The organism is Streptomyces ficellus (assembly GCF_030406405.1).
Taxonomy (GTDB): domain Bacteria; phylum Actinomycetota; class Actinomycetes; order Streptomycetales; family Streptomycetaceae; genus Streptomyces; species Streptomyces ficellus_B.
In genome coordinates this window covers 1-57,671 of the sequence record NZ_JAUEPL010000043.1, presented here as the reverse complement: position 1 = coordinate 57,671, position 57,671 = coordinate 1, and the positions used below count along the sequence as shown (strand labels likewise).

Annotated in this window: 45 protein-coding genes and 1 pseudogene (1 of these 46 running past the window's edge); 29 read left to right on the top strand and 17 right to left on the bottom strand. The window is 70.8% G+C overall.

The genetic code is table 11. The features are described 5' to 3' along the window. On the bottom strand, positions 1-585 hold the 5' portion of the coding sequence (locus QWM81_RS24090; protein ID WP_290114424.1) for a bifunctional lysylphosphatidylglycerol flippase/synthetase MprF. 408 nt of this gene lie to the left of the window's left edge; only the first 585 of its 993 coding nucleotides appear in the window; it begins with the start codon at positions 583-585; its stop codon lies off the left edge, out of view. Positions 586-899: 314 nt separating this feature from the next. On the opposite strand from QWM81_RS24090, the gene QWM81_RS24085 reads away from it, so the two are divergent. From QWM81_RS24085 to QWM81_RS24035, 11 genes are all read left to right on the top strand, one after another. After that, positions 900-2,630 (top strand): aldehyde dehydrogenase family protein, encoded by a 1,731-nt coding sequence (locus QWM81_RS24085; RefSeq protein ID WP_290114423.1) that lies wholly within the window; start codon positions 900-902, stop codon positions 2,628-2,630. Between the two features lie 43 nt (positions 2,631-2,673). After that, positions 2,674-3,810, top strand: a complete 1,137-nt coding sequence (locus QWM81_RS24080; protein ID WP_290114422.1) for an acyl-CoA dehydrogenase family protein — start codon at positions 2,674-2,676, stop codon at positions 3,808-3,810. Between the two features lie 25 nt (positions 3,811-3,835). Next, a complete protein-coding gene (locus QWM81_RS24075) occupies positions 3,836-5,095 on the top strand; it encodes an aspartate aminotransferase family protein (protein ID WP_290114421.1) in 1,260 nt (419 codons plus the stop codon). Positions 5,096-5,155: 60 nt separating this feature from the next. Then, positions 5,156-5,674: a type II toxin-antitoxin system RatA family toxin gene (locus QWM81_RS24070; RefSeq protein ID WP_290114420.1), complete on the top strand. Its 519-nt coding sequence runs from the start codon at positions 5,156-5,158 to the stop codon at positions 5,672-5,674. Beyond that, positions 5,674-6,189 carry a hypothetical protein gene (locus tag QWM81_RS24065; protein ID WP_290114419.1) on the top strand — a complete coding sequence of 172 codons (516 nt, stop codon included), beginning with the start codon at positions 5,674-5,676 and terminating at the stop codon, positions 6,187-6,189. The genes QWM81_RS24070 and QWM81_RS24065 overlap by 1 nt, the downstream gene beginning before the upstream one ends. After that, on the top strand, positions 6,186-6,782 hold the full coding sequence (locus QWM81_RS24060) for a flavin reductase family protein (protein WP_290114418.1): 597 nt from the start codon (positions 6,186-6,188) through the stop codon (positions 6,780-6,782). The genes QWM81_RS24065 and QWM81_RS24060 overlap by 4 nt, the downstream gene beginning before the upstream one ends. Then, positions 6,779-7,738 carry a VlmB-like protein gene (locus QWM81_RS24055; protein ID WP_290114417.1) on the top strand — a complete coding sequence of 320 codons (960 nt, stop codon included), beginning with the start codon at positions 6,779-6,781 and terminating at the stop codon, positions 7,736-7,738. Before QWM81_RS24060 ends, QWM81_RS24055 begins: the two co-directional genes overlap by 4 nt. Continuing rightward, positions 7,735-8,742, top strand: a complete 1,008-nt coding sequence (locus QWM81_RS24050; protein ID WP_290114416.1) for a beta-ketoacyl-ACP synthase III — start codon at positions 7,735-7,737, stop codon at positions 8,740-8,742. Before QWM81_RS24055 ends, QWM81_RS24050 begins: the two co-directional genes overlap by 4 nt. A gap of 137 nt (positions 8,743-8,879) precedes the next feature. Continuing rightward, on the top strand, positions 8,880-9,128 hold the full coding sequence (locus QWM81_RS24045) for an acyl carrier protein (protein ID WP_290114415.1): 249 nt from the start codon (positions 8,880-8,882) through the stop codon (positions 9,126-9,128). Further along, positions 9,128-10,366 (top strand): beta-ketoacyl-[acyl-carrier-protein] synthase family protein, encoded by a 1,239-nt coding sequence (locus QWM81_RS24040; RefSeq protein ID WP_290114414.1) that lies wholly within the window; start codon positions 9,128-9,130, stop codon positions 10,364-10,366. Before QWM81_RS24045 ends, QWM81_RS24040 begins: the two co-directional genes overlap by 1 nt. Before the next feature lie 46 nt (positions 10,367-10,412). Next, complete coding sequence (locus QWM81_RS24035; protein ID WP_290114413.1) at positions 10,413-11,531, top strand: fatty acid desaturase family protein; 1,119 nt, start codon at positions 10,413-10,415, stop codon at positions 11,529-11,531. A gap of 138 nt (positions 11,532-11,669) precedes the next feature. Here the strand turns inward: QWM81_RS24035 and QWM81_RS24030 are convergent, their stop codons facing one another. After that, positions 11,670-12,341, bottom strand: a complete 672-nt coding sequence (locus tag QWM81_RS24030; protein WP_290114412.1) for a ScbR family autoregulator-binding transcription factor — start codon at positions 12,339-12,341, stop codon at positions 11,670-11,672. A 200-nt stretch (positions 12,342-12,541) separates the two neighbouring features. On the opposite strand from QWM81_RS24030, the gene QWM81_RS24025 reads away from it, so the two are divergent. The 6 genes from QWM81_RS24025 to QWM81_RS24000 all read left to right on the top strand — a co-directional run bounded on the left by QWM81_RS24025 (position 12,542) and on the right by QWM81_RS24000 (position 22,142). Beyond that, positions 12,542-12,970: a hypothetical protein gene (locus QWM81_RS24025; protein ID WP_290114411.1), complete on the top strand. Its 429-nt coding sequence runs from the start codon at positions 12,542-12,544 to the stop codon at positions 12,968-12,970. A gap of 2 nt (positions 12,971-12,972) precedes the next feature. Beyond that, complete coding sequence (locus QWM81_RS24020) at positions 12,973-13,470, top strand: hypothetical protein (RefSeq protein WP_290114410.1); 498 nt, start codon at positions 12,973-12,975, stop codon at positions 13,468-13,470. Between the two features lie 145 nt (positions 13,471-13,615). Further along, positions 13,616-16,123, top strand: a complete 2,508-nt coding sequence (locus QWM81_RS24015; protein WP_290114409.1) for an FG-GAP-like repeat-containing protein — start codon at positions 13,616-13,618, stop codon at positions 16,121-16,123. Positions 16,124-16,193: 70 nt separating this feature from the next. Continuing rightward, positions 16,194-18,710, top strand: a complete 2,517-nt coding sequence (locus QWM81_RS24010) for an FG-GAP repeat domain-containing protein (RefSeq protein ID WP_290114408.1) — start codon at positions 16,194-16,196, stop codon at positions 18,708-18,710. Positions 18,711-18,756: 46 nt separating this feature from the next. Next, positions 18,757-21,525, top strand: coding sequence for an FG-GAP-like repeat-containing protein (locus QWM81_RS24005; protein ID WP_290114407.1), 2,769 nt, complete (start codon positions 18,757-18,759; stop codon positions 21,523-21,525). Positions 21,526-21,650: 125 nt separating this feature from the next. Beyond that, entirely contained in the window at positions 21,651-22,142 is a 492-nt protein-coding gene (locus tag QWM81_RS24000) for a GNAT family N-acetyltransferase (protein ID WP_290114406.1), read from the top strand. A gap of 13 nt (positions 22,143-22,155) precedes the next feature. On the opposite strand, the gene QWM81_RS23995 is transcribed toward QWM81_RS24000, so the two are convergent. Then, the gene (locus tag QWM81_RS23995; RefSeq protein WP_290114405.1) at positions 22,156-22,779 is read right to left on the bottom strand and encodes a TetR/AcrR family transcriptional regulator; all 624 of its coding nucleotides are present in this window, start codon (positions 22,777-22,779) and stop codon (positions 22,156-22,158) included. 326 nt (positions 22,780-23,105) lie between these two features. On the opposite strand from QWM81_RS23995, the gene QWM81_RS23990 reads away from it, so the two are divergent. The 4 genes from QWM81_RS23990 to QWM81_RS23975 all read left to right on the top strand — a co-directional run bounded on the left by QWM81_RS23990 (position 23,106) and on the right by QWM81_RS23975 (position 27,240). Beyond that, on the top strand, positions 23,106-24,080 hold the full coding sequence (locus QWM81_RS23990) for a tetratricopeptide repeat protein (protein ID WP_290114404.1): 975 nt from the start codon (positions 23,106-23,108) through the stop codon (positions 24,078-24,080). Positions 24,081-24,662: 582 nt separating this feature from the next. Beyond that, positions 24,663-25,316: a DUF6230 family protein gene (locus tag QWM81_RS23985; protein WP_290114403.1), complete on the top strand. Its 654-nt coding sequence runs from the start codon at positions 24,663-24,665 to the stop codon at positions 25,314-25,316. Positions 25,317-25,424: 108 nt separating this feature from the next. Next, positions 25,425-25,961, top strand: a complete 537-nt coding sequence (locus QWM81_RS23980; protein ID WP_290114402.1) for a DUF6114 domain-containing protein — start codon at positions 25,425-25,427, stop codon at positions 25,959-25,961. After that, positions 25,951-27,240, top strand: a complete 1,290-nt coding sequence (locus QWM81_RS23975; protein WP_290114401.1) for a hypothetical protein — start codon at positions 25,951-25,953, stop codon at positions 27,238-27,240. The genes QWM81_RS23980 and QWM81_RS23975 overlap by 11 nt, the downstream gene beginning before the upstream one ends. On the opposite strand, the gene pyk is transcribed toward QWM81_RS23975, so the two are convergent. The 3 genes from pyk to pta all read right to left on the bottom strand — a co-directional run bounded on the left by pyk (position 27,227) and on the right by pta (position 32,082). Beyond that, positions 27,227-28,648 (bottom strand): pyruvate kinase, encoded by a 1,422-nt coding sequence (gene pyk / locus QWM81_RS23970; RefSeq protein ID WP_290114400.1) that lies wholly within the window; start codon positions 28,646-28,648, stop codon positions 27,227-27,229. The two genes, QWM81_RS23975 and pyk, sit on opposite strands and share 14 nt — an antisense overlap. 87 nt (positions 28,649-28,735) lie before the next feature. Further along, on the bottom strand, positions 28,736-29,974 hold the full coding sequence (locus QWM81_RS23965; RefSeq protein WP_290114399.1) for an acetate kinase: 1,239 nt from the start codon (positions 29,972-29,974) through the stop codon (positions 28,736-28,738). Positions 29,975-30,006: 32 nt separating this feature from the next. Beyond that, a complete protein-coding gene (gene pta / locus QWM81_RS23960) occupies positions 30,007-32,082 on the bottom strand; it encodes a phosphate acetyltransferase (RefSeq protein ID WP_290114398.1) in 2,076 nt (691 codons plus the stop codon). Between the two features lie 268 nt (positions 32,083-32,350). Between pta and QWM81_RS23955 the strand changes: the two genes are divergently transcribed. Beyond that, the gene (locus QWM81_RS23955; RefSeq protein ID WP_290114397.1) at positions 32,351-33,376 is read left to right on the top strand and encodes an ATP-dependent 6-phosphofructokinase; all 1,026 of its coding nucleotides are present in this window, start codon (positions 32,351-32,353) and stop codon (positions 33,374-33,376) included. Between the two features lie 122 nt (positions 33,377-33,498). Then, on the top strand, positions 33,499-33,852 hold the full coding sequence (locus tag QWM81_RS23950) for a hypothetical protein (protein WP_290114396.1): 354 nt from the start codon (positions 33,499-33,501) through the stop codon (positions 33,850-33,852). A 116-nt stretch (positions 33,853-33,968) separates the two neighbouring features. Here the strand turns inward: QWM81_RS23950 and QWM81_RS23945 are convergent, their stop codons facing one another. From QWM81_RS23945 to QWM81_RS23935, 3 genes are all read right to left on the bottom strand, one after another. Continuing rightward, complete coding sequence (locus QWM81_RS23945) at positions 33,969-34,586, bottom strand: helix-turn-helix domain-containing protein (RefSeq protein WP_435372439.1); 618 nt, start codon at positions 34,584-34,586, stop codon at positions 33,969-33,971. A 181-nt stretch (positions 34,587-34,767) separates the two neighbouring features. Then, the gene (locus QWM81_RS23940) at positions 34,768-35,454 is read right to left on the bottom strand and encodes a response regulator (protein WP_290114394.1); all 687 of its coding nucleotides are present in this window, start codon (positions 35,452-35,454) and stop codon (positions 34,768-34,770) included. After that, positions 35,451-37,184, bottom strand: coding sequence for a sensor histidine kinase (locus QWM81_RS23935; RefSeq protein WP_290114393.1), 1,734 nt, complete (start codon positions 37,182-37,184; stop codon positions 35,451-35,453). The genes QWM81_RS23940 and QWM81_RS23935 overlap by 4 nt, the downstream gene beginning before the upstream one ends. 124 nt (positions 37,185-37,308) lie before the next feature. On the opposite strand from QWM81_RS23935, the gene QWM81_RS23930 reads away from it, so the two are divergent. Continuing rightward, complete coding sequence (locus QWM81_RS23930; RefSeq protein ID WP_290114392.1) at positions 37,309-38,673, top strand: cation:dicarboxylate symporter family transporter; 1,365 nt, start codon at positions 37,309-37,311, stop codon at positions 38,671-38,673. 178 nt (positions 38,674-38,851) lie between these two features. After that, on the top strand, positions 38,852-40,063 hold the full coding sequence (locus QWM81_RS23925; RefSeq protein WP_290114391.1) for a YncE family protein: 1,212 nt from the start codon (positions 38,852-38,854) through the stop codon (positions 40,061-40,063). A gap of 25 nt (positions 40,064-40,088) precedes the next feature. On the opposite strand, the gene QWM81_RS23920 is transcribed toward QWM81_RS23925, so the two are convergent. Further along, the gene (locus tag QWM81_RS23920) at positions 40,089-40,700 is read right to left on the bottom strand and encodes a TetR/AcrR family transcriptional regulator (RefSeq protein WP_290114390.1); all 612 of its coding nucleotides are present in this window, start codon (positions 40,698-40,700) and stop codon (positions 40,089-40,091) included. 102 nt (positions 40,701-40,802) lie between these two features. Here QWM81_RS23920 and QWM81_RS23915 point away from each other — a divergent pair, with 102 nt between their 5' ends. Beyond that, positions 40,803-42,389, top strand: coding sequence for an MFS transporter (locus QWM81_RS23915; protein WP_290114389.1), 1,587 nt, complete (start codon positions 40,803-40,805; stop codon positions 42,387-42,389). Here QWM81_RS23915 and QWM81_RS23910 read toward each other — a convergent pair whose 3' ends face one another. Together QWM81_RS23910 and QWM81_RS23905 are read right to left on the bottom strand one after the other, a co-directional pair. After that, the gene (locus QWM81_RS23910; protein ID WP_290114388.1) at positions 42,390-42,677 is read right to left on the bottom strand and encodes a DUF397 domain-containing protein; all 288 of its coding nucleotides are present in this window, start codon (positions 42,675-42,677) and stop codon (positions 42,390-42,392) included. It abuts the gene before it with no gap. Then, a complete protein-coding gene (locus tag QWM81_RS23905; protein ID WP_290114387.1) occupies positions 42,652-43,500 on the bottom strand; it encodes a helix-turn-helix domain-containing protein in 849 nt (282 codons plus the stop codon). The genes QWM81_RS23910 and QWM81_RS23905 overlap by 26 nt, the downstream gene beginning before the upstream one ends. A 224-nt stretch (positions 43,501-43,724) precedes the next feature. Between QWM81_RS23905 and QWM81_RS23900 the strand changes: the two genes are divergently transcribed. After that, positions 43,725-45,947: a HelD family protein gene (locus tag QWM81_RS23900; RefSeq protein ID WP_290114386.1), complete on the top strand. Its 2,223-nt coding sequence runs from the start codon at positions 43,725-43,727 to the stop codon at positions 45,945-45,947. Positions 45,948-46,003: 56 nt separating this feature from the next. Here the strand turns inward: QWM81_RS23900 and glgB are convergent, their stop codons facing one another. The 5 genes and pseudogenes from glgB to QWM81_RS23875 form a co-directional block, all read right to left on the bottom strand. Beyond that, the gene (glgB, locus tag QWM81_RS23895) at positions 46,004-48,310 is read right to left on the bottom strand and encodes a 1,4-alpha-glucan branching enzyme (RefSeq protein ID WP_290114385.1); all 2,307 of its coding nucleotides are present in this window, start codon (positions 48,308-48,310) and stop codon (positions 46,004-46,006) included. Between the two features lie 29 nt (positions 48,311-48,339). Then, entirely contained in the window at positions 48,340-49,725 is a 1,386-nt protein-coding gene (locus QWM81_RS23890) for a maltokinase N-terminal cap-like domain-containing protein (RefSeq protein ID WP_290114384.1), read from the bottom strand. 358 nt (positions 49,726-50,083) lie between these two features. Beyond that, positions 50,084-51,778 (bottom strand): annotated as a pseudogene (treS, locus tag QWM81_RS23885) (maltose alpha-D-glucosyltransferase); the annotation flags it as partial. Beyond that, on the bottom strand, positions 51,775-53,760 hold the full coding sequence (locus QWM81_RS23880) for an alpha-1,4-glucan--maltose-1-phosphate maltosyltransferase (RefSeq protein ID WP_290114426.1): 1,986 nt from the start codon (positions 53,758-53,760) through the stop codon (positions 51,775-51,777). The gene QWM81_RS23880 and the pseudogene treS, both read right to left, overlap by 4 nt. Before the next feature lie 259 nt (positions 53,761-54,019). After that, positions 54,020-54,961, bottom strand: a complete 942-nt coding sequence (locus QWM81_RS23875) for an SDR family oxidoreductase (RefSeq protein WP_290114383.1) — start codon at positions 54,959-54,961, stop codon at positions 54,020-54,022. 117 nt (positions 54,962-55,078) lie between these two features. Between QWM81_RS23875 and QWM81_RS23870 the strand changes: the two genes are divergently transcribed. Together QWM81_RS23870 and QWM81_RS23865 are read left to right on the top strand one after the other, a co-directional pair. Continuing rightward, positions 55,079-56,032 carry an AraC family transcriptional regulator gene (locus tag QWM81_RS23870; RefSeq protein ID WP_290114382.1) on the top strand — a complete coding sequence of 318 codons (954 nt, stop codon included), beginning with the start codon at positions 55,079-55,081 and terminating at the stop codon, positions 56,030-56,032. 117 nt (positions 56,033-56,149) lie between these two features. Further along, a complete protein-coding gene (locus tag QWM81_RS23865) occupies positions 56,150-57,601 on the top strand; it encodes a 4-hydroxyphenylacetate 3-hydroxylase family protein (RefSeq protein ID WP_290114381.1) in 1,452 nt (483 codons plus the stop codon). The last annotated feature ends 70 nt before the right edge of the window (positions 57,602-57,671 follow it).

The window sequence follows — 57,671 nt, the reverse complement described above, 5'->3', positions numbered from 1 at the left end:
GTCGAGGTAACCGACGAAGAGCCGGCGCTCCGGCTGGAAGGGGCCGCCGGTTTCGCCCACCAGGAACTCCAGCTCCTTGGCGTGCTTTCCCTTGCTCCGCAGCCAGACGCCGTCAATCGCGGTCAGCGCCTCGCCGACCTTCTCGTGCTCGGCCTCCACGACGGTCAGGCCGCTCCGGTGCGCACGTGACACCTTGTTCCTGAGCTGCACGAACGGCTTTCCGCGCAGCGTGAACCGGGTGAGGTCGACCGCGTACGAGGCGCCGATCTGGTTCACGGTGTAGCCGCGGTCCGCGTAACGGCGGGCGTCCTGCGACTGAAGCTGCACGGCCACCACGCGCCGGCGGCGCTTCCGTGCGTACGCGGAGAAGGCGTCGAGGAGCCGGCCGTAGCCGTCCGCCGGAGCGAAGGGCCCCGCGAACTGCACGAGGTACCGGCCGGATTCCCGGTAGGAGATGAAGCCTTCCGTTTCCGGGCAGGTGAAATGCTTGTTTCCTCTGTTGAGTGCCAGGAAACCGCTGGGATTGTCACTGAAAGAGTTCAGTGCCTTCACCAGCGAATCCTCGGGCAATGTTCCGGCTGTCATGATCGTTCGCCCTTCCCCTCTGTTTTCCCTTCTCCGGGCAGTACGACACCGCAGTCAACCGGAACGCCGAAGCCCCTGTCCATGACGAGACCCGGTCGCACACTGAACCGTCCGCGAATCACAGACGGAACGTCAGCGTGCCGTCAGGGTCAGTGAATCGTCAGGTAAAGATCAGGTGCCCCGTCCACGATCGCTGGGACAGAGCGCGGCGCCGACGATCAGAGGCCGTGAAGGAAGCCCGACGCCTTTCGGCGGACATTCGGCACACCGGAGTCCGGACGGGGCGGGGCGGAAGCAGAAACGAGCAGGGAGACATGAACCGACACGCCAGCGCGCCGATCCGCGGGGGCGGGGACCGGGGGGTCGCGGCCGGAGCCGTGACACTGCGGGGCGCGCACCACGCGGTCCACGACCCCATCCTCACCTACCGCTCCTACGTGGGTGGCAAGGACATCGACTCCGACAAGCACGTCTACACCGTCACGACCCGGTCGATCCTCGACGACGTCTTCGAAAGCCTGACCCTCAAGCGCCGCCTGGAGCAGCGCAGGACCGAGCCGCAGGAGGCCGGTCACCGGGTCGTGGGCCGGGTCGCCCTCGCCGACGACGACACCGTCGCCGCCGCCTCCGCCGCCGCCGCCCAGGCCGCCGTGGAATGGGCCCGGGTGCCACACGCGCGGCGCATGGCGCTCGGCGCCGCCGTGCGCCGGCGCATCGTCGAGGGCTGCGACGCCATGGTCGACGTGCTCATCGCCGAGGGGACCCCGCGCGCCCTCGCCGAATGGCAGGTCGCGGGGTTGCTGGAGACGTTCAGCGAGGAGACCCTCGGCTGGCTCGACGAGCTCATGCACCGCGAGTTCACGCACGGCTCACGCCGGCTGGTCGTCCGTCGCCAGCCCGATGGAGTGGTGTGCGTCAACCCGCCGCAGAACGCCCCGGCCGCCAGCGCCCTGTTCGGCATCACCGCCCTGATGGCCGGCAACGCCGTCGTCGTCCGGGCGCCGCGCAGCGCCCCGCTCGGCGTGATGTACGCGCTGCGCGAGTTCGTCGTACCGGCGCTGGAGGAGATCGGCGCACCCGCCGGAGTGCTGAACGTCGTCTGCGGACGCCCGGGCCCGATGATGCGGCACTGGCTGGAGACCCCGCACACCGATGACATCCTCTACATCGGCAGCACCGAGAACGGACTCGCCTTCCAGGAGGAGTGCGTACGCCGGGGCAAGAAGCCGATCCTGGAACTCGCCGGGAACGACTGCGTGGTGATCTGGCGCGACGCCGACCTCGACACGGCCGCCGAGGCCCTCACGGAGTGCTTCTACGGCTCCGGTCAGATCTGCATGGTGCCCAACCAGGTGCTGGTGCACCCGGCCGTCGCCGACGAGCTGCTGGACCGGCTGCGCACGGCCGTCTCCCGGCTGCGCCCCGGCTACCCCGACGAGGACGGCGTACTGCTGTCACCGGTGCTGCGCAGCGAGCGGTTCTTCGAGTTCGTCAAGGACGCGCTCGACCACGGCGCGCGGGTGGTGCACGGGGCCCGCCGGCTGGAGGTCGACGGGTCGCCCTCGGACACCGGGCTGTTCCTGGAGCCGACCGTCCTGCGGATCGACGGGCTGACCCGGGCGCGGGACGTCGAGGCGGTGCGCTGCGAGACGTTCTTCCCGCTGCTGCCGGTCGTCGTGCCCGAGGCCGCGGACGACGACGAACTCCTCGGGCTGTTCCTGGAGTACGTCAACAGCAATCCGTACGGGCTGCGCAACTCGGTGTGGGCCGACGACGAGCGGATTCTCGCCCGGTTCGAGCAGGAGATCGTCAACGGCGGCCTGCTCAAGATCAACGACTCGCACATCGGGTTCCTGCCCTATCTGCCCACCCACGGCGGCACCGGCCTCACCGGTGGGGTCTTCGGCGAGGCCAACTACCCGATGCTGCGCACCTCGCACCTCCAAGGCGTCTCGGTCGCCCGGGGGATTCGCCCCCACGACGCCGTGTTCGGCTCCTACGCCGCTCTGCGCCAGGCACGGGAGGAGGCCCGGCGCTCCCTGTGACCCCGCTCGGTTTCTCTTCGTGACCCTCCAAGGAGCTTGACCCATGCAGTATCTGGACCAGGCCGACCACACCTGTGACAGTCACCTGCCCGGGCTGCGCAAGGCCCTGCAGGACGTGCCGCTCGACATTCTCGAGTCCTCCGAGAGCCCGGCCATCGCGCTCTTCCGCGAACTGGGCGGAACCAATCTGCTGGTGCCATCCGCATTCGGCGGCTGCGGCGCCGACGCACTGGACGCGACCCGGGCGATCCGCGCCCTCGGCGCCGTCGCGCCCTCGCTCACGGTCGGCACGATGATGCACCACTTCTCCCTCGGCACCCTCTTCGCCGTCGTCGACGCGGTCGGCGAGGGCAGCGACCTGCGTGAGCTGCTCCAGCGGGTCGTCACCGACCGGCTGATCGTCGCCTCCGGCTTCGCGGAGGGGCGCAGCGGCCAGGGCATCCTGTCGCCGACCGTGACGGCCCGGCCCACCGACGGGGGCTTCCTGCTCACCGGCTCGAAGAAGCCGTGCAGCCTGGCCCGCTCGATGGACCTGCTCACCGCCAGCGTCGGCATGCGGCAGGACGACGGTTCCGTCGCGATGGGGTTCTTGATGCTGCCCGCCGACACCCCCGGGGTGTCCGTCCACCCCTTCTGGGGGAACCCCTCGCTGGCCGGCGCGGAGAGCGACGAGGTGCGGCTGGAGGACGTGTTCGTACGTCCCGAGCAGATCGTGCAGCCGGACCCGCAGCTGCGGGACGAGATGGACCAGCTCCAGACCGTGGGCCTCATCTGGTTCCAGATGATGGTGGCGGCCGGCTACACCGGCATCGCCTCCGCGCTGGTCCGGCGCGTACTGGAACAGGGCCGGGGCAGCGTCTCCGACCGCGCCGCGCTCGGCACCCGGCTCGGCTCCGCCGTCTGCCTCGTCGAGGGGCTCGCCCGGTCGGTGGACGCCGGCGAGCTCGGCAATGACGCCCTGGGACACGCCCTGGTCACCCGGTACGCGGTCCAGGACGCCATCGCCGACACCGTCCGTGACGCCGTCGAACTCCTCGGCGGCATGGCCTACATCGCGTCCGCCGACACCACCCGTCTGGCCATGGCCACCCAGGCCATCGCCTTCCACCCACCGTCCCGCACCAGCATCGCCCCCGGCCTCGTGGACCACTGGGCCGGCGGCCCGGTCCTGGTCGGCTGACCGGCCGGCAGAAAGGGAGAACGACATGACGACGCTGGCCGACCCGCCCGTACGTCCCGACACCGCCACCGAGGTCGTCGACCGCTACCGCCGCCACCTCAGCAAGGGCCGGGCTTCCCTCGGCGAGATGTTCGGCGGCGATATAGAGGTCTCCTCCAAGGGACCGTGGGTGCGCACCGCCGAAGGCCGCGACCTGCTCAACTGCGGTGGATACGGCGTACTGATCACCGGCGCCCGCCACCCCACCGTGGTGGCGGAGGTGATCCGGCAGCTGCACACCAACCCGGTGGCCACCCGGCTGCTCCTGGAGCCCGAGGTGGCCCGGGCCGCCGAGGCCCTGGCCGCGGTGACCCCGGCCGGCCTCGACAAGGTGCACTTCGCCTGCTCCGGCGCCGAGGCCGTGGAGGCCGCGCTGAAGATGGCGCGGACCCACGGCAAGCGCCACCTGGTGTCGATGGTCGACGGCTACCACGGAAAGACCTTCGGCGCGCTGAGCGTGACCGCCAAGGACCTCTTCCAGGCACCGTTCCGGCCGCTGCTGCCCGACGTCAGCCATGTGCCGTTCGGCGACGCCGAGGCGCTGCGCGAGGTACTGGCGCGGCACCGCGGCACCGCCTGCGTGATCGTGGAGCCGGTGCAGGGCGAGGCGGGCGTGGTCATCCCGCCGGCCGGCTATCTGCGGGACGTCGCCGCGCTGTGCCGGGAGTACGACGCGTTCTTCGTGCTCGACGAGGTCCAGACCGGCCTGGGCCGGCTGGGCCACTGGTGGGGCGCCGACCGGGAGGGCGTCGTCCCGGACGTCCTGCTGGTGGGCAAGGGTCTGAGCGGGGGAGTGGTGCCCGTGTCGGCCGCCGTCGCCACCGCCGAGGCGTTCGGCGCCTTCGACAAGGACCCGTTCATCCACACCTCGACCTTCTCCGGCAGCCCGCTGGCGATGGCCGCGGCCCAGGGCGCCATCCGCGCCATCAAGGAGGAGGGGCTGGTCGACGCCTCCCGGGAGCTCGGCGCCCGCCTGGTGCGGGAACTCGACCGGATCGCACGGCAGGCGCTCGGTGACCGGCTGCTCGAAGTGCGTGGCGCCGGACTGCTCATCGGCATCGAGTTCACCGAACAGGGGCTCGCCGGTGACCTGCTGCTCGAACTGCTGGCGGAGGGCGTGATCGCCAACCACTCGCTCAACTCCCACATGGTGCTGCGGCTCACCCCGCCCGCCGTGCTCACCGAGGAGGACGTGGCCTTTCTGCTGGCCGCCTACAGCCGGGCGGTCGCCAACCTCGTCGACTGACCCACCGGGACGCCGCCACCACGTGCGCCACAGCCCTTCGCAGAAAGAGAGTGCAACGACATGCGCAGTATCGAACTGCGGGTCCTCGTCCCCGAGACGGACCCGGCCCGTGCCTTCCGCCTGATCACCGACTTCGGCCGGTACGCGGAGCTCGCCGAGGACGTACACGAAGTCGTCGTCCACCCCACTCCCGAGGGGGAGCCGGGCAGCAGTGACTGGAAGGTCAACTTCCGCCGCGGCGTCATGAGCTGGAACGAACGGGAGACCTTCGAGCCGGAGCAGCTCCGCATCGCCTTCCAGCAGGCCGATGGCGACTTCGACGACTTCCGCGGCGACTGGCGGCTCACCCCCCGTGAGGACGGCTGCGAGGTGCGCTTCGCGGTCACCTATGACTTCGGCATCCCCAGCCTCAGCGGCATCATGGACCCCATCGCCGAGCGGGTGATCAAGCGCGCCATCCGGTCCGTGCTGGAAGGTCTCTTCGGCGGCGTCACCATCCTCGACGGCGCCGAGGCCCTCACCGACCTGGACCGTCCCCTCGGCACCGAAGGCGTCCCGGCCGGGGCGGGGGCGCACTGATGGCCGACGCCCTCAACCCGTACGAGACGAAGGCCACTTCCCGCTTGATGCGGCTGGAGTACCTGGTCGCGCTCGGCGTCAGCCTGGAACTGTTCATCATGCACCTGGACGAGGTCCGCTGGCTGCCGGCCGTGCTGCTCTTCCTCTACATCGACCTCATCGGCTACATCCCCGGCGCCATCGCCTACCGGCGCAGCCGTGACGGACGCATCCACAAGGGCTACTACATCGCCTACAACCTGATGCACAGCCTGGCCACCCAGGCGGCGGTCGCCGGCCTGTGGGTCTGGTGGTACGGATTCGAATGGGCGCTGCTCGTCCTGCCGATCCACCTCTTCGGCGACCGGGCGCTGTTCGGCAATTCGCTCAAGCCGTTCGCCCTGTCCTTCGAACCCAAGGCGCATCCGGCCTATGTCCGCCTCCGCGACGAGCTCCAGTCACCACAGGGCATCACCGGCACCACCGCGGTGCGTCCGGCCACCGGCGGCAGGCGGGAAGAAAAGGCCGCCGTATGACCGCGGGCGCGCGACTGGCGCCGTCCGCGGTGGCGCAGCAGGAGGGCCCGGACCCGGACTCGTTCTGGCACGGCGTACGCCGCTTCCCGACGGGGGTCACGGTGCTCACCACCGGTGAGGCGGCGGGTCTGCGCGGGACCACGGCGAGTTCCTTCACCTTCGTCTCCCGCCGCCCGCCGCTCATCTCGGTCTGTCTCACCCACAGCAGCACCTTCCTGGAGACCATCCGCTCCGGGGGCGAGTTCGCGGTGAACGTGCTCGTCCACGGACAGGCCGCGCTGGCCCGCAGGTTCGCCGACCCGGACCGGCGCAGTGGCCACGGGCATTTCGCGGGCGTGAGCCACCGGCGCGGCGCCCGCACCGGGGCACCGCTGCTGTGCGGGACCACCGCCTGGTTCGAGTGCCGGGTGGACCAGGTCCTGCCGGCCGGCGACCACGACATCGTCCTCGCCCGGGTGCTGGCCGCCGGGCCCGACCCCACCGGGACGGCCGCGGCCGAAGAGGACCGCCCGCTGGTCTACCACCAAGGCCGGCTGATCACGACGCAGACCACGGCACAGACCACCACGCAGACACAGGAGCGAACACCATGACCGAGACGATCCCCGCAGAGGCCGGCTGGGACACCGCGCCGGATCTCATCGAGGGCGCCCGCACCCTGGAACTCACTCCGGCCACCGCGAACCTGGCCTACTGGCTGAAGGCGGTCCCCGGCGGCACCCTGCGCGGCCACGTCGCCGGGCACGCCCCGGACGTGGAGATCCCCCCGCACATGCTGGTCCCCGGACCGTTGCGCGACGCGCTCACCCAGGAACTGGCCTTCCGCTCCATCGCCGAGGAGAAGGCCACCCGCGCCCTCGCCTACCTTGTCCCGACCGCGCCCACCATCGACACGATGGAGTTCTACGCCACCCAGCTCATCGACGAGGCGCGGCACTCCATGGTGTTCCGCAACCACCTCGTCGCGCTCGGCATCCCCCGCGAGGAGGTGCTGGACCGCATCCAGGACATCGCGGGCGCCGACCGCGCCGCGGTACTCGACCCGCTGGAGGAATACGCTCTGAAGGTCATGCGGGACCAGCGGGACTTCCTCGGCGGCGTCCTGATCCTCACCATCATCGTGGAAGGCGTCCTCGCGCCCGCCGCCGAGCTGAGCGAGCGCAAGTGGCGCCCCCTCAACCCGGCCGCCGCGGACATCGAGCGCGGTGCCGGCATCGACGAGATCCGCCACCTCACCGTCGGGGCGGCCGCCGCCAAGGAGTACCTCCAGGCCCACACCGAGGAGCGCGAACGGGCGGTCGAGCTGATCCGCGACGGCATGGGCATGTGGGACGTGCTGCCCGCCCACGACATGGTCAGCCGCCGCGAACACCTCTTCCAGCAGGGCTTGGAACAGCACGCCGACATCGTCGGCGACTACGAGATCTGGCCCGGCCGCAGACTTGTCGACACCACGCCGGAGGAGCGGCAGAGCACCGCCGAGCGGTGGACGGAGGAGATGCAGGAGAGCCGGCTGACGTACATGGGGCTGGAAGAGGCCCTGAAATGAGCCGTAGCCGTGCCGCCGTCCTGAGCGGGCTCGGCAGCTGGCTGCCGCCCCGCGTGGTCACCAACGAGGACCTGAGCCGCCGCTTCGACACCTCGGACGAATGGATCAGGTCCCGTACGGGCATCGCGCAGCGCCATGTCGTCGATCCCGGTGTCGCCACCGGCGACCTCGCTCACGAGGCGGGCCTCAGGGCGCTGAAGTCCGCCGGTACCGACAGCGTGGACGCCGTCGTCCTGGCGACCACCACGCCCGACCACCTGAGTCCCGCCACCGCGCCGGACGTCGCCGCACGGCTGGGCATGGGGGGGACGGCGGCCTTCGACGTCGCGGCTGTCTGCAGCGGGTTCGTCTACGCGCTCGCCACCGGCGCCGGCCTCATCGCCTCGGGCATCGCCGACAGTGTCCTCATCATCGGCGCGGAGACGTTCACCACCATCGTGGACCCGGCCGACCGCTCCACCTCCTCGATCTTCGGCGACGGCGCGGGGGCGGTGGTCCTCAGGGCCGGCGAGCCCGGCGAACCGGGTGCGGTGGGCCCGTTCGACCTGGGGAGCGACGGCTCGCTCGCGCACCTCCTCGTGATCCCCGCGGGCGGTGCGCGCCAGCGCTCCTCGGGCCGCGAACCGGAGCCGGGTGACACGTACTTCCACATGCAGGGCTCCCAGGTCTACAAGCACGCGGTGCTGCGGATGACCGAGTCGGCGCGGCGGGTACTGGCCGCCGCCGGACTCGGTGCCGGCGACATCGACCGGTTCGTCGGCCACCAGGCCAACCTGCGGATCCTCGACTCGGTGGCCGAACGGCTCGGCATCCCACTGGACCACCGGGTCACCAACATCGCCGACGTCGGCAACACCGCCGCCGCCTCCATCCCCCTCGCCCTCGCCGACGCGGCGGCACGGGGAGAGCTGCGCCCGGGGCACCGGGTGCTCGCGGGCGCCTTCGGCGGCGGCCTCACCTGGGGGTCGTGCCTGTTTCAGTGGCCCGACATCACCCCCGTATGAACGCGCTGTACGCGAGGAGCGCGCGGGACACCTTCGCGCTCTCACTCGCCACACGCCTGGGCATCGACCTGCAAGCGGACGGACGGCACCGCGCCGTCCGCGCCACCTCACCGTCCCGTTACCGGAAGGACCCTCCCATGAGCACCACGATCAGCACCTACGACCGTCTCGTCACCATCCTCGTCGAGCGCTTCGGTGTCACCGCCGAGGAGGCCACGCCCGAGGCGACCTTCGAGCAGCTCGACCTGGACTCGCTGGCCCTGGTCGAGTTCACCCTCACCGTGCAGTCCGACCTGTCCGTGGAGGTCTCCGACACCGAGCTGTCCCCGCAGCAGACCCTCGCCGAGGTCGCCTCCCTGGTCGAATCCAAGGGCGCGGAGGTCTGATGGCCCCCGTTGCGACACGCCGGTTCGACGCCGCCGTCACCGGTCTGGGGCTCGTCACCCCGGCCGGTGTCGGCGTGGCCGAGAGCTGGGGACGCGTCCTCGCCGGCCGGCCCACCGCCGAGCGCAACCCGGCGCTCAAGGGCCTGCCGGTGGACTTCAGTTGCCGGGTCCGGGACTTCGACGCCAACGACCTGCTGGGCCGGCGCAAGGCCTGGCGGCTGGACCGCTTCGTCCAGCTGGCGATGGTCGCGGCCGAGGAAGCCCTGCGGGACGCCGGCCTCGACCCCGGCACCTGGGACGGCACGCGCGTCGGTGTGGTGCTCGGCAGCGCGGTCGGCGGCACGGCGAGCTGGGAGAACCAGTACCGGACCCTGCGCGAGCAGGGACCGCACAAGGTGTCCCCGCTGCTGATCCCCATGCTGATCACCAACATGGTGGCCGGCCAGCTCGCCATCGAGCACCGCGCGCTGGGCCCCAACCACGTGGTCTCGACGGCCTGCGCCGCGGCGGCCACCGCCATCGGCACCGCCCGTGAGCTGCTGCGGTCGGGCGCCTGCGACATAGTGATCACCGGTGGTACGGAAGCGTGCCTCACCCCGTCGATCATCTCCGGCTTCGCGCAGATGGGCGCGCTGTCCGGACGCACCGACGACCCGGCCGCGGCCTCCCGGCCGTTCGACGTCGACCGTGACGGATTCGTCGCCGCCGAGGGCGCGGGCATCCTCGTCCTGGAGCGGCCCGAGCACGCCCGGGCTCGCGGCGCCCGCATCCGGGCCCGGATCAGCGGGTACGGCGCGAGCGCCGACGCGCACCACCCCACCGCCCCCGACCCGTCGGGCCAGGGGGTGGAACGCGCCATGCGCACCGCGCTCGACGACGCCGGACTGACGCCCGGCGACATCGCCCACGTCAACGCGCACGGCACCTCCACCCCGCTCAACGACGCGGCCGAGGCGGCCGTGCTGCGGCGCGTGTTCGGTGACCGGCCGGTGGTCACCTCCACCAAGGGCGTCACCGGCCACGCGCTGGGGGCCGCCGGTGCCCTGGAGGCGGCCTTCACCGTCCTGTCGGTGGAGAACGGCGTGGTACCCCCCACCGCCAACCTGGTCAAGCAGGACCCCGAGCTGGAGCTGGACGTGGTGACAGGCGCTCCCAGGCCGCTGGCCATGACGGCCGCGATCAGCGACTCGTTCGGCTTCGGGGGCCAGAACGCGGTGCTGGTGGTCACCAGGGACTGACCGATCGCGCACCGTTCCCGTACATCCACGAAGGAGCTCCGCACTCATGTCCACGAAGACCCAGGACCTCGCGGCGGTCGTCGAGGCCGCGAACTTCCCCGCCGATGGCAGGGATCTCCAGGTATCGCCCACGGCCAGCTTCGACGACCTGCTCCACAAGGTCCGCCAGGCGGGGCTGATGGACTACCGGCCCGGCTATTTCGCGGTGAAGATCGCGCTCAACGTGGTGCTCTCCGCGGCGGGCTGGGTGGCCTTCGCGCTGCTCGGCAACTCCTGGTGGCAGCTCGCCGTCGCGGTGTGGATCGGGCTGTGCTTCGTACAGACCGGCTTCATCGCGCACGACACCGGCCACAAGCAGATCAGCCGGGCCAGGAAGACGCAGGACGTCCTCGGCTGGATCCATATGAACGTCCTGCTCGGGGTGAGCTTCGGCTGGTGGGTCAACCACCACAACCGCCACCACAGCAACCCCAACAACCTGGACAAGGACCCGGACACCGTCCGCCGCCAGGTCATCTTCGCCCCGTCCGAATACGCCAGGAAGGCCCACACGCCCTTCCGCCGCTTCGTCATCCGCCACCAGGCGGTGATGTTCTTCGTCCTGCTGATGCAGGAGGCCTTCCGGATGCACAAGGCCGGCTTCACCGCCGCCAGGGCCGGTCTGCTGCGCATTCCCGTCATGGAGCTGGGCCTGCTGATGGTGCACTTCACGGCCTACCTGGTGGCCGTGTTCACCGTCCTGGACCCCGGCCTCGGGGTGGTGTTCATCCTGGTCAACCAGGCCGTCTTCGGCATATACCTGGGGGCCGTCTTCGCCCCCAACCACAAGGGCATGGCCGTGCACCGCGACGACGTGGAGGTCGACTGGCTCCACCGGCAGGTGCTGACGTCGCGCAACATCTATTCGAGCCGCTTCACCGACTTCATGTACGGAGGCCTCAACTACCAGATCGAACACCACCTCTTCCCCAGCATGCCGCGGGTCAACCTGCGGCGGGCCAGGCCGCTGGTGCGCGAGTACTGCGCGGCGCACGGCGTCCCGTACCACGAGGTGTCACAAGCCCGCTCCTACCTGGAGGTGGCGCGGCACCTGCGTGAGGTCAGCGTCTCCACCCGGGCCCGGATCTCCGAGGTCCTACGGGAGATGGAGCGGGCGAAGGCCTGACGGCCCGGCCACCCCAGCGGTGGCGCACACGCGAAGGCGCCCGAGCGGACCAGGTCCGCTCGGGCGCCTTCGCGTGTGCGGCTGCCCGGCGGCGGGACGCGCGCCGGGGGCCGGGCGGCCGGCGGGGTGCCCGGCGCCTCAGGAGACGGTGCCTGAGGCGAGGGGAAGGGTCTGGAGGCAGTACAGGACGGACGGTGACCCCTCGGCCCTCAGGCGGCGGCAGGCGTTGGTCGGTATCAGCCCCGGAAGGAGCAGCCGCCACATCGCGGTCACCATGTGGGGAGACAGCCGTCTGCCGCGCAACGAGGTCAGGAGCTCGACCCCGGCGCCCGCGGAGAGCACCAGGGCGGTCGCCGCCTCGACGGTCACCCCCTCCCGGAACTCCCTGCGCTCCGCCGCCTGCCGGAGGAGCTTGCGGATGTCGTCCGGCCACGTCATGGGGCCGGTGGGGACCGCCGGCAGGGGGGTGCCCCGCTCCAGGCAGAGAGTGATGCTGGCCCGGGTGCAGACGTCGTGGCAGATCCTGTGGGTGAGGACGTGCGAGGCGTCGATGAGGACCTGGAGCGGCGGCAGGTCACACGCGGACAGCATGGAGATGATGCCCTCCACCGAGGAGTCGCACTCGGCCAGCACCGCGGTCGCGATGTCGCGTTTGGTGGGGAAGTGGAAGTACACGGCACCCTTCGTCATCCCGGCCGCGGTGGCGATGCCGTCGATGCCCGTTCCCGCGTAGCCGTCCCGCTCGAACAGGGACGCCGCCGAGTCGATGATCGCCCGGCGCGTGCGTCGCGCTCGCTGCTGCTTGGCCATCGATGCCCCCAAGTGCCTGGGATGGGTTCCACCGTTGGTCAGTCGCCGGTGTGCAGCGAGAGTACAACCGGCGGAGCGGCCCGCTTGATCGGTGCGGGCGCCCGGACCGCACCGTCATGGCACCGGCAGCGGTACGTCAGGTCTCCGTCAGAGCGGTGGGGCACGCTGGCTCAGCCTTGCCTCACCGAGAGGGCTGAATCGTGAAGAAGATCTCCAGGCTCCGGGTCCTGCTGCCCGCGGCCGTACTCGCTGTCGCGACGAGCGCGACCGCAAGCGCTCCCGCGGCCTCGGCCGATCCCGGATGTGCCATCCGGGAGAACTCACCGCACGCCGACTGGGGAGGCATGTCCTTCCCCATCGACCTCTACTGCACCAACACGCCCGGCGATGTGACGTCGCAGTCCTTCTACGGCAGCCCCGTCACCGGCCGGATGACCACGACGACCAGCTGGTACGTCTGCTGGAAGATCGGCGCCCCGCACGCGGGCAAGAACAGCGTCTGGTACTACACCCAGGGCGACGTGGTGGTGAACAACCCCGGCCAGCAGGCCTGGGGTTACATGCCGGCGAGCGCCCTGGCCACCGCCAAGGCGCCGTTCCCGGGACTCAGAAAGTGTTCATGGGGATGAGAGTGAGACACACCATGCGTATGACCGGCACCGCCGACACCACCAGGCGGCGGAGGGGCACGCTGCCGATCGTCTGGCTCGGCCGGGCCCTCGCGGTCGCCGCCCTGACGCTGCCCATGATGGCCACCGGCCTCACCACCGGCACGGCCCACGCCGCGACCTGCCAGCTGCGGGAGAACGTCCTGCACCAGGACAAGCTGGGCAACGTCTTCCGCACGGACGTCTACTGCGACAACACCGCGGGCGACGTCTACGGACGGGCGTCCTTCGACAGCCCGCTGACCGGGAAGAAGACCTCCCTCCTCAGCGCCTTCGTGTGCTGGACCCGCGGCCAGCCCCACGTGGGTGGCAACACGGTCTGGTACTACACGAAGGGCGACACGGCCAGTGCCCCCTTCCAGACGTTCGAGGGGTGGGGTGCCATGACGGCCAGCAGCCTCCTGACACCCGCCGGCACCCAGCACCCGTACCCGGGGCTTCCCCGGTGCCCGTGGTACTGACGGGCCAGGTCGCTTCCATGAGTCCGGAGCAGGGCCCCGGCCGGCACCGCCGGCCGCCGGCCCCGCCTCTGCCACCGTCAGTTCAGGTCTGAAACGGGTGTGATCGGTGTTTCCCAGAACATTACGAACAACGAGGCGAAGCAGGGTGGTGGCATCCTGTGCCGCCCTCGCGGTGGCCGTGACGACGCTCGGTTACGCCGCGTCGGCGGCCGAGCCGGACAAGGCCCGGCCCGAAAGCGTCGACGTCTCCGCGCTGGCGGAGGCGAGGGCGTCCGGTAAGCCGGTGGAGGTCGTGGAGCACCGGACGGAGTCGTCGGAGACGTATGTGAATCCGTCCGGGACGATGACGGTCACGCGGCACATGGCGCCGGTGCGGGTGAAGCAGGGCGGTGCATGGGTTCCGGTGGACACGGCTCTGGTGTCCCGTGAGGGGCGCGTGGTGCCGAAGGCCGGGGCTGTCGGGCTGGAGCTTTCCGATGGCGGGGCCGGCCCTGTGGTGCGGCTCAATGATGACCGGCACGTGCTGGAGATGAGTTGGCCCGGTGAGCTGCCCAAGCCGAAGCTGGCCGGCCCGGTGGCGACGTACGCGGAGGTGCTGCCGGGGGTTGACCTCCAGGTCACGGCGGAGGCGGAAGGCTTCTCGCAACTGCTGGTGGTCAAGGACGCCAAAGCGGCGAAGAACCCGAAGCTGAAGAAGGTCGCCTTCGGGCTGAAGGCGGACGGGCTGAAGGTCACCGGCGACCAGAAGCAGGGACTGAAGGCGGTCGACGCCAACGGGCGCACGGTCTTCTCCGGCCCCGCGCCGCAGATGTGGGACAGCGCGAAGGGCGAGAAGAAGCGGGCGGTCATGGGGACCGAGGTCGCGGAGGGCCGCATCACGGTCGTTCCGGACCAGAAGCTGCTCAGCGCCCCCGACACCGCCTATCCGGTGTACGTCGACCCCTCGTTCACGGTGGGGACGTCCAACTACACCGACGTGGAACAGATGTACCCCAACGTGTCCGGATGGAACGACCGGAACGACACCGATCTCTCCGTGGGGTACTGGTACTACAACAACGCGCCCAACGGGTACCGCGGCTTCTTCCAGATGGACGTGCCGAACCTGAACGCCACACGCGTGGTGACGAAGGCGACGCTCACCTTCAGCGAACTCGGCACCAGCCCCACCTGCACCGCCATCCCCCTGGAACTCTGGCACACCGGACGCATCTCGCCGGCGACCACCTGGAACAACCAGCCCACCTGGAACACGAAGATAGCCACGTACTCCTGCGTCGGGGGCAAGGTCACCCAGAACGTCCTGGCCGCCGTGCAAGCGGCCGCCAAGAGCGGAAGCATCGTCGACTTCGGCGTGCGGACCACCGACGCCGTGGAGAAGAAGCAGGGGAACGACTGGCGTTGGGTGTACCCGATGACCGCGTCCCTCAGCGTGGAGTACGCCTACAACGGCCAGTGCTTCCTGATCAGCCAAGTGGACCACAAGGACCCCGACGGAAACGCCTTCACCAAGGAGATGAACTGCGAGAGCCAGGCCACGGCGGTGCGCAGCGAGCCGTTCACCAGCAGCCCCCAGACCGGAAACCTGCTGGCCGGGCCGCACGGCTTCGTCTGCTGGCGCAGCGGTGACCTCAACGGCGCGGGCAACCGCATCTGGTACTACGTCAAGGGCGACACGTCCACCGGCTGGACGAGCTGGCAGGGCTGGGGCTACGTCCCCGCCGACAAGATCGCGGGCGCGGGAACGGAGCCCTATCCCGGGTTGCCCGCCTGTGGCGTGCACACCACCACCCCCGGTATCGCCGCCCCGAAGGACTTCAACTCCGATGGGCTGTCCGACGTCCTGGCCCTCCAGAGCGACGGGAACGTCGCCCTCTACCCGGGCAACGGCAACGGCACCCTCGCCAACAAGCGGATGCTGTGGACCGACGGACGGGGCACCGGTTACACCAACCTCTTCACCGGTGACTTCGACGCGGACGGCATGGGCGACGTGGGCGCCTTCGCCGGCAACGTCATCTGGTGGTGGCGCGGCGACGGCAACAGCGGTGTCGAAGCCACGCGCCGGCCGCTGATGGACAACCGGTACAAGACGCAGGCCCACTTCGACCCCGGTCTGCACCACCCCTGCCGTGTCGCCTTCGCCGCCGACTTCAACGGTGACGGCAAGACCGACATCATGGCCGCCTGCGGTCAGGGTTCGGAGCAGGGCAACTACAACGACGACAGTCTCTGGTGGTGGCCCGGCGACGGGGACGGCGGCGTCAACAAGAACATGAGCAACGGCATCGGCTGGGAGTACGCCTACGCCGCCCGTACGCAGGACACCTTCTCCGCCCTGGACATCACCGGTGACGGCCGCATGGACGTCAGCACCCTGTTCTCCCCGACCGTCCTGGAGCTGAAGGCGGGGCCGACCGCGCCCAACGCGACGTACGGCACCGGCACGCTGACCAACTGGCCGGGCAGCACGTTCGGCACGTTGTCCCACGTGTTCGCGGGGGACTTCAACGGTGACCGCAAGGGCGACATGGCGGGCGTCGACTCCACCGGCTCCCTGTGGTGGTGGCCCGGCAACGGCAACGGGTCCTTCGGCACCCCCTCGAAGATGAACAACGCCACGGACTGGGGGACCGTGAAGGACCTCATGTAACCGCGCGACGAGTCCGGAGTCCGGCTCGGTGTCCGTCCTGCACGAATCCGAAGAGAAGCGGGTGGAGAACATGGCCACGAAGGGTCTGCCACAGCGGCGGCACGGAAGGATCGTCGCGTCCTGCGCCGCCCTGTCGGTGGGGTTGGCGACGCTCGGATTCGCGGCATCGGCGGCCGAGCCGGACAGGAGCGGTACCGGTCACGAGGCGGCGGTCTCCGCGCTGGCGAAGGCCACGGCGTCCGGTCGACCGGTGGAGGTGGTGGAGCGCCGGACGGAGTCGTCGGAGACGTATGTGAATCCGTCCGGGACGGTGACGGTCACGCGGCACATGGCGCCGGTGCGGGTGCGACAGGGCGGCAGGTGGGTCCCGGTCGACACCGCTCTGGTGTCCCGTGAGGGGCGCGTGGAGCCGAAGGCCGCGGCCGCCGGGCTGGAGCTCTCCGATGGCGGGCGCGGACCGGTGGTCCGGCTCAACGACGACCGGCACGTGCTGGAGCTGACCTGGCCCGGCGAGCTGCCCAAGCCGAAGCTGGCCGGCCCGGTGGCGACGTACGCGGAGGTGCTGCCCGGGGTCGATCTCCAGGTCACTGCGGAGGCGGAAGGCTTCTCGCAACTGCTGGTGGTCAAGGACGCCAAAGCGGCGAAGAACCCCAAGCTGAAGAAGATCGCCTACGGACTGGAGGCGAACGGGTTGAAGGTCACCGGCGACGACAAGCAGGGCCTGAAGGCGGTCGACACCAAGGGACGCACGGTCTTCTCCGGCCCCGCGCCGCGGATGTGGGACAGCGCGAAGGGGCCGAGGAAGGAAGCGGCCATGCAGACCGAGGTCACCGCCGGCGGCCTCACCGTCGTCCCCGACCAGAAGCTGCTCACGGGCCCCGACACCACCTATCCGGTGCACATCGACCCCTCGTTCACCAGGGCACCGGCGGCCTGGAGCCAGCTGTCCTCCTACCGGCCCACCGAGTCCGGCTGGATGTACGGGCACGAGCTCCAGACCGGCCAGTACCAGATCGGCAGCAGCTACCCGCGCCAACGCGCCTTCTTCCAGGTGGACGTGCCCTACCTCGCGGGCCGCCAGGTGCTGAACGCCTCCCTCACCCTCAAGGACATGTCCTGGTACACGGGGGACTGCGCGGCCTCGACCGTGGAGCTGTGGCACACCGGACGCGCCACACCGGCGACCACCTGGAACAACCAGGCGGAGTGGAAGACGAAACTCGCCTCGGCCGGCTGCCCGGCCGGAACCCTCACCTTCAACGCCCTGGGCGCGGCGCAGGCGGCCGCCCGCGCCGGTACCACCATCGTCGACCTGGGGCTGCGGGGTTCGCCCGCCGCCGAGACCCCGCCGACACAGACCATCAGAAGGTTCGAGGTGGCCACGGCCAGCCTCACGGTGGAGATCGCGTACAACGGCGAGTGCTTCCTGCGCGACCAGGTGGCGTACGAGGACCCGGACGGCAACGCCTTCCACACCGAGATGAGCTGCGAGGCCCAGGCGTCCGACGTCCGGATCGAGCCGTACGCCGCCTCACAGGTCACCGGCCGACTGCTGGCGGGACCGCACGGCTTCGTCTGCTGGCGCAGCGGTGACCTCAACGGTGCGGGCAACCGCATCTGGTACTACGTCAAGGGCGACACGTCCACCGGCTGGACGAGCTGGCAGGGCTGGGGCTACGTCCCCGCCGACAAGATCACCGGTGCTGGTTCCGTGCCCTTCCCGGGCCTGCCGGCCTGCAACGTCCACACCGTCACCCCGGGCCTGGTCGCACCGCAGGACTTCAACTCCGACGGCCTCACCGATGTCGTCGCCCTCCAGAGCGACGGGAACGCCGCCCTCCACCCGGGCAATGGCAACGGCACCCTGGCGAACAAGCGGCTCCTGTGGTCCGACGGCCGGGGCAACGGCTACAAGGAGATCTTCACCGCCGACTTCAACGCCGACGGCAGGGGCGATGTCGCCGCCGTCGACGGCGACAACCGCGTCTGGTGGTGGCCCGGCGACGGCGACGGCGGGCTCACCGGCTCAGCGCTGCCGCTGACCGACGACGTCAAACACGCCCATGGCGTGTTCGCGCAGGGCTCCCCGCCACGCTGCCGGGACTTCGTCTCCACCGACGTCAACGGCGACGGCAAGGGTGACATCCTCGCCGCCTGCGGCATCCAGGAGCTGGACCCCGAAACCGAGGTCCTGTGGTGGTGGCGGGGGAACGGCGACGGCGAGTACGTTCCCGGGGCGCACATGACCGAACATGGCTTCGAGGGCAGCGTGATCACGCTCGACTCCAACGGCGATGGCCGTATGGACGTGGCGGAGCACGTACCTGACGGGCGGCTCCTGATCCAGCCCGGGTACGGCGACGGCCACTGGGACTACGGCACCGTACGGACCTGGCCGGCCGCCGGCTTCGGCCCGGTGAGCAAGGCCTTCGCGGGCGACTTCAACGGCGACCGGCGGGGCGACCTCGCCGCCGTCGACGCGAGCGGCTCCCTGTGGTGGTGGGCGGGTGACGGCAACGGTGCCTTCGCCGCTCCCTCGAAGATGTCGGCCGCGACGGACTGGGGGACCGCGAAGGACCTCATGTGAGAGCGGTGAGCTTCCTTTCCGATGTGTTGTGACTTCTGAGGACGGAATGAGAATCCGAAGCAAGATATGGGCCGCCGGTGCGGCCCTCACCCTGGCCGTGACCGGGACCGGTCTCACGGCGGTGGCCGGGACCGCGGCCGAGCCGGCGAAGGGCGAGGCGGCGAAGGGCGAGGCGGTATCGGCGCTGGCGAAGGCCAGGGCGTCGGGCAAGCCGGTGGAGATCGAGTCGCGGCGGAGCGCCACGACCAAGGTGCTCGCCAACCCTTCCGGAACGCTGACCGTCGATCAGTACCTGTCGACCGTGCACGTGCGGCGTGGTGGTGCGTGGGTGGATGTGGACACCAGGCTGGCCATCGGCCCGAAGGGCACGGTGGTGCCCAAGGCGGCGGCGCTGGGTCTGGAGTTCTCGGCGGGCGGCAAGGGGCCCCTGGTCACGATGCGCAAGAACCAGCACGAGTTGGGGCTGACCTGGCCGGGGACGCTGCCGAAGCCGAGGCTGGACGGCGCGGTGGCGACGTATCCGGAGGTATTCGCGGGCGTCGACCTCCAAGTGCGCGCCGAGGCCGAGGGGTTCGCGCAGCTGCTGGTGGTGAAGGACGCGAAGGCGGCGAAGAACCCGGCTCTGCGGAAGGTGGCGTTCGGGCTGTCGGCGGACGGGCTGAAGGTCAGCAGTGACCCGGCCCGGGGGCTGAAGGCGGTGGACGGCAAGGGGAAGACGGTGTTCTCCGGCCCCGTCCCCGAGATGTGGGACAGCTCGCGCGCGGCGAGGGGCGCGAAGGCCGCGGCCGGGAAGGGCTCACAGGCCGTGAAGGGCGCGAAAGGCGCGGCCGTGAAGGGCGCACCGGCCGCGAAAGGCGTGCTGGCCGTGAAGGGCGCACCGGCCTCACAGGGCGCGGAAAGCGCGAAGGCCGCGCAGGCCCCGAAGGTGGCCGCGCCCGGTTCCGAGCGCGGTTTCACACCGAATGAGGGCGCCAAGCGGGCCCGCATGAGGACCGAGGTGTCGGGGAAGACCCTGGCCGTCTCGCCGGACCAGAAGCTGCTGACGGCGGCGGACACGACGTACCCCGTCTACATCGACCCATGGTTCACCGGCGCCACGCTCGCCTTCGTCGGGGTCGACTCCCACACCCCCGACACCCCCGACTGGAACGACCAGTGGGGTGGCGCCTCCACGGGCAGGACGATGGAGGGGGACATCTGGGGCGATCCCGCCACCTGGGTCTGGTACACCCTCCGCTCCTTCTTCCGTATGGACACGGCCAATCTGGCGGGCCGGAAGGTACTGAACTCCACCTTCCTGATCAAGAACACCTACGCCTGGGGCTGTGAGACCCATGCCGTCGAACTGTGGAAGACGGGCGCCGTCTCCCCGGAGACGACCTGGAACACGCAGCCGGACTGGACGACGAAGCTGGACTCCATGACGGCCGCCAAGGGCGGGAACCCCGACTGCCCCGAGGGGGAACTCGGTTTCAACGCCACGGCGGCGGTGAGCGAAGCCGCCACCGCGAAGGCTCCGACCGTCACGCTGGGCCTGAAGGCGGCCCCCGAGGCCGAGACGGATGTCTACAGCCTCAGGAGCTGGACGGGGCACTCCGCCCGGCTGTCCACGGAGACGACGTACGGCGGCGAGTGCTTCCTGATCGACGGCGCCCGCCACACCGACCCCGACGGCAACAGCTTCACCAAGGAGATGAGCTGCGAGAACCAGGCGTCGGACCTCCGCGTCGAGCCCTACGCGGACGCGCCCCTGACCGGCCGTCTGCTGGCCGGCCCGCACGGCTTCGTGTGCTGGCGCAGCGGTGACGTCAACGGCGCGGGCAACCGCATCTGGTACTACGTGCGGGGCGACGAGTCGGCGGGCTGGACGGCCTGGGGCGGCTGGGGCTACGTTCCCGCCGACAAGATCATCGGTGCTGGTTCCGTACCCTTCCCGGGCCTGCCGGCCTGCAACGTCCACACGGTGACGCCGGGCCTGTTCGCCCCGCAGGACTTCAACTCCGACGGGCACGCCGACATCGCCGTCCACCTGGCCGACGGCAACGTCGCGCTCCACCGGGGCAACGGCAACGGCACCCTCGGTCAGAAGTCGTCGATGTGGACGGACGGCAGAGCCAACGCCTACAAGCAGACGTTCGCCGGCGACTTCAACGGCGACGGCATCGGTGACCTCGCGGCCGCGGCGAGCGACGGCGGCCTGTGGTGGTGGCCGGGCAACGGCGACGGCGGCGTGACCGGCGCCGCCCAGCAGATCGCTTCCGAGTACAGCACGTTCTACGACGACTTCAGCGTGTGCCGCGACTTCTTCTCCGGCGACTTCGACAGCGACGGCAACAGCGAACTGGCCGCCCTCTGCCCGACCGACATCGACGCCACCGAGGACGCCCTCGTCGTCTGGCACAACAACGGGGACGGCACCTTCGCCTGGTCGGGCGAGGAGCTGGGCATCGGCGGCATGGACGGGATGAACGGCTACCACGACATGATGTCGGGCGACTTCAACTCCGACGGCCGCGCGGACGTCGCGGGCATCTCGCCGGAAGGCAATGTCCACTGGTGGGTGGGCAACGGCAACGAAAGCTTCAGCGGTGTGGTGCACGGCAACCCGGAGCTCTGGCCGGACACCACCTTCAGCACCACCTACAGCCAGCCGTTCTCGGGTGACTTCAACGGCGACCGCAGGAGTGACATCGCGGCCCTCGACGCGAGCGGCGTCCTGTGGTGGTGGGCCGGCGAGGGCGACGGCCGCCTCAGCACCACGGCCAAGCAGTTGTCGACCGATCCGGCCCTGAAGACGGCCAAACAGATCGTCTGAGCACTCCTCGCACCCCCTCTTCGAGGCCCGTTCGACGCCGGGCCGGCGACCGCCCACGGTGCGGTCGTCGGCCCGGCACGCATTTTCGGTGGCCTCGGCGACCGTACCGGCCGCATGCTGGGCGCATGGAGATCAGGGAAGCCACCAGCGAGGACTGGCCCGCCATCTGGCCGTTCTTCCGCACGATCGTCGCCGCGGGCGACACCTTCACCTACCCGCCGGACCTCGGGGAGGAGGAGGGACGCGACTGGTGGCTCCTGGCCGCGCCGAACCGTACCGTCGTCGCCGTGGACGACCAGGCCGGCGCGGTCCTCGGCACCGCCAAGATGAACAACAACCAGATGGGCAACGGCGCGCACATCGCCAGTGCCAGTTACATGGTCGACCCGGCGCACGGCGGCCGGGGCGTGGGGCGGGCGCTCGTCGAGTACACGCTGGAGTGGGCGCGGGGCGCGGGGTTCCGGGGCATCCAGTTCAACGCGGTCGTGGAGACCAACCAGCACGCGGTACGGCTGTACGAGTCGCTGGGCTTCACCATCGTCGGCACCGTGCCCGAGGGCTTCCACCACCCCACGCGGGGGTATGTGGGCCTGCACATCATGCACCGCCCGTTGTAGCCGGCCGTAGGGCTCAGGGCTGCGCCGCGGCCGCCGCCAGGCCGCCCAGCAGCAGGGCGGTGAAGCGCCGCACCCACTCCGCGTCGACGGGCTCGGCGCTCACCAGCGCCCGGTGGACCACCGCGCCCGCGATCACGTCGAAGATCAGGTCGTCGGTGCCCGGCGCCGTACCGGAGGTCGTCGGCAGCTCCCCCCGGGCCTGGGCGCGCCGGCGGCCCTCCAGGACGAGCCGCTTCTGCCGTTCCACGATCGAGACGCGTATCCGCTCGCGCAGCGGCTCGTCGCGGGTGGACTCGGCGATGACGGCCATCAGCGCCGTCTTGGTCTCGGGCCGCTCCAGGAGCGCCGCGAACTGCCGCACCACGCCCTCGATGTCGGCCGTCAGGCTGCCGCGGTCGGGCAGTTCGAGCTCGTCGAAGAGGACCGCGACCGCGTCCACGACCAGTTCGTTCTTGCTCGCCCAGCGCCGGTAGAGGGTCGTCTTGGCCACCCCGGCCCGGCCGGCGACGTCGCCCATCGTCAGCTTGGACCAGCCCAGCTCGACCAGGGCGGCCCGGGTCGCCTCCAGGATCGCGGCGTCGGCCCGCGCGCTGCGGGGGCGTCCGGTACGGCTGCGGGGGATGGGGGCGCTGCACATGACGCTCGACCATACCGGCGAGTACGGGTCGGGTTACCGGCCCGTATGTGTGAGCCAGTTCACCGCCGTACCCCGCTCCGAGAGCGATGGACCGGCGTTACGCTACGAGGCGTAGCGAAAGGCTTTGAGCGGCCCGCCGCGACAACCACAGGCGTCAGGGTGGGGACCCGGCGCCGAAAAATGGGGAACACATCTGCTGGATCGCGTACGTCCGTACGCCCCGCACACCGGCGGGGGGCGCGCGGGCGGGCGCGGTTCGGCCATGGCGTCAGCCATGACTTACCGGTTCTTACCGGTTACGGCCGCGGAAGGGGGAGGATGTACTCATGCAGCCTAGGAACATGTCCATGAGCGGCGTCGTCGACCTCGCCGCGGTGAAGGCGGCCGGAGAGGCCAAGGCGAAGGCGGAGAAGGCGCGCGCCGAGTCCGCCCGGCAGGGCGGCGGCGGAGCCGTACCCCCCTCCGCGCTGGTGCTCGACGTCGACGAGGCCGGCTTCGAGCGCGACATCCTCCAGCGTTCCGCGGAGGTCCCGGTCGTCATCGACTTCTGGGCCGAGTGGTGCGAACCGTGCAAGCAGCTCGGTCCCCTGCTGGAGCGGCTGGCCGTCGAGTACAACGGCCGGTTCGTCCTCGCCAAGATCGACGTCGACGCCAACCAGATGCTGATGCAGCAGTTCGGGATCCAGGGGATCCCGGCCGTCTTCGCGGTGGTCGCCGGGCAGGCGCTGCCGCTCTTCCAGGGCGCGGCGCCGGAGGCGCAGATCCGCCAGACCCTGGACCAGCTGATCCAGGTGGCCGAGGAGCGCTTCGGGCTCACCGGTGTCGCGGTCGACCCGGATTCCTCGCCCGCCGGCGCGACGGCCGCCCCGGCGCGGCCGGCCGGTCCGTACGACGCGCTGCTGGAGGCGGCGGCGCAGGCACTGGACGCGAACGACTTCGGCGGCGCGATCCAGGCGTACAAGAACGTCCTCGTCGACGACCCGGCCAACACGGAGGCCAAGCTGGGCCTCGCCCAGGCCGAGCTGCTCGCCCGGGTCCGCGACATGGACCCCCAGCAGGTCCGCAAGAACGCGGCGGACAACCCCGCGGACGTCCGGGCCCAGCTGGACGCGGCCGACCTGGACCTGGTGGGCGGGCACGTCGAGGACGCGTTCGGCCGGCTGGTGGAGACGGTGCGGCGGACCGCGGGCGAGGAGCGGGACACGGCCCGGCTGCGGCTGCTGGAGCTCTTCGAGGTGGTCGGCCCGGAGGACCCGCGCGTGATCGCGGCCCGTTCGGCGCTGGCGCGCGTGCTGTTCTGACACCTCCGGTGACACGTCGCTGATTTGGCGACAGAGTGACAAAAGGCGGCCGTGCTTTACCAAAACTTGGTAAACACGGCCGCTGTTACTTGCAGTAAGTCACCCCCCATCTTATGTCCGGCTTTTGCCGCCGATATCACCTTCTGTCGAACCGGCGGGTAGCACCCTGTGTACCCGCGTGACGTCACCCCGTCGTGGCCCGGTTATCCACCCGTTACTAGCGGGTAATGAAGCCCCTTGTGCCCCGGCCCGGAATGCACCACGATCGGCGACGCTCGGTCCCCTTTCCGTACCAGCCCGGCAGCCGGCCGCGCCGGCGGAAGCGGGTCCCCACCGAGCGGGCCGGCGACACTGCCGCCGGCCCCGGACAGGGGGGTTCCTGCCCGTCCCGGCAGGGCCTGTCCAAGCAGGGTTGCGCGAAGGCGTGGCCAGTGGTTGTCGCTCGGGGGTGATCGCCGGTGATTCGGACGCGGCTCGCGCCTGACTTACGGGCGCTCTCCTTCCCGAGGACGTAGCACTTCTCCCATCCCAGGACGGGCCTTCGGCCCATCCGGAGATGTACGTCCGAGAAGGAGGAAATGTATGAAGTCCCAGGTTCGCGGTGGGACCAGATGGAAGCGGTTCGCGGTGGTCATGGTGCCCAGCGTGGCCGCCACGGCCGCGATCGGCGTCGGGCTCGCGCAGGGCGCGCTGGCGGCGTCGTTCAGCATCTCCGGCCAGGAGTTCAAGGTCAAAGCCAAGGAACTGGTCGGGTACGACTTCGTCCAGTACGGCAGTTACGTCGAGGGCCGGGACCTCAAGGGCGGGAAGATCTCCGCGCCCGTCGCCGTCTCCGGCTTCAAGTCGGCCACGATCACGGACATGTGCCAGTCCGTGGTGACGCCCGACGTGCCGCTGATCGGCACGGTCACCCTGAAGCTGAGCGCCGGCACCGGCGAGGACAAGGTGACGGCGAAGGACATCTACCTGGATGTCTCGGACCTCGACGCCGATGCCACTTTCACGAACATCGACATCGGTGTGGCGGCCGGCTCTCTGGCGAAGAGCAAGGACAAGCCCGGCATCCAGCCGGGTACCGAGGGCAGGGCGAACCCGTTCGGCTTCGCCCAGCGTGCCGAGGAGACGACGCTGCGGAACGTGGAGCAGAAGGCGTGGGCGACCACGGCCGCGACGTTCACGCTTCCCGACCTGAAGCTCAACCTCATCCGGGGCACGGACGAGTGCTTCACTGAGTAACGCCCGTGGAGCGGGCGGGGCCGTCTCGGGCGGTTCCGCCCGACTCCGGGCCACACTTCCCCACTTTCTCCTCTTTTCCGCACCACCGCTTCCAGGGAGCTGTTTTCCATGAGCGCCGAGTCCACTGGTTCCCGCGGATTCACCTACTGGCGGCTGCGCTTCCGTACGTGGCGGGGCAACCGGCCTTTCTGGGGCGGGTTGTTCACCATGATCGGCGGCGTACCGATCGCCTACCTGCCCTATGCCGACATGCGGCTCGGCAATATGACGATCGCCATGGCCACCACGGCGGGCGCCGGCTCGCTGATCATCGGTGTGCTGCTGGTCACGCTCGGTCTGACGATGTGGTTCCACTCGATCGTCCGGGTGTTCGCGGGTGTCGCCGCGATCGTCCTGGCACTTGTCTCCCTCCCGGTGGCCAACATCGGCGGGTTCCTCATCGGTTTCCTGTTCGCCCTGCTCGGTGGCGCTCTGTCCATCTCCTGGGCGCCCGGTGTGCCGGTGGAGGAACCGAAGGCGGTGGCCGGAGCCGGGGGCTCCGTACTTCCCGAGCAGCGCGCCGACGAGGTGCCGGCCGCGACCCCGCGGACGTACGCGACCGACAGCACGATCGACGCCAACGGCGGGAGGCACAGTGCGGGGTGACGAAACGCAGCCGGCCACGAGAAAGGGGCCGCGTCACGCGGCGCCCAGGAAGTCGTTGCTGACCAAGCTTCAGGCGCCGGCCGGCAAGGCGATAGCCCTGGCCGCGATGCCCACCGCCGTACTCGTCGGTCTCGGTATGACCCCCAAGCCGGCCCTCGCCGATGACAAGGACATCCCCTTCGCGCCCGGCCCGTGCGTGACGCGGTCGGACGAGCCGCAGGAGTCCGAGAAGCCCTCGGCCTCCGCGTCCCCGTCCCCGTCCCCGTCGCCCTCGCAGAGCGCGAGCGACCCGGCGGATCAGAACGAGCCGACGCCCGGAGCGAGCCCCTCGGCGAGCGAGACGGACCAGGAGACCACCGGACCGAAGACGGGCGTCACCCCACCCGTGGCCACCACGGCGCCGACCCCCTCCGCGACCCCCACGCCCACGCCCACGCCCACCGAGCCCAGGAATCCCCTGGACCCGCTGGGCGTCGGGGACGCGATCAAGGACTTTTTCGACGGCCCTGCCAAGGAGCCTGCGGCCACCCCGCCGGCCACCGCTCCCACGCCGGCGGCGCCGTCGCCCGACCAGTCGTCAGCCGAACCGCCCACCAAGCCCGCCACCAGGCCCGCGACCAAGCCCTCGGCCGAGCCGTCGGCGAAGCCTGCGCAGGACGAGGCCCTCGACAGGACCAAGGAAGCGATCAAGGACGCCGCCGACAAGGCCGGCGCCACGGTCGAGGAACTGCCCGAGGACGTCAAGGGGCTCGACCCCCAGAAGGACCCGGACGTCCCGGACGGCGCGAAGCCCCGCTTCCCCTGCCCCACCCCGGACCCGCAGGCCCTCGCGGACGCGAAGGCGGAGCCCGGCATCCCGCTCCTGCCGGACGACCCATGGAGGCTGCAGAGCACGATGCTCACCCTCCGGGGCCTGGACTATCACGGCATCGTCGAGGTGAAGACCGGCAGCGGCAAGATCAAGAAGGCCCTGAAGTTCACCGCGAGCGAGGTCGACATCAAGGACCTGCACCAGCTCACGGTCCACTCCAAGGGCGTCACGGGACACGTCACCTCCCGCCCGGGCTCCACCTCCACGATCCGGGGCGGCACGGTGACGATGTACACCGAGGAGCTCAAGGGCAACCTCTTCGGCATCATCCCGATCACCTTCAGCCCCGAGACCCCGCCCCCGCTGAACGTCCCCTTCGCCTTCTTCACCGATGTGAAGGTCACCCAGGCCGGCCAGTTCGGCGGCACCCTCACGGTGCCGGGCCTGAAGAACTTCATCGAGGGCTGACCGGGCGGACGCGGACCATGTTCGTGGTGCCCGGGACGCCGGGAGGGGAGCCCGCGGTGATGATCATGGTGTCGCCCTCGTTGTGGCGCTGGAGCTTCAGCAGCTCCGCGTCGACCAGGTCGACCATCGCGTCGGTGTTGTCCACGTGGGGGACCACGAAGGACTCGACGCCCCAGCTCAGGGTGAGCTGGTTGCGGGTGGAGACCTCCGTCGTGAAGGCCAGGATCGGCTGCTGGACGCGGTAGCGGGAGAGACGGCGGGCGGTGTCGCCGGACTTGGTGAAGGCGATCAGGGCCTTGCCGTCCAGGAAGTCGGCGATCTCGCAGGCCGCGCGGGCCACCGAACCGCCCTGGGTGCGGGGCTTCTTGCCGGGGACCAGGGGCTGGAGGCCCTTGGAGAGCAGCTCCTCCTCCGCCGCGGTGACGATCTTCGACATCGTCTTGACCGTCTCGATCGGGTACGCGCCGACCGAGGACTCGGCCGACAGCATGACCGCGTCCGCGCCGTCCAGGATGGCGTTGGCGACGTCGGACGCCTCGGCGCGCGTCGGGCGCGAGTTGGTGATCATCGACTCCATCATCTGGGTCGCCACGATCACCGGCTTGGCGTTGCGGCGGCACAGCTCGATCAGGCGCTTCTGCACCATCGGCACCCGCTCCAGCGGGTACTCGACGGCCAGGTCGCCGCGCGCGACCATCACGCCGTCGAACGCCATCACGACGTCCTGCATGTTCTCGACGGCCTGCGGCTTCTCCACCTTGGCGATGACCGGGACCCGGCGGCCCACCTCGTCCATCACCTTGTGGACGTCCTTGACGTCATTGGCGTCGCGTACGAAGGACAGGGCGACCAGGTCGCAGCCCATCGCCAGCGCGAAGCGCAGGTCCTCGACGTCCTTCTCCGACAGGGCCGGGACATTGACCGCCGTACCCGGCAGGTTGATGCCCTTGTGGTCGGAGATGACACCGCCCTCGACGACGATGGTCTTGACGCGCGTGCCGTCGACCTCGGTGACGCGCAGCTCGACGTTGCCGTCGTTGATCAGGACCTGGTCGCCCTTGGAGACGTCGCCCGGCAGGCCCTTGTAGGTGGTGCCGCAGATCGACTTGTCGCCCGGGACGTCCTCGGTGGTGATGGTGAACTCGTCACCGCGGACCAGCTCGACCGGCCCCTCGGCGAAGGTCTCCAGACGGATCTTGGGGCCCTGGAGGTCGGCGAGGACGCCCACCGCGCGGCCGGTGTCCTCGGACGCCCGGCGGACGCGGTGGTACCGCTCCTCGTGCTCAGCGTGGGATCCGTGGCTCATGTTGAATCGGGCCACGTTCATACCGGCCTCGATGAGAGCTTTCAGCTGCTCGTACGAGTCGACGGCGGGGCCCAGTGTGCAGACGATTTTGGAACGGCGCATAAGGCGGATCCTATCGGTTTGTTTCACTGCGGAATATTCCGTCTGGTGGAATGTACAAATGGGCGGAGGGGCGCTCAGTCGTGGTGCTCACTGATCGACCGGAAAAGTAACCAGTGAGTAGGTCTGCTGCGCGATTTCCAGCTCCTCGTCCGTCGGGACCACCGCCACCGCCACCCGCGCGTACTCCGGCGAGATCAGCCGCGGTTCCCCGGACCGTACGGCGTTCAGGTCGGCGTCCACCGCCAGGCCCAGCTCCTCCAGGCCCGTGATGGCAGCTTCCCGCACCGGCGCCGCGTTCTCCCCGACACCCGCCGTGAACGCCACCGCGTCCACCCGGCCGAGCACCGCGTAATACGCCCCGATGTACTTCTTCAAACGGTGAATGTAGACGTCGAACGCGAGCCGCGCCCGCTCGTCGCCCCCGTCGATACGGCGCTGGATCTCGCGCATGTCATTGTCACCGCAAAGCCCCACCAAACCGCTCTTCTTGTTCAACAGGACATCGATCTCATCCGTCGACATTCCGGCGACCCGCTCAAGGTGGAAGACGACGGCCGGATCGATGTCACCGGAGCGCGTACCCATGACCAGCCCCTCCAAGGGGGTCAGTCCCATCGAGGTGTCCACGCACCGGCCGCCCGCCACCGCCGACGCCGACGCGCCGTTGCCCAGGTGCAGCACGATCACGTTCACCTCGGCCGGGTCCTTGCCCAGCAGCCCCGCCACCCGGCGCGAGACGTACGCGTGCGACGTGCCGTGGAACCCGTAGCGGCGGATACGGTGCGCGTCCGCGGTCTCGACGTCGATCGCGTACCGCGCCGCGTACTCCGGCATCGTCGTGTGGAAGGCCGTGTCGAACACCGCCACCTGCGGCAGGTCGGGCCGAAGGGCCTGGGCGGTACGGATGCCCGTGATGTTGGCCGGGTTGTGCAGGGGAGCGACGGGGACCAGGCGCTCGATCTCCGCCATCACCTCGTCCGTGATCACGGTCGGCGCGGAGAACTTCAGGCCGCCGTGCACCACCCGGTGCCCGATCGCCGCCAGCTCGGGCGAGTCCAGGCCGAGCCCGTCCGCCGCCAGCTCGTCCGCGACCGCCTTCAGAGCCGCCTCGTGGTCGGCCATCGGGGCCGTACGCTCACGGCTCCCACCGTCGCGCAGGGGAGTGTGCACCAGGCGTGAGGTCTCCTCGCCGATCCGCTCGACGAGGCCGACGGCGAGCCGCGCGCCGTCGTGCATGTCCAGCAGCTGGTACTTGACGGACGACGAGCCGGAGTTGAGGACGAGGACGCGGGTGGCGTCGGTGGGCCTGGTGGCGTTGGTGGTCACGGGTGCGTTGCTTTCTGCTGTGCGGCGGGTGGTCATGCGGGCGTGCCCTGGGACTGGATCGCGGTGATCGCGACCGTGTTCACGATGTCGCTGACGAGCGCGCCGCGCGACAGGTCGTTGACCGGCTTGCGCAGGCCCTGGAGGACCGGGCCGACCGCCACGGCGCCGGCCGAGCGCTGCACGGCCTTGTAGGTGTTGTTGCCGGTGTTCAGGTCCGGGAAGATCAGCACCGTCGCCTGGCCCGCCACCTCCGAGCCGGGCAGCTTCGTCGCGGCGACGGACGGCTCGACGGCCGCGTCGTACTGGATCGGGCCCTCGATCTTCAGCTCCGGACGCGCCTCGCGCACCAGCTTCGTCGCCTCGCGCACCTTGTCGACGTCCGCGCCCGAGCCCGAGGTGCCGGTCGAGTACGACAGCATCGCGATCCTCGGCTCGACCCCGAACCGGGCGGCCGTCGCCGCCGACTGGACCGCGATGTCCGCGAGCTGCTCGGCGTTCGGGTCCGGGTTGACCGCGCAGTCGCCGTACACCAGGACCTTGTCGGCCAGGCACATGAAGAAGACGGAACTGACGATCCGGGCGTCCGGCTTGGTCTTGATGATCTCGAAGGCGGGGCGGATGGTCGCGGCCGTGGAGTGCACCGAGCCCGACACCATGCCGTCGGCCAGCCCCTCCTGGACCATCAGCGTGCCGAAGTAGTTGACGTCCGACACCACGTCGTACGCCAGCTCCACGCTGACGCCCTTGTGGGCGCGCAGCTCGGCGTACCGCTCCGCGAACCGCTGGCGCAGCTCGGAGGTCGCCGGGTCGATCAGCTGCGTGTCCTTCAGGTCGATGCCCAGGTCCGCGGCCTTCTTGCGGATCGCCTCGACGTCGCCGAGCAGCGTCAGGGCGCACACATCACGCCGTACGAGAACGTCGGCGGCCCGCAGCACCCGCTCCTCCACGCCCTCCGGCAGGACCACGCGGCGCCGGTCGGCGCGGGCCGTCTCCAGCAGCTCGTGCTCGAACATCATCGGCGTGACGCGGCCGCTGCGCGCCACCGACATCCGCTTCAGCAGGTCGGCCGTGTCCACGTGCCGCTCGAACAGCCCGAGGGCGGTCTCCGCCTTGCGCGGGGTCGCGGCGTTCAGCTTGCCCTCCAGCGAGAACAGCTCGGCGGCGGTCGGGAAGCTGGTGCCGCTCACCGAGAGCACCGGGGTGCCGGGCGCGAGCCGCGCCGCCAGGGTGAGGATCTCCTGGCTCGGCCGCTCGTCCAGTGTCAGCAGCAGGCCCGCGATCGGCGGCGTACCGGCCGAGTGCGCGGCCAGCGCGCCCACCACCAGGTCGGCGCGGTCGCCGGGGGTGACGACCAGGCAGCCGGGGGTCAGCGCGTTCAGGAAGTTCGGCAGCATCGCGCCGCCGATGATGAAGTCCAGCGCGTCCCGGGCCAGCCCCGAGTCGTCGCCCAGCAGCACCTCGGCGTCCAGCGCCTGGCGGATCTGCGCGACCGTCGGCGCGGACAGCGCCGGCTCGTCGGGCAGCACATAACAGGGAACGGGCAGCCGGGCGGCGAGGCGTTCGGCGATCGCGTCCCGGTCCTCGGGCGCCACCCGGTTGGCGACCATCGCGAGGACGTCGCAGCCGAGGCTTTCGTACGCCCGGAAGGCGTTGCGCGTCTCGGCGCGCACCGCGTCGGCGGGCTGGCCCTTCCCGCCGACCACGGGTATGACGGAGGCGCCGAACTCGTTGGCGAGGCGCGCGTTCAGCGCCAGCTCCTCGGGCAGCTGCGTGGCGTGGAAGTCCGTGCCCAGGACGAGCACCACCTCGTAGTCCCGCGCCACGTCGTGGAAGCGCTCCACCAGTCGCGAGACCAGTTCGTCCGTGCCCTTCTCGGCCTGGAGCGCGGACGCCTCCTGGTAGTCCATGCCGTAGACCGTGGCCGGGTCCTGGGACAGCCGGTACCGCACACGCAGCAGGTCGAACAGGCGGTCGGGCCCGTCGTGCACCAGCGGCCGGAACACCCCCACCCGGTCCACTTGACGGGTCAGGAGCTCCATGACTCCCAGCTCCACGACCTGGCGGCCGTCCCCGCGGTCGATCCCGGTCACGTACACGCTGCGCGCCACGCAAGCTCTCCTGTCGAATGAATGTGTGGACAACGGATGAAAGTGTGGACAAAAAACGCCATGAGAGGTGGCAATACCCTCTTGACAATACCTCTGCGGCTGGGTAGTACGCCCGCCGGGCGTCTGGCCTGCGGAGACGGGTGAACCCGCCTGCCGCACGGGCGCGGCAGCCCTTCGGCGCGGGCGGTGTGAGCCCGGGGTGGACGCCTGCCGTGGGACAATTCGGGAAGGCTCACACGTACCACTACCGAGCAGGAGACACAGCACGATGCGCATCGGAGTTCTCACCGCAGGCGGCGACTGCCCCGGCCTGAACGCAGTGATCCGGTCGGTCGTGCACCGGGCGATGACCGGCCACGGCGACGAGGTCATCGGCTTCGAGGACGGCTTCAAGGGCCTGCTCGACGGCCACTACCGACCCCTCGACCTCAACGCGGTGAGCGGCATCCTGGCCCGTGGCGGCACCATCCTCGGCTCCGCCCGCCTGGAGCGCTCACGGCTTCAGGAAGCTGCCGAGAACTGTGACGAGTTGCAGAAGCGGTACGGGATCGACGTCCTCATCCCCATCGGCGGCGAAGGCACCCTGACCGCCGCCCGCATGCTGGCCGACGCGGGGATGCCCGTCGTCGGCGTACCGAAGACCATCGACAACGACATCTCCTCCACCGACCGCACCTTCGGCTTCGACACCGCCGTGATGGTGGCGACGGAGGCCATAGACCGTCTGAAGACCACCGCCGAGTCCCACCAGCGCGTGATGGTCGTGGAGGTGATGGGCCGGCACGCCGGCTGGATCGCGCTGGAGTCCGGCATGGCGGGCGGCGCGCACGGCATCTGCCTGCCGGAGCGGCCCTTCGAGGTGGACGACCTGGTGAAGATGGTCGAGGAGCGGTTCGCGCGGGGCAAGAAGTTCGCGGTCATCTGCGTCGCGGAGGGCGCGCACCCGGCCGAGGGCTCCATGGAGTACGAGAAGGGCGCCATCGACCAGTTCGGCCACGAGCGCTTCCAGGGCATCGGCAACCGGCTCGCCGCCGAGCTGGAGAAGCGGCTCGGCAAGGAGGCCCGGCCGGTCATCCTGGGCCACGTCCAGCGGGGCGGCACGCCGACCGCGTACGACCGCGTCCTCGCCACCCGCTTCGGCTGGCACGCCGTCGAGGCGGCGCACCGCAAGGAGTTCGGCAGGATGACCGCGCTGCGGGGCACGGACATCGTGATGGTGCCGCTCGCCGAGGCCGTCACGCAGCTGAAGACGGTGCCGGGGAACCGGATGTACGAGGCGGAGTCGGTCTTCTGAGGCCGCCGCCCGCTCGCCGTCCCGTCGTGTGCCCCCACCGGATTGCCGGTTTCCGCTCTTGAGTCGGCTCGCCGATTGAACAAGGCTGTCCGGGGCGGGCGGGGCGGACCAAGGGAGGGCGCATGGCCGGCGGGGGCTCGGACTCGGGCGAGGACGGCTGGGGTTCGGGCTTGGGCGGGGACGGCGCGGACGCGTACGGCGGCGACGCGTACGGCGGCGACGCCGCTGCGGGTGGTTTCGGCGCGGGGCGGGTCCCGGAGGGCGACGTGGCCGGGGGCGGTGGCGGGGCGGGCGGGCCGGGGGACCGGTGGCGGCGGGTCCTCGTGCCGGTCCTCGCCATACTCGCCCTCGTCATAGCCATCACGACCGTCCTCGCCTTCCTCCGGGGCGGCGACAGCGAACGCGTACCGAGGAGGGCCCCCAAGGGCGCCCCGGCGGCGACCGCACCCGCCGCCCGGCCCGCGCCCGGGGGGTGAGAGCCGCCCCGGGGGTGAGAACCGCCCCGGAAGGTAAGCACCATCCCGGAGGGTGAGAACCGCCCGAGGGGCTAAGCACCACCCGGGGGGGGGCGGCGACCGGCAGGCTCAGGCGCTCACAGCCGGGCCAGCTCCCAGAAGTGGTCCACGATCCGCTCCAGGTAGGCGCGGCCGGCCTCGCCGCCGCTGCCGCCGGTCACGTCGGACCCCCAGCTGTTGGTCGCCACCATCCGCGACTGGTAGTCGGCGTACAGCTGCTGGAGGACGTCCTCCAGCCGGCGGCGGTCCATCGGCAGCATCTTCGCCGCCGGTTTGACGTACGCCTGCCAGCGCGTCGTCGCCGCGCTGCGCAGCAGCTCGGCCAGCTCCTCGTCGCGTCCCGTCACGGTGATCAGCTCCCGTGGCCCGAGGGACAGGGCCTCGGCGAGCGCGGCGGTCTGGCGTTCGTTGCCGCGCCAGCGGCCGGACTCCTCCATGCGCAGGTACGCCTTGACGTCGAGGCCGACCCGGCGGGCCAGGTCCTCGGGCGCCATGGCCCGCGAGATGCGGTGGTCGCGCAGGGTCGTCGCGGCGGCCAGCAGCTCGCCGGGCGAACACCACAGCACACCGGCGAGGGCGGTGAGTTCACGGGCGTCGGGTGCGGCGACGCCGCGTTCCCAGGCGATCACCGTCTCGGGCGGGACGCCGAGGCCGTACTGGGCGCGCAGCCCGTACGCGACATGGGCGGGCGCCATTCCCAGCGCCTCACGCAGTCGGCGGGCGGCGAGGGCGTTGAACGGTGGAGAAGGACGAGAGGTGGGGTGCACGCGCACACCGTAGAAGCGGACGGTCACTTTTGGCTACGGTCGGTTCACCCAAGGCCAAAAGTCGTAGGAACGTCCAGATACGCCCCACGGAGCCCTACCTGTCGGTAATTTACCGTGTCCCGGTCACCCAGCGGTACTGGAGCTCGGGGCGGCCCACCTGCCCGTACTGCGGGCTGCGCTCGGCGCGCCCGTAGCTGACCAGGTGTTCCAGGTAGCGGCGGGCGGTGATCCGCGAGATGCCCACGGCCGCGCCCGCCTCGGCCGCCGTCAGCCCGGTCGCCGACGCGCGCAGGCTGCGGGTGACGGCCGCCAGGGTCGGGGCGCTCAGGCCCTTGGGGAGGGCGGCGGGCTGCGGCGTGCGCAGCGTGGCGAGCGCCCGGTCCACCTCCTCCTGGCCCGACGCCTCACCGGCGGCGGCGCGGAACTCGGCGTACCGGGTGAGGCGGTCGCGCAGGGTGGCGAAGGTGAAGGGCTTCAGTACGTACTGGACGACGCCCAGCGAGACGCCTTCGCGGACGATCGCCAGATCGCGGGCGGAGGTGACGGCGATGACGTCGGCGTGGTGACCGGCGGCGCGCAGCGAGCGCAGCAGCTGGAGTCCGTGCCCGTCCGGCAGGTACAGGTCCAGCAGGATCAGGTCCACGGCCGTCCGCTCCAGCGCCCGCCCGGCGGCGGCGCGCGTGTGCGCGACGCCGACCACGGTGAAGCCGGGTACCCGGCCGGTGTAGAGGGCGTGGGCGTCCGCCGCGACGGGGTCGTCCTCCACGACGAGGACTCTGATGGGCGGCTCCGTCATGACCGGACCTCCGCGCTGTCCACGGGCCCGCCGCCGTCCGGCACCGGTGCCTCCCCGGTCCCTCCCGCCCCCGCGCTCTCCATGGGCCCGCCGCCGTCCGGCACCGGTGCCGCCCCGGTCCGTCCCGCCCCCGCGCGATCGGCCCCCGCCGGCCGCAGCGGCAGCCGGACCGTGAACTGTGCGCCGCCGTCGGGGCCCTGTGCCAGCTCCACGACCCCCCGCCGCCGCTGCGCGACCTGCCGCACCAGGGCGAGGCCCAGCCCCCGCCCCGGCCCCCGTGTCGACCAGCCGCGCTCGAAGACCGCGTCGTGGTCGCCCGGGCCGATCCCCGGCCCGCTGTCGGCGACTCGCAGCAGCAGCTCGCCGTCGTCCGCCCGCGCGGTCACCGTGACGCGCGAAACCGGCCTGCCCCGGGTGGCGTCCAGGGCGTTGTCGATGAGGTTGCCCAGGATCGTCACCAGGTCGCGCGCCGGGAGCGTCGGCGGCAGGACACCGTCGTCGATCCGGCTGTCCTCCGTCAGCACCAGCTCCACCCCCCGCTCGTTCGCCTGAGCCGCCTTGCCCAGCAGCAGGGCGGCCAGGACCGGTTCGGCGACCGCGTCGACCACCCGGTCCGTGAGCACCTGGGCCAGTTCCAGCTCGGCCGTGGCGAACTCGACCGCCTCGTCCGTCCGCCCCAGCTCGATCAGCGACACCACCGTATGCAGCCGGTTCGCCGCCTCGTGCGCCTGCGAGCGCAGCGCCTGCGTGAACCCGCGCTCCGAGTCCAGCTCGCCCGAGAGCGCCTGCAACTCCGTGTGGTCCCGCAGCGTCACCACCGTGCCACGCCGCTCACCCCCGACCACCGGCCGGGTGGAGACCACCAGTACGCGGTCGGCCGTCAGGTGGAGCTCGTCCACGCTCGGCTCGCCGGAGAGCAACCGCCTTGTGAGCGACGGCGGGAGGCCCAGCTCGGCGACGGACACGCCCACCGCCTCCTCGTCCAGGCCCAGCAGCTCCCGCGCCCCGTCGTTGATCAGCGCGATCCGCCGCTGCCCGTCCAGCATCACCAGTCCCTCGCGCACCGCGTGCAGCGCGGCCTCGTGGTAGTCGTGCATCCGGCTCAGTTCGGCGGCGTTCATGCCGTGCGTGTGCCGCCGCAGCCGCGCGTTGATCACATACGTACCGGCGCCGCCGAGCGCCAGCGCCGCGCCCGCCATGCCGAGCAGCGCGGTGACCTGCCTGCGTACCTGCTCGCTGATCCGGTCGATGGTGATGCCCGCGCTCACCAGCGCGGTGATCCGGCCACCGTCGTACACCGGCGTCACCGTCCGCACCGAGGAGCCGAGCACGCCCCGGTACGTCTCGGAGTACGTCTCGCCGCGCCGCGCCTCGGCGATGTGGCCCAAATACGTCTTGCCTATCTGTGCCGGGTCCGGGTGGGTCCAGCGCGTCCCGTCCGGCGACATGATCGTCACGAAGGTGACGCCCGCCTCGCCGACCAGGGACGACGCATACGGCTGGAGCACGGCCGTGGGGTCCTTGGAGCGGACCGCCTCGGCGACGGCCGGCGACTTGGCCACGGCGGTCGCGGTCGCCGTCGCCTGCCGGCGCGCGGTCTCCTCGGCCTGGCTGCGGTCATTGACGTACGCGAAGACCGCGCAGCCCGCCACGATGGCAGCCACCAGCACGACCTGCATCGCGAAGAGCTGGCCTGCGAGGCTGCGGAGGCGGGGGCGGAGTATGCGCATGCGGTAAGTCTGCCTGGCTGATTTCGTGTGAACGAAAGGTACGCAAGGGTGACCGCCATCACAAGGTGAGAGATGGTCTCGGGGATCCACAGGGACAGTGGAGCGACTCACCGAGGAGGACCCCGTGGCCGCACGACGGGACCGTACCCACTATCTGTATCTGGCCGTCATCGCGGCGGTCGTGCTCGGCATCACCGTGGGCTTCGCCGCCCCCGGGCTGGCCGTCGAGCTGAAGCCGCTGGGCACCGGCTTCGTCAGTCTGATCAAGATGATGATCTCCCCGATCATCTTCTGCACGATCGTGCTGGGCGTCGGCTCGGTCCGCAAGGCCGCCAAGGTGGGCGCGGTCGGCGGTCTGGCGCTGGGCTACTTCATGGTCATGTCGACCGTGGCGCTCGCCATCGGCCTGCTGGTCGGCAACCTGCTGGAGCCGGGTGCGACCCTGCACCTGACCAAGGAGGCCGCCGACGCGGGCGCGGAGCAGGCGTCCGGTGCCAGTGAGAGCACGGCCGACTTCCTGCTGGGGATCATCCCGAAGACGATGGTCTCCGCCTTCACCGAGGGCGAGGTCCTCCAGACGCTGCTGATCGCGCTCCTGGCCGGCTTCGCGCTCCAGGCGATGGGCAAGGCCGGCGAGCCGGTGCTGCGCGGCATCGGGCACATCCAGCGGCTGGTCTTCCGCATCCTCGCGATGATCATGTGGGTCGCTCCGGTCGGCGCGTTCGGCGCCATCGCGGCGGTGGTCGGCGAGACCGGTGTCGACGCGCTGAAGTCCCTGGCCGTCATCATGATCGGCTTCTACATCACCTGCGCGGTCTTCGTCTTCGTGGTGCTGGGCGCCCTGCTGCGGGTGGTCGCGGGCGTGAACATCCTCACGCTGCTGAAGTACCTGGGCCGGGAGTTCCTGCTGATCCTGTCGACCTCCTCCTCCGAGTCCGCACTGCCCCGGCTCATCGCGAAGATGGAGCACCTGGGCGTCAGCAAGCCCGTCGTCGGCATCACCGTGCCGACCGGTTACTCCTTCAACCTGGACGGCACCGCCATCTACCTGACGATGGCCTCGCTCTTCGTCGCCGAGGCGATGGGCAACCCGCTCTCGGTCGGCGAGCAGATCTCCCTGCTCGTCTTCATGATCATCGCCTCGAAGGGCGCGGCGGGCGTCACCGGCGCGGGCCTCGCCACGCTGGCCGGCGGCCTCCAGTCGCACCGCCCCGAACTGGTCGACGGCGTCGGGCTCATCGTCGGCATCGACCGCTTCATGAGCGAGGCGCGCGCCCTGACCAACTTCGCGGGCAACGCGGTCGCCACCGTCCTGGTCGGCACCTGGACCAAGGAGATCGACAAGACCCGCGTGGCCGAAGTCCTCGCCGGCCGCGTGCCGTTCGACGAGAAGACCCTGGTGGACGACCACGACCACGCACCGGCGGCGGACGACCTCGACGGCCTTCCCGACGACCTTCCGGAGCACCGGGAGCCCGCCAAGGTCTGACCTGCGCCGTGCCACGGCGAACCGCGCGGGAGGCCCACTCCCGCGCGGTGCGCCGTTTTCCGGGTACGCCTTCCCGGCCCTACCGCCTTCCCGGCCGTACCGCCGGTAACGGGAACGTGTCATCGTAGGGGCACGCCACCTGGCATGTGCATGCCGCCACCTAGGTGAAGGGACCCCCATGTCACGTCTTCCGGCACTGCTCGCCCTCACCCTCACGCTGGCCCTCGGCTCGGTCACCGCCTCCTCCGCCACGGACGCCACGGACGCCACCGACACCACGGGCGCGGAGGCCTTGCGCGACGTTGTCGTCGTCGGCAACAGCGCCGAGGGCACGGTGAGCTTCATCGACGCCCGTACGTACAAGAACCTCGGCTCGCTCGACGTCATCCCCGACCTCGACGCCATCCTGGCCGGCATGGACCCGATCCGCCGCGCCGCCTACGAGATCGTCAAGCAGCAGGCGGGCGGCGACAAGTTCGTGGACGACGCCCACCTCTCGGCAGACGGCCGCACCCTCTACGTCTCGCGCGGCAACCTCGGCGACGCCGCCGCGTACGACATCGCGTCCGGCCGCCAACTCTGGCGCACCCACCTCGACGGCTTCAAGGCCGACCACGCCGCCCTCTCCCCGGACGGCCGCACCTTCGTCGTCTCGGCCATCACCGCCGCCAAGGCCCAGGCACTGGACACCGCCACCGGCCGCGTCACCGGGTCGTTCGCCACCGGGACGTACCCGCACGAGAACATGTACGCGGCGGACGGCAGCCGCCTCTACAACATGTCCATCGGCGTCACCTCCCTCCCCAAGGCCCTCAACGGCCTCAAGGGCGCCAAGCAGGTCACCGTCGCCGACGCGAAGACGCTGAAGGTGCTGCGCACGTACACCTTCGACAAGGGCGTACGCCCGGCCGTGATCACGCCGGACGAGAAGACGATGTACGCCCAGCTGTCCTACCTCAACGGCTTCATCGAGTACGACCTTGAGGCCGGGCGTACGGTACGGACGGTCGAGATGCCCTTCAGCGCGGCGGGCGCGGCCCTCAAGCCCGACGACTACCCGCAGAACTCCGCCCACCACGGCATGGCGATGAACGGCGCGAACGACAAGCTCTGCATGGCCGGGACCATTGACGACTACACGGCCGTCGTCTCCCGCCCGGGCCTGACCACCGACGGCTTCGTCCACTACGAGCGGGGCGCCCTGCCCTACTGGGCATTGACCGGACCCGGCGGCACGCACTGCTTCGTCACGCTCTCCCATCGCGACGAGGTCTCAGTGGTCGACTACCGCACGGCCAAGGAGGTCGCGCGGGTGAAGGTCGGCGACTTCCCGCAGCGCGAGCGGGCGGGGAAGGTGGCGGCGGACGCGCTGTCGGGGCTCAAGCCGTAGTCGCGCCTGGCGCCCCGATCCGGCCTCAGGCCGTCGTGGGGCGTGTCAGCGACTCGACCAGTTCCGTCGCCCGCTCCGCCGGCACCCCCGCCGAGATGAGCATCGTCGCCGCGGCGGACCGCCCGGCCCGGTCCGCCGCGAGCGCGCCCGCGTTCACGGCCTCCATCAGCCCGAAAAGCACCTGCTCGTGTACGTAGGCGAGGGCGGCGGCCGGCAGCGGCGAGACGAACACGCCCTGGTCCAGCCCCCGTTGGAGCAGGTCCGCGCACTCCTTGCGCACTGGGGCCAGCCGCTCCCGGATGCCCTCCATCGTGACGCTGCGCTGGGCGAGGGCCACCAGGAGCCGGTAGCGGTCGGCGATCTCCCACGCGGCGAGCGTGGCGCGGGCCAGCGCCTCGGCCGGATCGTCCACGCCCTCGCGGCCGCTGGCGTGCGCCCGCGCCACCGTCTCGACCGCGCTGTCCACCAGCGCGGCGATCAGCGCGTCACGGCTGGGGAAGTGCCCGTACACGGTGCGGCGCACCACGCCCGCCGCGCGGGCGATCTGGTCCATGGAGGCGTCCGGGTCGCGCAGCAGTTCGGCGAGGGCCACCTGCTCGATGCGGCGCCGGTTCACGTCGGCTCGTCCTGAGGTCACGCCCTCATTTTGCACATGGCTGTGCAGTCACGTAACTTGCACAGCAGTGTGTAATTGCACATCACTGTGCAAAAGCGTGTCGCTGGAAGGGTGGACTGAGCCATGCGTCTCGTCATGAACGAGCCGGTCGAGAGGATGGAAGGGCCCTACCCACGGCGCTGGTGGGCACTGCTCGTGCTCTGCCTGAGCCTGTTGATCATCGTGATGGCGAACACGGCCCTCACGGTCGCCGCCCCCGACATGACCCAGGACCTCGGACTGACCAGCTCCGACCTCCAGTGGGTCATCGACGGCTACACCGTCCCGTACGCCGCGCTGATGCTCCTGCTCGGCGCGATCGGCGACAAGTACAGCCGGCGCGGCGCCCTCGTCCTCGGCCTCGTCGTCTTCGGCGCGGGCTCGGTCGCCGGATCACTCGTGGACTCGTCCACCGGGGTCATAGCCGCCCGCGCGGTCATGGGCGTCGGCGCCGCGATGATCATGCCCGCCACGCTCTCGCTGCTCGCCGCCACCTTCCCGCGCGCCGAGCGCGCCAAGGCCATCGTGCTGTGGACGGCCACCGCCGGCCTCGCCATCGCGGCCGGACCGCTGGTGGCGGGCGCGCTGCTGGAGAACCACGGCTGGGCGTCCACGTTCCTGATCAACGTCCCGGTCGCCGCGCTCGCGATCGCCGGCGCCTTCGCCCTCGTACCCCCGTCCAAAGCCGCCCAGCACGGGCGCATCGACTACGTCGGCGGGCTGCTCTCCGTCCTGTGGACCGGCGCGCTCGTCTACATGATCATCCAGGGCCCCCACTTCGGCTGGGACGCCAAGGCCGTCAGCGCGGCGGTCGTCGCGGGCGCCGGACTCGTCGCCTTCATCGCCTGGGAGCTGCGCCACCCGCGTCCGGTCCTGGACGTCCGCCGCTTCCTCGACCGTGGCTTCGCCGGCTCCAACCTCGCCGTCGCCCTCTTCTTCCTCGCCGTCTTCGGCGCCTTCTACTACCTGACGCAGCACTTGCAGTTCGTGCTCGGGTACGACCCGTTCGACACCGGTGTGCGGATGCTGCCGCTGGCCGGCGCGGTGTTCGTCGGCTCGGCGCTGACCGGGTTCCTCACGCCGCGCCTCGGCATGAAGGTCACGGTCTCCACGGGCATGGCGCTCGGTACGCTCGCGCTCGCCCTGCTCACACGGGTGGACTCGGCTTCCGGGTACGGGGACTTCGTCGCCCCGCTCGTCATCCTGGGCGTCGCGATCGGCCTGGCCCTGTCGCCCTGCACCGACGCCATCATGGGCGCGTTCCCCGAGTCGGAACTCGGCGTGGGCGGCGCCGTCAACGACACCTCCCTTGAGCTGGGCGGCTCGCTGGGCATCGCCCTGCTCGGCTCGGTGCTGGCCTCTTCGTACTCCTCGCACCTCGCCGACGCGGCGCGGGGCACCGGCCTGCCCGCCTCGGCCCTGTCCACCGCCCAGGACTCGGTCGGCGCGGGATACGCCGTCGCGCACGGCATCGGTGAGCAGGCGGCCCACGCCGCCACCCCGCAACAGGGCGCCCAACTCGGCGAGGCGGCCCGCCGGATGGCCGACGCCGTGGGCTCCGCCTTCTCCGACGCGGTGGCCCACACCAGCCTCATCGGCGCGGCGATCCTGGCCGTGGGCACGGTCCTGGTAGCGGCGCTGCTGCCGGGGCGGACCCGCGAGCGGGGCTGATCAGGCCCGCTTCACCTCGTCCACGAACACCTGCCAGGCCCGCGCCTCGAAGACGAGGGCGGGCCCGGCGGGGTTCTTGGAGTCGCGGACGGGGACGGCGGCGGGGTGGCCGTCGGAAACTTCGAGGCAGCTGGCGCTTTCGGCGTTGCTATAGCTGGACTTCCGCCAGGCTGCCAGCTCTGATGCCTCGGCGACTTCGAGGCAGGCGCCGCCCTCACCGCTGCTGTAGCTGGACTTCCGCCAAGTGACCAGCGCCGATGCATCAGTAATGCGCTTCTGAGACGTCATTCTCGAATTCCTCCGCCACCGACTCGATCAGGGCCAGGGACGCCCCTGGCGACAGTGCGACGGCCCTCGCCAGATCGTAGGACTTCTGATGCTTGTCCACCACAACGGGATCGTCCAGCAACTGCCCCGAGTGAGGACCCTCCGTGTACACCACATCCGGTGCCTCGGCGAAGGTCATGAGGCTGAACATGCCGCCGTTTCCGCCATGCGACCCGGCCGAGAACGGCACCACTTGGACCAACACGCGGTGAGATCGCATCAGCCCGGCGACGTGCCGGAGTTGCTCTGTCATGACCTTTGGACCTCCCACTGCGGTGCGCAGGACGGCCTCATGAAGAACAGCCCACCATTCGGGAGTTGTGGGATCGTCGAGCATGCGGGCCCGGTCCTGACGTGCCCGCGTGATCTCCTCGATGGTGTCGTCCAGCGATGTCGGTCTGGTGCCCCTGACCAGCGCACGGGTGTAGGGGCCGATCTGAAGCAGCCCTGGCATGAGTGTTGGAGCGTACTCGCTGATGGTCACGGCTACTTTTTCCAGCTCGGCGGCTTCGCTGAAGTGGTGCGGATAGCGTGAACTGCTGATCGCCCGCACGAGCCGTTGGAAGAAGTCTCCCGTCCCCAGCGCCGCGTCGATGCATTTCGCCAGGTCCGGCCTCAGCCTGCGGGCGCCCGACTCGATCATCCCGATGTACGAGCCCGATACGAACACCCGCTCCCCGAGCTTCTCTTGCGACAGCCCCGCCGCCTCGCGCCTCAACCGCAGCTCTTCGCCCAGGAACTCACGCGGCGTCTCGGCCGGCCCCAGGTCCTTCGGTTTCGCCATGCGGCAACCGTAGCCAGCAGGGCGGCACGCCGTAAGCGGAACGAACAAGAATCATCACGCCAAGTGACCGGCGGAGGCGCCCGGTTCACGGCGACGGAAAAGACCCCGGTCCGAATGGTGGACGACCGGGGCCTTTTCTGGCGTATATTTAATGGTTCGTATGCGCATATGGCAACGCGCACACGGAAGTTGAATAAACGCATCTTATCGCGGCAGGAGTCGAATTGTCAACCGAGGAAATGCGGAAAGAGCAGCAATTCATCACTGAGCTCTACGCGCGACTCGACCACCTGCGCGACCAGGCCGAGCGGGCCGTGCGAGCCGCGCTCAAGGGGGGCGGGAGCAGTTTCCAGGCGCGGTTGGAGCGGGATGTGCTGGTCGCCGAGCAGGCGGGGCTGCTCGCCGCGTTCGACGCGGGGGAGAACGGGCTGTGTTTCGGGCGGCTGGAATTCCGGGACGGGCGTGACCACCACATCGGGCGTATCGGAATCCGTGAGGACGACGAGGAGCGCACACCGCTCGTCGTGGACTGGCGCGCCGAGGTCGCCCGGCCCTTCTACCTCGCCACCGGGTACGAGCCCATGGGGCTGCGCCGGCGCCGGCACATCAGCACCCAGGGGCGCGAGGTCACCGCGCTGCACGACGAGATCCTGGACCTGCACGACACCACCCGTACCGGCCATGAGCACCACGACGCCGACGACGTGCTGCTCGCCGCGCTCGACGCCGCCCGGACCGGGCGCATGAGCGACATCGTGCAGACCATCCAGGCCGAGCAGGACCGCATCATCCGCGCCCCGCACCACGGCGTGCTGGTCGTCGAGGGCGGGCCCGGCACCGGCAAGACCGCCGTCGCGCTGCACCGTGCCGCGTACCTGCTCTACGCCTACCGCGAGCAGCTGGCCCGCCGCGCGGTGCTGATCGTCGGGCCGAACCCGGCGTTCCTCGGCTACATCGGCGAAGTCCTGCCCGCGCTGGGCGAGACCGGCGTTCTGCTGGCCACGCTGGGCGAGCTCTTCCCCGGCGTCCACGCCACCGGCACCGACACGCCCGAGGCCGCCGAGATCAAGGGCCGCGCGGGCATGGCGGACGTCCTGGCGCGGTACGTACGCGACCAGCAGACCGTGCCGCCCACCGACGCGCCCATCGAGATCGACCACGACGACTACGGCACCCTGCTGCTGGACCGGAACATGGCCGAGGACGCCCGCTGGGACGCGCGCGGCACCGGCCTGCCGCACAACCTGGCCCGGCCCCGGTTCACGTTCCGGATCATCGACGCGCTCACCGACCAGCTCGCCGAACGCCTCGGCGCCGACCCGTTCGGCGGGCCGAACCTTCTGGACCCGTCCGACATCACCCAGATGCGCAAGGAGATCGCCGCGAGCCCCGCCGTGCACGCCGCCATTGAGGAGCTGTGGCCCACGCTCAGCCCGCAGCGGCTCGTCGCCGGTTTCCTCGCCGAGCCGGACGGCTACCTGCCGGACGGGGAGGCGGAGTTCGTACGCCGCGAGACCGGGCCCTGGACCGAGGCGGACGTACCGCTCCTGGACGAGGCCGCCGAGCTGCTCGGCGAGGACGACACCGCCGCCCGCGCGGCCGCCGAGCGCGAGCGCAGCCGCAGGATCGAGTACGCGCAGGGTGTCCTCGACGTCAGTTACGCCTCGCGGACGTACGAGTTCGAGGACGCCGAGTCCGAGGTGCTGTCCGCGCACGACATCATCGACGCCGAGCGGTTCGCCGAGCGCCACGAGGAGGCCGACCACCGCAGCGCCGCCGAGCGCGCCGCCGCCGACCGCACGTGGGCGTTCGGGCACGTCATCGTCGACGAGGCGCAGGAGCTGTCCGCGATGGCGTGGCGGCTGCTGATGCGCCGCATCCCCACCCGCTCGATGACCATCGTCGGCGACCCGGCGCAGACCGGCGACGCGGCGGGCTGCGGCTCGTGGGAGGAGATTCTCGCCCCGTACGTCGGGGAGCGCTTCGAGCACGTCCGGCTCGGCGTCAACTACCGCACCCCCGCCGAGATCATGGAGGTCGCCGCCGAGCTTCGCCGCGCCGAGGACCCGGCCTTCCAGCCGCCCCGCTCGGTGCGTTCCACGGGCGTCCCGCCCTGGGAGGTCACGACCGGTGACCTGGCGGGCGAGGTCGCCGACGCCGTACGGCGCGAGATGCCCGACGAGGGCCGGCTCGCCGTCATCGCCCCGGCCGTCCACCACCCCGCCCTGGGCGCCGCCCTCCCGGACGCCGCGCACGGTGTGAACCCGGACCTGACCCGGCCCGTCGTCCTGCTGGACCCGCGCCAGGCGAAGGGCCTGGAGTTCGACACGGTGATCGTCGCCGACCCCGACACCATCCGCTCCGGCGGGCCGCACGGCGTCAACGACCTCTACGTGGCGCTGACCCGCGCGACCCAGCGGCTGGGGATCGTACGGCTCAAGGGCTGAGCCCGGCGGCCGGGGTGCGGGCGGGCCGCCCGCCGGAGGGCGGCCCGCCCGCGCGGTTACACCGGCATGAGCCACACCGTCGCCAGCGGCGGCAGCGTCAGCCGCACACACCCCGACTCCGGCTTCAGGGCATCGGTGTTGCGTACGTCGCTGCCGCCGTACTGTGCCGCGTCGGTGTTCAGCACCTCCGCCAGGGCGGAGATCCCGTCCGGCACCCACAGCCCGTAGTCGTGGCGGACCACCGGCGAGAAGTTGCTCACCGACAGCAGCGGGGTGCCCTGCGCGTCGTACCGCAGGAAGGCGAAGACGTTGTCCTCGGCGGCGTCGCCCAGCGACCACTGGAAGCCCTCCGGGACGGTGTCCCTCTCCCACAGGGCCGGCGTCCGCGTGTACACCGTGTTGAGGTCACGGACCAGGTCCCGCATGCCGCGGTGGTCGCCCGATGAGTGGTAGTCGTCCTCGGTCAGCCACCACTCGGGCCCGTGGGCCTCCGACCACTCCGCGCCCTGGGCGAACTCCTGCCCCATGAACAGCAGTTGCTTGCCCGGGTGGGCCCACATGAAGCCCAGGTACGCGCGCTGGTTGGCGCGCCGCTGCCACCAGTCGCCCGGCATCTTCGTCACCAGGGCCTGCTTGCCGTGCACCACCTCGTCGTGCGAGATGGGCAGCACGTAGTTCTCGCTGTACGCGTACACCATCGAGAACGTCATCTCGTTGTGGTGGTACTTGCGGTGCACCGGCTCCTTGGAGACGTACACCAGCGAGTCGTGCATCCAGCCCATGTTCCACTTCAGACCGAAGCCCAGGCCGCCCTGGTCGGTGGGGCGGGTGACGCCCTCCCAGGCCGTGGACTCCTCGGCGATCGTCACGATGCCCGGGCAGCGGCGGTAGACGGTGGCGTTCATCTCCTGGAGGAAGGCGACCGCGTCGAAGTTCTCGCGGCCCCCGTGCTCGTTGGGGACCCAGTCGCCGCCCTCGCGGGAGTAGTCCAGGTACAGCATCGAGGCGACCGCGTCGACGCGCAGACCGTCGATGTGGAACTCCTCGCACCAGTACACGGCGTTGGCGACCAGGAAGTTACGCACCTCCGTGCGGCCGTAGTCGAATTCGAGGGTGCCCCAGTCCGGGTGCTCGGCCCGCCGCGGGTCGGGGTGCTCGTACAGCGGCGTGCCGTCGAAGCGGGCCAGCGCCCAGTCGTCCTTCGGGAAGTGCGCGGGCACCCAGTCGACGATGACCCCGATGCCGGCCCGGTGGCAGGCGTCGACGAAGAACCGGAAGTCGTCCGGGGTGCCCAGCCGCGCGGTCGGCGCGTAGAAACCGGTGACCTGGTAGCCCCAGGACGGGCTGTAGGGGTGCTCGGCGACCGGCATCAGCTCGATGTGGGTGAACCCGAGGTCCTTGGCGTAGGCGGGCAGCTGCTCGGCCAGCTCGCGGTAGGTCAGGCCCGGCCGCCAGGAGGGAAGGTGCACTTCGTAGACGGAGAAGGGGGCCTCGTGGATGGGACGGTCGCCGCGGTGCGCCATCCAGTCCTGGTCCTGCCACTCGTAGTGCGAGGCCGTGACGATCGAGGCGGTCTCCGGCGGGCACTGGGTGCGGCGGGCCATCGGGTCCGCGCGCAGGGAGCAGTGGCCGTCGGGGCCGGTGACGGCGAACTTGTACAGCGCGCCCTCGCCCAGCCCGGGCACGAACAGCTCCCACACGCCGGTGCCGCCCAGCGACCGCAGCGGCAGGCCGGTGCCCGCGTCCCAGTAGTTGAACTCGCCCACCAGCCGCACCCCGCGCGCGTTGGGCGCCCACACCGTGAAACGGGTACCGGTGACGCCCTGATGGGTCATCGGGTGCGCGCCGAGCGCCTTCCACAGCTCCTCGTGGCGGCCCTCGCCGATCAGGTGCAGGTCCAGGTCGCCCAGCGCGGGCAGGAAGCGGTAGGGGTCGTCCACTTCGACGACACCGGAGTCGTACGCGACCTGGAGCCGGTATGCGGGCACCTGTGACAGCGGCAGCACCCCCGAGAAGAGCCCGTCGCCGTCGTCGTGCAGCTCGGTGCGCGCCCCGTCCACGAGCACGGCCACGCTCCGCGCGCACGGGCGCAGCGCCCGGATCGCGATGCCGCCGTCCGCGACCGGGTGCGCGCCCAGCAGCGCGTGCGGGTCGTGGTGCTCACCGGCGAGCAGCCGCCCCCGGTCGGCGGCGTCGAGCGGCGGCGCGGCGGGAATGCCGTCGGCGCCCGTGCGGGGGCGGGGCGGGGCGCCGTGCGGTGGCGTGGGCAGGGCGGTGGTGTCCCCGACGGGGGTCTGCTTGACGGCCGGGGCGTTCGGGGCCTTCGGTGCGGCAGGGTTACGGGCGGGACGACGGGGGGTCACGGGGAAAAGCCTCCTCAAGGGCGTTCACATCACGGAGTGGTGGTGGGGCGGCCGGCCAGGCGGCGGATCGCCGCCATCGGGACGGGGAGCCAGTCGGGGCGGTGCCGGGCTTCGTACAGGACCTCGTACACGGCCTTGTCCGTCTCGTACGCGTGCAGCAGCGCGGGCTCGGCGCGCGGGTCGGTGCCCGACGCCTCGGCGTACCCGGTGCAGTACGCGTCCCGGCACCGCTCCGCCCAGTCCGCGTTCCAGGGGCGGTAGGAGCGGGCCGCGTAGTCGAAGGAGCGCAGCATGCCGGCCACGTCACGCACCGGCGGCTGGGGGCGGCGGCGCTCGGCGAGCGGCTTCGCGGGCTCGCCCTCGAAGTCGATCACCGACCAGTCGCCGTCCTGCGTACGCAAGGTCTGGCCCAGGTGGAGGTCGCCGTGCACCCGCTGGGCCCGCCACCACCGGCTGCCGCCCTTGGGCTTGCCGACCGCCTCGAACGCGGCGCGCAGCCCGGGGACGTACGGCATCAGCGCGGGCACCGCCTGGGCGGCGGCGTCCAGCCGGCGGCTCATGCCGTGCGCCAGGTTCTCGGTCTGCGCCCGGCCCAGCGCGACGGTGGGCAGCGCGTCGGCCAGCGCGGTGTGCACCTCGGCGGTGGCCCGGCCGAGCGCCCGGGCCTCGGCGGTGAAGTCGCGCCCGGCGCCCAGCGCGTCCAGGGCGAGCTGCCAGCCGTCCTGCGAGCCGCGCAGATACGGCTGGAGGACACCGAGCGTGCTGGCCTCCGGGCGGCCGTTGCCGGTCTCGTACCACGCGACGGGCGCGGGCACCCGCCCGCAGCCGGCCCGGGCGAGCGCGAGCGGCAGCTCCAGGTCCGGGTTGGCGCCCGGATAGACCCGGCGGAACACCTTCAGGATGTACGCATCGCCGTACACGAGCGAGGAGTTGGACTGCTCGGCGTCCAGAACGCGGGGCGTGAGACCGTCCGGGATGGCCACCGTGCGGGAGAACCGCAGCGGTCCCATCGGGCCCGGTGTGCGCAATCGTTCCAGCAGCAGTGAGGCGAGCCGTGGATCGCTCAGGCCCTCGTAGACCGTCCGGCCGGCCAGCGGGCCGTCCGGCACCCGGCCGATCAGGGCGGAGGCGAGCTGCGGCGGCAGTTCGGCCCGTACGCCCAGCAGCAACTGGTAGCAGTCGCCCTGGGTGGCGGCAGTCGGCCCCGGCTGCTGTACCCGTACCAGCAGGTGCAGCAGGCCCGGTCCCGTGGTGTCGAGCGGGAGCAGTTCGGTCGCCGAGACGAGGGCGAAGCCGTTGACGGGCCGTCCCTTCCCGGCGAACCAGCGCTGGCGGGGCAGCCATTCATGGAGCAGAGGGACCAGTGAGGGCATGAGGGCGACGGGGGCCCGGGCGGTGGATGCGGTCTCCGACATGGCAGCGCGTCCTTTCCCCGGGCACTACGAAATGCACAGAACGTGCAGAGTGTCCCGGAATGCGGCGAGTGCTGTCCGGCTGTGCGGGACGTGTCGGGCGGGGATGGTCGAGATAGACCCGAATCGACGTATGAGGTGGAGAGTGCCCAGGGCGGGGCGTCGGAAACGCCCCGCCCTGATGTCCTCACCCGCTGCGGCCCCCACGCGCCGCGTCCGCCGGTCCCGCCGTGGCCGCCGGAGCGGCCGTGGCGGGCCTGGGCGCCGCGCCCATGCCGGCGCCCGTGCTCGTCGGCGAGGAGGTCGCCACCGTCGCCTCCGTGACGGTCTTTCCGGTGGCCTTGCCCTTCGCCTTCTTCGAGGCGTCCTTGCGCAGGCGGAACCAGTAGAAGCCGTGACCCGCGAGGGTGAGCAGATACGGCCATTCGCCGATGGCGGGGAAGCGGACCCCGCCGATCAGCTCCACCGGGTGCATCTCGTTGAACCGGCGCAGGTCCAGCTCCGTCGGCTGTGGGAAGCGCGAGAAGTTGTGCACGCACATCACCAGGTCGTCGCCGTACTCCCGCAGGAAGGCGAGGACCGCCGGGTTGGACGACGGGAGCTCGGTGTACGAGCCGAGGCCGAAAGCGGGGTTCTGCTTACGGATCTCGATCATCCGCCGCGTCCAGTGCAGCAGCGACGACGGGGACGCCATCGACGCCTCCACGTTCGTCACCTGGTAGCCGTAGACCGGGTCCATGATGGTCGGCAGGTACAGCCGCCCCGGGTCGCAGGACGAGAAGCCCGCGTTGCGGTCGGGCGTCCACTGCATGGGGGTGCGCACGCCGTCCCGGTCGCCGAGCCAGATGTTGTCGCCCATCCCGATCTCGTCGCCGTAGTACAGGATCGGCGAGCCGGGCAGGGACAGCAGCAGCGCGGTGAACAGCTCGATCTGGTTGCGGTCGTTGTCCAGGAGCGGGGCGAGGCGCCGCCGGATGCCGATGTTGGCGCGCATCCGCGGATCCTTGGCGTACTCCGCGTACATGTAGTCGCGCTCTTCGTCGGTGACCATTTCCAGCGTCAGCTCGTCGTGGTTGCGCAGGAAGATGCCCCACTGGCAGTTCTCCGGGATCGCCGGGGTCTTGGCCAGGACTTCCGAGACGGGGTAGCGCGACTCCCGGCGCACGGCCATGAAGATGCGCGGCATGACGGGGAAGTGGAACGCCATGTGGCACTCGTCGCCGCCGGCCGCGTAGTCGCCGAAGTAGTCGACGACGTCCTCCGGCCACTGGTTGGCCTCGGCGAGGAGCACGGTGTCGGGGTAGGCGGCGTCGATCTCCTTGCGTACCCGCTTGAGGAAGGCGTGGGTGGCCGGGAGGTTCTCGCAGTTTGTGCCCTCCTCCTGGTAGAGGTACGGCACGGCGTCGAGGCGGAAGCCGTCGATGCCCAGGTCCAGCCAGAAGCGCAGCGCGGACAGGATCTCCTGCTGCACGGCCGGGTTCTCGTAGTTGAGGTCGGGCTGGTGGGAGAAGAACCGGTGCCAGTAGTACTGCTTGCGCACCGGGTCGAAGGTCCAGTTGGACGTCTCGGTGTCGATGAAGATGATCCGCGCGTCCTGGAACTGCTTGTCGTCGTCGGCCCAGACGTAGTAGTCGCCGTAGGGGCCGTCGGGGTCGCTGCGGGATTCCTGGAACCACGGGTGCTGGTCGCTGGTGTGGTTCATCACGAAGTCGATGATCACTCGCATGCCGCGCTGGTGGGCGGCATCGACGAACTCGACGAAGTCGGCCAGGTCGCCGAATTCGGGCAGTACGGAGGTGTAGTCCGATACGTCGTAACCGCCGTCCCGCAGGGGGGACTTGAAGAACGGCGGGAGCCAGAGGCAGTCGACCCCGAGCCACTGAAGGTAGTCCAGCTTGGCGGTGATGCCCTTCAGGTCGCCGACGCCGTCGCCGTTGCTGTCCTGGAAGGACCGGACCAGAACCTCGTAGAAGACGGCTCGCTTGAACCAGTCGGGGTCGCGGTCCTTGGCGGGGGTGTCCTCGAAGGTGTCGTGGACGGGCTCGTTGACGATCATGATGTGGGTGACCCTCCGATCGGCGGGGACGGTCGCAGGACGAGAATGTGCGCGGGTGTGACACCCGGCTCTAGGCGCACATAGTTGGCCCTGCCCCAGTGATAGGTCTCGCCGGTGAGCTCATCGCGCACCGGCACGGTCTCGTGCCAGTCGAGGCCGAGCTCCGGCATGTCCAACGAGACCGTCGCCTCGTGGGTGTGGCGCGGGTCGAGGTTGACGACCGTCAGAACAATGTTCGAGCCCGCGCGCTTGCTGTACGCGAGGACGGCGTCGTTGTCGGCGTGGTGGAAGTGGACCGAGCGCAGCTGCCGCAGCGCGGCGTTGCGGCGCCTGATCCGGTTCAGGCTGGTGATCAGCGGGGTGATGGTTCGGCCCTCGCGCTCGGCGGACTCCCAGTCCCGTGGCCGCAGTTGGTACTTCTCCGAGTCGAGGTACTCCTCGCTGCCCTCCCGTACGGGGGTGTTCTCGCACAGTTCGTACCCGGCGTATACGCCCCACGTCGGGGACATCGTCGCGGCGAGCACCGCCCGCACCTCGAAGGCGGGCCGACCGCCGTGCTGGAGGTAGGCGGGCAGGATGTCGGGGGTGTTCACGAAGAAGTTCGGCCGCATGTAGGCGGCGGCGTCGCCGGAGAGCTCGGTGAGGTACTCGGTCAGTTCCTGCTTGGTGTTGCGCCAGGTGAAGTACGTGTACGACTGCTGGAAGCCGATCGCGGCGAGGGTGTGCATCATCGCCGGGCGGGTGAACGCCTCCGCCAGGAAGATCACGTCCGGGTCGGTCCTGTTGATGGCGCCGATGACCTTCTCCCAGAAGACCACCGGCTTGGTGTGCGGGTTGTCGACGCGGAAGATCCGTACGCCGTGGCCCATCCAGTACCGCAGGACGCGCAGCGTCTCGCGGACGATGCCCCGCATGTCCCGGTCGAAGGCGATCGGATAGATGTCCTGGTACTTCTTGGGCGGGTTCTCGGCGTACGCGATGGTGCCATCGGCCCGGTGGTGGAACCAGGCCGGGCGCTTCTTGACCCACGGGTGGTCGGGGGAGCACTGGAGCGCGAAGTCCAGGGCGACCTCCAGGCGCAGTTCGCGCGCCCGTTCGACGAAGGCGTCGAAGTCCTCGATGGTGCCCAGGTCCGGGTGGATGGCGTCGTGGCCGCCCTCGTGGGAGCCGATCGCCCACGGCACGCCGACGTCGTCGGGGCCGGGGGTGAGGGTGTTGTTGGGGCCCTTGCGGTGGGTGGTACCGATGGGGTGGATGGGGGGCAGGTACACCACGTCGAAGCCCATCGCGGCGATCGCGGGCAGCCGCTCGGCGGCCGTACGGAAGTTGCCCGAAATCAGTCGTCCGTCGACCTCTCTCGCCCCTTCGGAGCGCGGGAACATCTCGTACCACGAGCCGAACAGCGCCCTCTCCCGTTCCACCAGCAACGGCAACGGCCTGGAGGAGGTGACCAGTTCGCGCAGCGGGTGGGCGGCCAGCGCCGCCACCGCCTCGGTGGCGAGCGCGGCGGCGAGCCGGTCCCCGGCGGAGCGCCGCTCGTCGCGCAGCGCGTCCACCACGGCGAGCACGGCCTCGCGGCCCTCGCTCTTCGGTACGCCGTCCGCGGCCCGCTCGTGCAGGGCGGCGCCCTCGGCGAGGACCAGTTCGGTGTCGATACCGGCCGGGATCTTGATGCCCGCGTGGTGGCGCCAGGTGGCGATCGGGTCGCTCCAGGCCTCCACCGCGTATGTCCACCGCCCTTCGGCCGTGGGGGTGACCTCGGCCCCCCAGCGGTCGGTGCCGGGGGCCAGCTCGCGCATCGGGGTGAAGGGGCCGGGGTGGCCGGAGGGGTCGGTCAGGACGACATTGGCGGCGACGGCGTCATGCCCCTCACGAAACACCGTGGCCGTAATCTGGAAGGTTTCGCCGGTCACCGCCTTGGCGGGCCTTCTGCCGCAGTCGACCAGCGGGCGTACATCGAGGACGGGAATGCGACCAATCAGCGAGTTCACGGCATCACCTGAGGGTTGCTTACGGGGTATCGCTCTTTGTACTTGCTCCGTTGACGAGTGTTGGGGCGCAGGCATCACCGCTCCTGTCCGGGTTCACTCGGGTGGGCGGGTACCGGAGGAGCCTTCCCACACCCTTCGGGTGGGCAATCCGGCGGCGTGCTAACTACTCTGGCGTAGCCGGACAGCGAGAACCGGCCCCGTTCGAGTGGAAAATCGGGGCCGGTTCGCGCTCGGGTGTGTCAGATGGCGTTCAGGTGAGCGTCTGGGCGTCCTGCTCCTCCGGGTCGTTGGCCCAGACCTGCCACGGCTGCCGCGTCACCCACTCCTCGACCGGCGTGGCCTCCACCGACAGCGCCCCGGCCGACACGCCGTCATCCCCCGCCAGAAGCAGCCGGTCCGTCCCCGCCGCCATGTAGTGGTAGATGCCCGCCACACCGGCCGCCGCGTCCCGGCCGAGCACCTGCGCGAGGCCCTGCTCGAAGACCCGCGGCGCCAGCGCCTGGTAGCGCACCCGCCGCCCCAGCCCCCGGCCGAACGCCTCCGCCAGCTCCTCACCCGTCAAGGTCCGCGCACCGCCGATGTCGAACGTCCGGCCCTCCAGCCCGTCCACGGTGAGCGCCGCGTGCACCGCCTCCGCCAGGTCCCGGTGCGAGAGCCACGCCGTGGGCACGTCGGCGGGCAGCGGATAGGCGAGGACGCCCTCATTGACCAGCGCCGGCCCGTTCCAGGGGCTGAACAGGTTGTCCAGGTACACCGGGGGCCGCAGCACCACCAGCGGCACCCCGCTGTCGCGCAGCACCTCCTCCGCGATCCGGCGCGTCTCGAACGCCGCGACCGCGGTGGCCGAGCGCGGGACGCGGGTGTTGGCGTTGTAGACCAGCCGCCGCACGCCGGCCGCCACGGCCGCCTCCGCGATGTTCCGGGCGTACCGGCGCACCTGCTCCGGCTCGTACACCAGCGGCATCACCACCGCGGCGTGCGTCGCCCCCGAGAACAGCTGCCGTACGTCCTCGGCGTGGCCCAGGTCGCCCGTGGCGCACGAGACGCCCGGCAGCGGCGGCCGGTCCCCCTCGGGACGGCGGGAGAGCGTACGTACCCGGTGGTTGCGCTCGGTCAACAGACGGGCCACCGCACCGCCCTGGAAACCGGTGGCCCCGACGACCGCTACCCGCATCTGAATCTGCTCCGACATATGCCTGAATGGCCCTTCGATAGGGTGTGACTGCTGCCATGACGGCTCCTCTCAGGCTGGCGGCGGCGGCTTTGGCCGATCAATTAACAATTCGGGGCGGGGGTTGAAGGATCGTCCATGGACACCGTGCGCACCGAAAACGACGACCTCCTCAGCGAGCTGCTGCAACCGCTGCGCCTCACCGGCGTCTTCGACAGCCGCTGGCACGTCAGCGCCCCCTGGGCCATCGAGGGGGACGCCGAGCAGAGCTGTGCCGTCCTGCACTACATCGTCGAGGGCGGCTGCTGGATCACCGCGGAGGGCCACGCCCCCCAGGAACTGCGCGCCGGGGACCTCGCCGTCTTCCCCACCGGCACCGCGCACCGGCTCTCCGACCAGCCCGACCGGCAGGGCGTACCGCTCAAGGCCGTGCTGCCCGAGCGGCAGCCCGGCACCTCGGGCGAGATCCGCATCGACGGCTCCGGACCGCGCAGCCGGCTGCTGTGCGCCGGGTTGCACTACGACGCCAGCGCCGCCACCGGCCTGTACAAGGCGCTGCCCTGGGCCCTGGTCCTCGACGGCTCCCAGGTCGGCCGCGAACCGCTGCTGCGCGACACCCTGCGGCTGCTCGCCGCCCCCGACCGGCCCGTCGGCCCCGGCGACCGGCTGATCACGCTGCGGGCCTTCGAGATGGCCCTCGTGCTGGCGCTGCGCCCGCTGCTGCGGGAGTTCGCCGAGAACCCGGCGTCCCTGCCCGTACTGCGCCATCCGGGCGTCAGCCGCGCGCTGGTGATGATCGCGACCCGGTTCGCCGAACCGTGGACCATCGAGTCGCTCGCCCGCGAGGTCGGCATGTCCCGCTCCGCGTTCACCGCCGCCTTCCGGGAACTGGTCGGTGAGGCCCCGGCCCGCCACCTGACCGGACGGCGCATGCAGGAGGCGGCGCGGCTGCTCGGCGAAACGTCCCTGCCGCAGTCGGCGGTGCCGCAGCGGGTCGGTTACCAGAGCGCGGTCGGCTTCCATCTTGCCTTCCGCAAATGGTTCGGCGTCACTCCGGGTGAGTACCGGGCGGGTGCCGTGAGCGCGGCGTGAGGTGACCGGAACTCGACTGGCCGGTTCTTAAGGACCCATGGACGGACGTTCATTGCCGCAGGTGCGTACGGACAGACAGGCTCTGCTGCGGCAATGGCTTCCGCAAGAGGAGAATCGGTGACGAGGTCCGGTCAGGAGTATCTGGCGTCGCTGCGCGACGGCCGGGAGATATGGCTCGACGGTGAGCGGGTGGAGGACGTCACCTCACACCCCGCGTTCCGCAACACCGCCGCGTCCGTCGCCCGCCTGTACGACCTGGCGCACGACTCCGCGCACACCCCGGTCCTGACCCAGGGCGGCGTCCACCGCGCGTACGCGATCCCGCGTTCGTACGAGGACCTCGTCGCCCGCCGCGCGGCGTACAAGGTGTGGGCGGAGGCGAGCTTCGGCTTCCTGGGGCGCACGCCCGACTACATGGCGGGCGGCGCGGCCGGGTTCGCGGCGCTGCCGGGGGTCTTCACCACCGACGCGTACGACGGGGCCCCCAACGCCCTCGCCTACCACCGGCGGCTCGCCGAGGGCGACCTGTACCCGGCCTTCACCATCACCAACCCGCAGATCGACCGGACCAGGTCCGCCTCCGAGCAGGAGGAGGACGACCTGGTGGTGCGGGTGGTGGCCGAGAAGGACGGCGGGATCGTGGTGCGCGGCGCCAAGATGATCGGCACCGCCGCCGTCTTCGGCAACGAGGTCGTCGTCGGCACGATCGAGCCCCTCGCGCCCCAGGACGTGGAACACGCGGTCTGCTTCTCGATCCCGATCGGCACGCCGGGGCTGAAGTTCGTCTCCCGTACCTCCTACGAGGCACAGGCCCGCAGCATCTTCGACAACCCGCTCTCCTCGCGCTTCGACGAGAACGACGCGCTGCTCGTGTGCGACGACGTGTTCGTGCCGTGGGAGAACGTCCTCGCCTACCGCGACGTGGACGTCTCCTTCCGGATGTGGTGGCAGACCCCCGCGTACCGGAACTTCGTGCACCAGGCCGCCACCCGCTTCTGGACCAAGCTGGAGTTCCTCACCGGCATCGCGATCCTGCTGGCCAAGGCCAACAACACCTACCAGCTGCCGCCGGTCACCCAGGCCATCGGCCGGCTGATGGGGATGGTCGCGCAGGCCAAGGCGTTCGTGCTGGCCGCCGAGGCGTCGTACGAACAGGTCGACGGCGGACGCGGCGGGGTGATGCCCGGCAAGGACATCTCCTTCGCGCAACGCATCATGGCCGGCGAGCTGTACCCGCGGGCCGTGCAGGAGATCAAACTCCTCGCGGGCGGCGGCGTCATCCAGCTCCCCGCGTCCGGCGAGGACCTGCTGCACCCGGAGCTCGGCCCGCTGGTCCGCAAGTACATCCGCTCGCCCGGCACCCCGGCAGAAGACCGGATCAAGCTGCTGAAACTGGCCTGGGACGCCCTCGGCTCGGAATTCGCCGGCCGCCACGAACAGTACGAACGCTTCTACCACGGCGCCCCGCACGTCTACCTGATGCAGCAAGCCTGGGAAGGCGACACGGCCGGCTGCGAAGCCCTGGCGCAGGCCTGCCTCGACGGCTACGACCTGGAGCGTGCGCGATGACGGCGACCGGGGCGCGCGGGGCGGCCGGGGCGGCCGGGGCGGGCGTCCGGCTGGCGGCGGCGGGCGCGGG

Coding starts and splice junctions, on each gene's coding strand:
- QWM81_RS24045 (WP_290114415.1), top strand. CDS start 8,880: ATGAGCACCACGATCAGCACCTACGACCGTCTCGTCACCATCCTCGTC.
- QWM81_RS23935 (WP_290114393.1), bottom strand. CDS start 37,184: ATGCGCATACTCCGCCCCCGCCTCCGCAGCCTCGCAGGCCAGCTCTTC.
- QWM81_RS24040 (WP_290114414.1), top strand. CDS start 9,128: ATGGCCCCCGTTGCGACACGCCGGTTCGACGCCGCCGTCACCGGTCTG.
- QWM81_RS23990 (WP_290114404.1), top strand. CDS start 23,106: ATGCAGCCTAGGAACATGTCCATGAGCGGCGTCGTCGACCTCGCCGCG.
- QWM81_RS23870 (WP_290114382.1), top strand. CDS start 55,079: ATGGACACCGTGCGCACCGAAAACGACGACCTCCTCAGCGAGCTGCTG.
- QWM81_RS24075 (WP_290114421.1), top strand. CDS start 3,836: ATGACGACGCTGGCCGACCCGCCCGTACGTCCCGACACCGCCACCGAG.
- QWM81_RS23890 (WP_290114384.1), bottom strand. CDS start 49,725: ATGTCGGAGACCGCATCCACCGCCCGGGCCCCCGTCGCCCTCATGCCC.
- QWM81_RS24030 (WP_290114412.1), bottom strand. CDS start 12,341: ATGGCCAAGCAGCAGCGAGCGCGACGCACGCGCCGGGCGATCATCGAC.
- QWM81_RS24050 (WP_290114416.1), top strand. CDS start 7,735: ATGAGCCGTAGCCGTGCCGCCGTCCTGAGCGGGCTCGGCAGCTGGCTG.
- QWM81_RS24065 (WP_290114419.1), top strand. CDS start 5,674: ATGGCCGACGCCCTCAACCCGTACGAGACGAAGGCCACTTCCCGCTTG.
- QWM81_RS23950 (WP_290114396.1), top strand. CDS start 33,499: ATGGCCGGCGGGGGCTCGGACTCGGGCGAGGACGGCTGGGGTTCGGGC.
- QWM81_RS24010 (WP_290114408.1), top strand. CDS start 16,194: ATGGCCACGAAGGGTCTGCCACAGCGGCGGCACGGAAGGATCGTCGCG.
- QWM81_RS24070 (WP_290114420.1), top strand. CDS start 5,156: ATGCGCAGTATCGAACTGCGGGTCCTCGTCCCCGAGACGGACCCGGCC.
- QWM81_RS24035 (WP_290114413.1), top strand. CDS start 10,413: ATGTCCACGAAGACCCAGGACCTCGCGGCGGTCGTCGAGGCCGCGAAC.
- QWM81_RS23915 (WP_290114389.1), top strand. CDS start 40,803: ATGCGTCTCGTCATGAACGAGCCGGTCGAGAGGATGGAAGGGCCCTAC.
- pyk (WP_290114400.1), bottom strand. CDS start 28,648: ATGCGCCGTTCCAAAATCGTCTGCACACTGGGCCCCGCCGTCGACTCG.
- QWM81_RS23995 (WP_290114405.1), bottom strand. CDS start 22,779: ATGTGCAGCGCCCCCATCCCCCGCAGCCGTACCGGACGCCCCCGCAGC.
- QWM81_RS24080 (WP_290114422.1), top strand. CDS start 2,674: ATGCAGTATCTGGACCAGGCCGACCACACCTGTGACAGTCACCTGCCC.
- QWM81_RS24000 (WP_290114406.1), top strand. CDS start 21,651: ATGGAGATCAGGGAAGCCACCAGCGAGGACTGGCCCGCCATCTGGCCG.
- QWM81_RS24060 (WP_290114418.1), top strand. CDS start 6,186: ATGACCGCGGGCGCGCGACTGGCGCCGTCCGCGGTGGCGCAGCAGGAG.
- QWM81_RS23875 (WP_290114383.1), bottom strand. CDS start 54,961: ATGTCGGAGCAGATTCAGATGCGGGTAGCGGTCGTCGGGGCCACCGGT.
- QWM81_RS24055 (WP_290114417.1), top strand. CDS start 6,779: ATGACCGAGACGATCCCCGCAGAGGCCGGCTGGGACACCGCGCCGGAT.
- QWM81_RS23955 (WP_290114397.1), top strand. CDS start 32,351: ATGCGCATCGGAGTTCTCACCGCAGGCGGCGACTGCCCCGGCCTGAAC.
- QWM81_RS23985 (WP_290114403.1), top strand. CDS start 24,663: ATGAAGTCCCAGGTTCGCGGTGGGACCAGATGGAAGCGGTTCGCGGTG.
- QWM81_RS23910 (WP_290114388.1), bottom strand. CDS start 42,677: ATGACGTCTCAGAAGCGCATTACTGATGCATCGGCGCTGGTCACTTGG.
- QWM81_RS23905 (WP_290114387.1), bottom strand. CDS start 43,500: ATGGCGAAACCGAAGGACCTGGGGCCGGCCGAGACGCCGCGTGAGTTC.
- QWM81_RS23945 (WP_435372439.1), bottom strand. CDS start 34,586: ATGGCGCCCGCCCATGTCGCGTACGGGCTGCGCGCCCAGTACGGCCTC.
- QWM81_RS24005 (WP_290114407.1), top strand. CDS start 18,757: ATGAGAATCCGAAGCAAGATATGGGCCGCCGGTGCGGCCCTCACCCTG.
- QWM81_RS23980 (WP_290114402.1), top strand. CDS start 25,425: ATGAGCGCCGAGTCCACTGGTTCCCGCGGATTCACCTACTGGCGGCTG.
- QWM81_RS23925 (WP_290114391.1), top strand. CDS start 38,852: ATGTCACGTCTTCCGGCACTGCTCGCCCTCACCCTCACGCTGGCCCTC.
- QWM81_RS23940 (WP_290114394.1), bottom strand. CDS start 35,454: ATGACGGAGCCGCCCATCAGAGTCCTCGTCGTGGAGGACGACCCCGTC.
- QWM81_RS24085 (WP_290114423.1), top strand. CDS start 900: ATGAACCGACACGCCAGCGCGCCGATCCGCGGGGGCGGGGACCGGGGG.